Genomic DNA, 53,522 nt, shown 5'->3' on the forward strand with positions numbered 1-53,522 from the left:
CAGGTGGTCGCTGCGCCGGTAGATCACCTGGTCGAGCGCGTCGCTCAGGTATTCGTCGCCCAGCGCGGGCGGCAGGATGCGGTAGGCGATGCGGCGTTTGAATTCGGTGAAGAAGCCGTCGTTGGACAGCACGCCGATCTCGGTGTACAGGCTGGCGTGGCGGCGGCCCGACAGCAGCCGGCGCGCGTAGCGGCCCAGCGCCTGTGCGTGGGCGGGGTTGCCCTTCAACAGCTGGCACAGGGTGCGGACGTTGGCGGTGGCGCGCGCGCCGTCGGTGGCGCGCTGCGGGCGCAGGGTGTCGAACAGCTCGACCATCAGGCCGATGTCGTTGCTGTCTGCGTCTATGCGTTCAAGGATCTCTAGCATGCATGGGGCGGACGAACCGCGTAGGGACAAAGACGCAGTATAGTCGTATAAGTCTGCCAAGTATGTACGTTGGCGAACATTGGCTGTCCATGGGGAAACTCAACTGGTGGAGCGGCAATGTTCTGCGGCCGGGGAAAGAATCTGCGGCCTGCGTGGTCCTGCGCACAGAGGTGTCGCGTCCGGTGTCCTACCATGAAGCCAAGGGCTTACCTTATTCCGGGCGCATCATGAAACGGATCTGCTTCGCATTGGCATGCTTGGCGCCGCTGGCCGCGGCGGCGCAGGCGCAGGTGTATGGCCTGCTGGATGCCGGCGTGGTGGCCGAGCGCGGCTGCATCGGCCCCTGCGCGCGCACGCGGCTCGACAGCGGCGTGGCCGCCGGTTCGCGCCTGGGCCTGCGCGGACGCGAGGAGCTGGGCGGCGGCACGGCGGCGGTCTACACGCTGGAGGCGGGCATCCTCAACGACAGCGGCGGCTCCGACCAGAACGGCAGGCTGTTCGGCCGCCAGGCCTATGTCGGGCTGGACGGGCCGCTGGGCGCGGTCACGCTGGGCCGGCAGTACAACCTGGTGTACGAGACGCTGACCGACGTGGCCGATCCCTTCCACGGCGGCATGGCCGGCAGCGCGGCCAACCTGGTCGGCTACACCACGCGCCGCTACGACAACACGATCAAGTACCAGTCGCCGCGCAGCAGGGGCGGCTGGACCGGCGCGGCCATCTACAGCTTCGGCGAGTCGCCCTACAACAGCAAGGCCAACCGCGCCTACGGCGCCACCATCGGCTATGCCGGCGGCGCCGTCAAGCTGCGCATCACCCACCAGCGCAAGGACAACCCGCTCGACGCCAGCGGCGCCGCCTCGGCGGTCGACCAGTCGGCCAGCAACACGCTGGTGGCGGCCAATGTGGACTTCGGCCGCTTCGTCGGCTACGCCGCGTACGGCCACAGCCGGGGCGACGGCAGTTCGCCGTGGGACATGTCCAATCCCTACGGCGCGGTGGCGCAGAGCACGCCGTCCAACAACAGCCGCGACGTGCTGGTGGGCGTGGCGGTGCCGATGGGCGCCGCCACCTTGCTGGCGTCCTACATCCACAAGGACGACCGCAGCGGCGCCAACCGCGACGCCAACCAGTTCGCCGTCGGCGTCAGCTATGCGCTGTCGCGCCGCACCGAGTTTTACGCGGCCTTCGCCCGCATCCAGAACCGCAACGGCGCCGGCTACACGGTCGGCAACGCCACCGGTGCCGGCCATGGCGACCGGGCCATCAACATCGGCCTGCGCCACGCTTTCTGATCCGTGCTAAATTGCTCGTTTTAGCACTCATCGGGAACAAGCATGTATCTGACTTACTTCAACGGCGGCTGGTCCGAAGGCAACACCCCCCTGTTTGGCGCGATGGACCACAGCGTCTGGCTGGGATCGTCCGTGTTCGACGGCGCGCGCTCGATCCGCGGCCACATGCCGGACCTGCGCCTGCACCTGCAGCGGGTGATCACCTCGTCCGAGCGGCTCGGCCTGGTGTGCCCGCTGTCGGTCGACGAAATGGAACAGCTGGTGCGCGAAGGCGTGGCCAAGTTCCCGCCGGACGCCGAGCTGTACGTGCGTCCGCTGGTGTTCGGCACCGACGGCCTGCTGGTGCCGGTGCCGGAAAAAAGCGCCTTCGCGCTGACCCTGTTCGACGCGCCGATGCCGCCATTCACCGGCTTCTCGGCCTGCCTGACGGCGCTGCGCCGTCCCGACCCGTCGATGGCGCCGACCGACGCCAAGGCGTCCGCGCTGTACGCCAACACCAGCAAGGCGATCCGCGAGGCGCAGCAGCGCGGCTACGACAACGCGGTGGTGTGCGACAACGCCGGCAACGTGGCCGAGTTCGCGTCGGCCAACCTGTTCCTGGTCACGCCCGAGGGCAAGGTGGTGACGCCGGTGGCCAACGGCACCTTCCTGTCCGGCATCACCCGCGCGCGCGTGATCGCCTTGCTGGCCAAGGAGGGCATCGCGGTCGAGGAGCGCCCGGTGCGCCCGGAAGAGCTGGAGACGGCGGTCGAGATCTTCAACACCGGCAACTACGGCAAGGTCACGCCATGCATCCGCTACGAGGCGCGCAGCCTGCCGGTCGGCCCCATCGCCACGCTGGCCTACCAGCGCTACATGGCCTTCGCCGACACCGAGTGATCAGTTGGGCCTGGCCGGGCAGCTGGCGCTGAGCCAGCGTCCGGTCGATTCCACTTGCACGTTCTGCGGCTTGCCGCCGGCCTCGCTGGTGACGTTCATGTGCATCACGTAGGCGCTGTCGCCGTTGTAGCGCAGCGTGCCCTGGCCGCTGGAGGCCGGATCGCTGCAGGTGAACGAGATGTTCAGGCCGCCCGCCACCGGCTCGCTCCTGGACGAGCACTTGCCCTTCTGGTTCATCGGCAGCTCCTTCTTCGCCGCCATCTCGGGCGTGACGCAGGCGGTGACCACCATGCCGCCGTCGTTGCCGGCCTTGGGCATGGAGACGCCGTTCTGCTTCATCATTTCCTCCATCTGCGCGCGCTGCTCGGGCGGCATGTTGGCCAGCTGCTTGAGCGCCATGCTCATCGCCTGGTCGGCCTGGGGATTGCCGGTCTTGACCTGGTTGTGCAGCTCCCACAGGCCGGGCTTGATGGTCTGGGCCGGCGCCTGCGCGGCGGCCAGCACGGCCAGGGAAAGTATCAGTCGCTTCATGTCAGCTCCCGCAAAAAGGTAGGCACAGCATACGCCAAAACGCCGCCGCCCAAATAAAAACGGCGCGCCACCGTTCAGTGGAGCGCCGCATGCGGGGCGTGCGGGAGGGGCTAGACGCCTCGTCCGCTAATCAGGCGCAGCAGCACCATGATGATGGCCACCACCAGCAGGATGTGGATGAAGCCGCCGATGGTGTAGGAAGTGACCAGGCCCAGCAGCCACAGAATAAGCAGAACAACAGCGATGGTGTAGAGCATGTGATTCTCCTCGGGTTGTTAAAAGGTCGTTGCGATAACGTGAAGCCATTGTCTGCCAGGCGCTTCCTGCTTTCTGTACGCTGACGTACTTACAGGGAGTGCAACTGGCCGTTGACGATCTTCACCTGGTCGCCCGAGCGCCATTGCGGCTGTGCCGACTGGTGCAGCACGCGCTTCTTGCCGTTGTCCATGCGCACCACGATCTCCCAGCTGTGCGTGGTCTTCATATTGCCTTCGACCTGGTTGCCGGCCACGGCGCCGCCGACCGCGCCGGCCACGGTGGCCAGCTGGCGGCCATGGCCGCTGCCGATCTGGTTGCCCAGCAGGCCGCCCAGGATGGCGCCGCCGGCCGCGCCCACGCCGCTACCCTGGCCGCGGTGTTCGATCGAGCGCACCGATTCCACCACGCCGCAGCTGCTGCAGACGGCCGGCCCCTGTTGCGCGACGGGTTCTTGCTGCTGCTGCTGCTGCTGCTGCTGCTGCGTCGGATACTGCGCCTGGGCCGGCGCGGCGTTGCTGGCGTAGCCGGCCTGCTGCGGGGCCGCTGCCTGCTCCTGCGGCGGCACCGACGACAGCTGGCCCGGCATCGGCGCGGCGCCAGGCACGGTGGCGCTGGAGCTCGGCAGCCAGCCCATGATGGCGGCGCTGCCGACGCCGCAGAACAGCACCACCGCGACGGCGGCGATGACCATGAGAGGGTGGAGCTTGGGTTTGCTGGTTGGGGTGTCCATGATGTGTGTCCTGTTATTGATGTGTAGAGTTATGCATTGCACGCCGGATTTTCCCTGAAGACTTGTCCGGCTTCCGTGCGTCACCGTACATACAGCGCAAATCGCAGCCATTACGCTGGTTCCATGCATACCCATCCTTCCACGCTTTCCGACGACGACAGGGCGCAGGCCCGGCCCGCGCTGAACCGTTTGTTGTCCAGCCTGGCCGACGACGACCAAGGCAATCTGCTGGCGTTGTGCGACACGGTGCGGGTGGACGTGGGCCAGGTGTTGTACGAACCGGGCCAGGCCATCCGCCACATCTACTTTCCGATGGACAGCCTGATCTCGCTGCTGGCGGTGGCCGAGGGCCGCATGACGCTGGAGGTGGGCTCGGTGGGGCGGGAGGGCATGATAGGCGCGTCGGTGGCGCTGGGCCACGAGCTGGCCCTGGTGCGCGCGGTGGTGCAGCGCGCCGGGCGCGCCAGCCGCATCGACGTGGCCGGTTTCCGCGCCGAGTTCAAGCGCAGCGAAGCGCTGCAGCGCCTGCTGTACCGCTACACCGACACCTTGCTGGCGCAGGCGATCCAGATCGCCGTGTGCAGCCGTTTCCACGTGCTGGAAGCGCGGCTGGCGCGCACGTTGCTGATCACGCGCGACCGTCTGCAATCGGAGAAATTCCATCTGACCCACGAGTTCCTGGCGCATGCGCTGGGCGTGCGCCGGGTCGGCGTGACCAAGGCGGCCAGCGCGCTGCAACAGCAGAAATTGATCAGCTACAGCCGCGGCAATATCGAGATCCTCGATTCCGCCGGACTGGAGGCGGCGTCCTGCCGCTGCTACGAGCTGGTCAAGGACGATGGCGCCATCGGCATGGCGAACGTCTTTGTGTGATCAGCGGCGCGCCTTAGTGCGTGTGGCGATGGTGGATATCGGGATAGTGTCGATGCGCATGGCGCAGCGGCTGGTGTTGGTGGGCGTGGACGTGCGGCTCGGTGCCATCCCATTCGAAGTCATGCGCGTGCTGGTGGTGGGCGTCATGCCGGTGGCTGTGGCGATGGGCCAGCGCCTCGTGCGCGTGCTCGTGTTCATGGGTTTCGGTCAGATGCAGCCAGATGCCCGCGCCCATCAGCGCCGTGGCGATCCAGAACAAGGGGCCGGGCTGGTCGCCGGGCATCGCCAAAGCAATCGCGGCGCCGACAAAGGGCGCGGCCGAGAAATAGGCGCCCGTCCGCGCCGTGCCGAGATGGCGCAGCGCCAGGACAAACATCACCAGGCTCAGGCCATACCCGCCGAGGCCGGCCGCGCCCGCCATCAGCGCGGTCGACAGCGGCGGAAGGTGGTAGCCGAGCGCCAGCGCGAGGGCCACGTTGACGGCGCCGGCCACCAGGCCTTTGAGGCAGGCGATCTGCACCGCATCGCTGGCGGACACCTTGCGCGTCAAGTTGTTGTCGATGCCCCAGCACAGGCAGGCGCCGACGATCGCCAGCGCGCCCCAGGGCACGCCTAGCGCCGGGATCTGTTCCCATGACAGCAGCACCCCCGCCAGCACGATCAGCAGCATGCCGATGAAGATGCGGCGGTCAAAGTTTTCCTTGAACACGAACCAGGCCAGCAGGGAAGTCAGCACGCCTTCCATGTTGAGCAACAGCGACGCCGAGGATGCCGGCGTCATGCTCAAGCCCAACATCAGCAAAACCGGGCCGGCGACGCCGCCGGCGGCGATCGCCCCGCCCAGCCATGGCAAGTCGGTTCTGGTCAGGCCGGCGGCTTGTTCCTGCCGGCTACGTTGAAGCATGGTACGCAGCAGGTAAAAGACCGATAAACCCAAGCCGCTGCCGAGGTACAGGACGCCCGCCAGCATGACCGGTTCAACCTGATCGACCATAGCCTTGGCAAAAGGCGTGCTGGCGCCGAACAGGACCGCGGCCAGCAGCGCGTAGACCACGCCCTTATGCATGGCGCCACGCGGCGGAAACCGGGTTGGAGGGGAGGTTCATCATTGCCTTGGATGGGTTGGGGGAGTTGGCCATATTTTATCGTGGCTGGCCTGATTTCGCGGCCATTGAATAATTTAAGTAATCATCATAACAAATCTTGTATTGATCTCTACTTATGCTAAGCTTCCGCAATGAATGCCATTAACACAACTTGGTTGTTGCTGATCGTCAGCCTGCCCTCGGACAGCGCCACAGCGCGCATGCGGATCTGGCGTGCGCTGAAAAGCCTGGGCTGCGGCGCCTTACGCGACGGCGCGTATCTGTTGCCTGACCGCGAGGCGGAGCAGCATCAATTGTCCGAACTGGCGGCCGAGACCCTCCGCGAGGGCGGCAGCGCCTGGCTATTGACCGTGCAGGCCCAGTCCGCCAGCGAGGAGGAAGCGTTTCGCGCCCTCTTTGACCGTAGCGCCGCCTGGGGGGAGTTCGTGCTATCCCTGGCTGCCGCGCACCGCATGCTGGCCGACCAGACTTCCCAGGAAATCAACCGCTCGCTGCGCAAAATGCGTCGAGAATATGAAGCCGCTTGCGCGGTCGATTATTTCCCCGCCGCTGCCAGCGCCGCTGCCGAAGCGGCCTGGATGGATTTCCTCGGCACCGCCGAATTGCTGCTGTCGCCCGGCGAGCCGCACGCCGTCTCGGCCGAGATCGAAGCACGCGACCCCGCCCGCTATCAGGGGCGGACCTGGGCCACGCGTCAACGGCTGTGGGTGGACCGCGTCGCCAGCGCGTGGCTGATACGCCGCTTCATCGACCCGCAGGCGCACTTCCTGTGGCTGGACGCGCCGGCCGATTGCCCGCCGCAGGCGCTGGGCTTTGACTTCGACCACGCCACCTTCACCCACGTCGGCGACCGCGTCACGTTCGAGGTGTTGCTGGCCAGTTTCGCGCTGGAGCGGAACCGCGGCCTGAAGCGCTTGGGCGCGATGGTGCATGCGCTCGATGTCGGCGGCGGCTTCGTGCCGGAAGCGGCCGGCTTCGAGGCCATGCTGGCAGGCGCCCGCCAGCACGCGGCGGACGACGATGCGCTGCTGGCGGCCATGAGCGCGGTGCTCGACGCCCTATACGCCCACTTCGCCAACGCCCCGGCGACCCCTTAAGGAGAACATCGTGTCCAGCGAGGAATCGAACCCAAGCCAGCCCGGCTACACGCTGTGGCAAATGGTCTGCTACATGCTGCGGCTGGGCAGTCTCGGCTTTGGCGGCCCGGTCGCCCTGGTCGGCTATATGCACCGCGACCTTGTCGAAGCGCGCGGCTGGATCAGCGACAGCGATTACAAGGAGGGCCTGGCGCTGGCGCAGATGGCGCCCGGGCCATTGGCCGCGCAGCTGGGCATCTACATGGGGTATGTCCACTATCGCATCCTGGGCGCCACGCTGGCGGGCGTGGCGTTCGTGCTGCCCTCGTTCTTGATGGTGGTGGGGCTGGGGTGGGCCTATGTGCGTTTCGGCGGCCTGTCATGGATGCAGGCGGTGTTCTACGGCGTCGGCGCGGCGGTGATCGCCATCATCGCCATCAGTGCCAGAAAGCTGACCGTCAAGAGCGTGGGCAAGGACAGGCTGTTGTGGTGCATCTATCTGCTGCTGGCCGGCGTGACGGTGGCGACCGAGTCGGAAATGGCGTGGCTGTTCATCGCCTCCGGCGTGCTGGTCTGGCTGCTGCGCGCGCCGCCCCGGTGGCTGAAGGGGGGCATGCCGGCCGCCGTCCTGGCGCAAGCGCCGGCGATGCCGGCCGTGGCGGCCGGCATCGACCTGTCCTTGCTGGCGCAGCTGGGCCTGTTCTTCGCCAAGGCCGGAGCGTTCGTCTTCGGTTCCGGGCTGGCCATTGTGCCGTTCCTGTATGGCGGCGTCGTCACCGAACACCACTGGCTCAACGACAAGCAGTTCGTCGACGCGGTCGCGGTGGCGATGATCACGCCGGGTCCGGTGGTGATCACGGTGGGCTTCATCGGCTACCTGATCGCCGGCCTGCCCGGCGCCTGCGTGGCGGCGCTGGCGACGTTCGTACCGTGCTACCTGTTCACGGTGCTGCCGGCGCCCTATTTCAAAAAATACGGCAAGCTGCCCGGGGTGATGGCTTTTGTCGACGGCATCACGGCGGCAGCGGTGGGCGCCATCACCGGTTCGGTGATTGTGATTGCCCGCCGTTCCATCGTGGATGTCCCGACCTTGTCGATCGCCGTGGCGGCTGCCGTGCTGTTATGGAAGTTCAAGAAATTGCAGGAACCGGTGGTGGTCGCCGCGGCGGCGCTGGCGGGCCTGGTGTTGTATCCGCTGCTGCATCATTGATGTTGTACTCAACTTGAGGAGAACTACCATGTCACGTCTGTCTTATCGGAAGCTGGGATTGGTCGCGTTGCTCGCCATGAGCATGGGTGTGGTGCACGCCGAACCGCAGGGGGATCTGCTGGCCGCGCTGGCCAAGGGCAAGCAGTCGCTGCTGGATGGCATACGTCAGGTGAACCAGGATGCCGGCGTCGCGCTGTCGGCCAAGTTCGAGTTCGACGATGCCGGCAAGTTGTCGCTGTCGGTGTACTCGGCGGGCAAGGGACTGGCTGCCGCGCCGGAGCAAAACGTGCTGCAGGAATTTTCCGGCAGCCCCGAGCAAAGCCAGTGGAAGCCCGAAGTCGAGGTGTTCAAGGATGCGCCGCATATCGCGCGCTCGTCGGAGCAGTTGACCCTGCTGTCGCTCACCCGCGTCACCCTGCCGGACTTGATCGCCAAGGCGGAAAAGGCGCAGGCGGGGATAGTCTATTCGATTACGCCGGCCGTCAAGCAGCGCAAGCCGGTCGCGCTGGTGCTGGTGGCCCACGGCGGAAAAGTCACCGAGCTGACCTACAACCTGCTCGACGGGGCGTTGCTGGCAACGCGGCGGCAATGACCGAAGCAGCCAAGCCAGCCAGTCCCACATCTGACACCAAGGAGTCCGTCATGCCCCCATCACGCCGTCAATTCATACGGACATCGGCCGCCGCGGGCGCCGGAATCGTTGCCGCCCGCTTGCCCGAAGCGGCCGCCAAAGAAAAGAGCCGCGACCTGGACCAGTTGACCGACGCCAGTGGCAAGTATGCGGCTGGACCGCTGCCATTTTCCTACGATGGCTTGGAACCGGTGATAGACGCCAGGACCGTCGAGCTACACTACAATTTTCATCACAAGCCGGCGGCGGCCGCCGCCAACAAGGCGGAAGAGGCGCTGGCCAAGGCACGCGACAGCGGCGACTTCGCGCTGGTCAAGCACTACCAGAAAGAGCTGGCGTTTCAGCTCTCCAGTCATATCCTGCATACCATTTATTGGAGTAATTTGTCGGGGAAAGGCGGCATGCCCAAAGGCGAACTGGCCGTCGCTATCGCGGCCGAATTCGGTTCCTATGAAAAATTCAAGGCGCATCTGATCGCGGCCAGCACGGCGGTCGAGGCCTCGGGCTGGGGCTTGCTTGGCTACCACCCCGTGACCCGAAAGCTGATGGTGATGCAATGTGAGAACCATCAGAAGCTGACCGCCTGGGGCGTCCAACCATTGTTGCTGCTCGACGTTTTCGAGCATGCATACTATTTGAAGTACCAGAACCGGCGGGCCGAGTATCTGAACAGCCTGTTTAACATCATCAACTGGGATAACGTCGCCGCGCGCTACGACGCCGCGCGCGCTTGAGGAAGCTATGCGGACCCACGCGGGTTCGCATGCTTCCAGACGGGGGCGGCCGATTAGCGCGGCGGCTTGTTGACCTGGTTGCCGATCACGCCGCCGACCGCGGCGCCGCCCACGGTGCCGACCGCGCTGCCGCCGGTCAGCACCGAGCCGGCCACCGCGCCGACGCCGGCGCCGATGGCGGTGTTGCGGTCCTGGTTGGACATGCCGGCGCAAGCGCTCAGGCCCAGCGTGGCCGCCAGCACGGCGGCGGTCGAGATGTAGTGTTTAATATTGTTCATGATCTTCTCCTTGCGAATTGAGGCGCGGCAGGGGCGCCTACACCAATAACGCAAGCGTACGCAAGAATCCGGAATCATTCCGTTCGGCAGCGCACATAGAACGCGCCTAGCGCCTGGGCGCCGTCTTGCCCGGCGGCGGCGCGACCGGCTTGCCGCCTTGCTGCGCCAGCAGGGTGGCGCAGCCGGTGGTCTCGCCGGGGCCGGCGTTGATCAGCGGCAGGATGGCCGCCACCGGCGCCACCACCGCCAGCGCCAGCGCGCCGCCCGCGCGCAGCGCCAGCACGCCCTTGTCGACGCTGACGGCCGGCTCCTTGAAGGTGCCGCGCACGTAGATCGGCGCCCGCAGCGAGATCACTCGCACGCCCTTGGCGTCGGGGCGCAGCGTCAGGTCCATCTTCTCGTTGCCGAGGTTGACGGTGCCGGCGACGTCGATCCTGGCGTCCGAGGTGTCGACCACGAACAGGCGCGAACGCATCAAGCCGTTGCTGACGCCGAAGTCCGTCACCATGCAATTGAGCTTGACCTGCTTGTCGCCGATCAGCTTGGTCAACACCACGTTGCCGATGTTCAGGCCCATCTCCTCCAGCAGCAGCTTGCTGACGCTGCCCTCGTTGATCACGCCCTTGAGCTCGCCGTTCGAGGTGGCCAGCAGGCCGGCCACCGAGTTGCCGGTGGCCGACAGCGAGATGTCGGCGTTGACCTCGCCCACCGTGGCCTGCATCTCCTCGATGCGCGGGAACAGCTGGCGCAGCTTGAGATGGCGGGCGGCGGCGCTCAGCTCGGCGCGGATGGCGTCGCGATTGAGCTTGCCGCTGCCGTCCAGCTTGACCTTGGACGTGAAGCGGCCGCCGGCCACGTCGAAGTCCAGCGGCGTCAGCGCCAGCACGCCGTCCCGCATATTGATCCGCGTGTCGAGGTTGGCGATCGGCAGGTCCTTGTCGCGCGTGATGCGCAGCGCCTTGAAGCCGACGTCGGCGTCCAGCGCGGTCCAGCGCTCGGTCTTGAACGGTTCCACCGGCAGCACGCGGTCGCCCGGCTGCACCGGCGCCACGCCGCGCGCCTGCTTGCTGGCGTTGGAGTCGGCGCCGATCAGCGGCCCCAGGTCGGAGAACTGCAGCAGCTTCGATTGCACCGCGCCCGTCAGCAGCGGCCGCGGCAGCGACTGGCCGTAGCGGTATTCGAGCTGGCCGGCGATGTCGGAATGGCCGACGCGGCCGGTGAACTTGTCGTACACCCAGCGGCTCTCCCTGGCGCCCAGGTGGCCGCTCAGGTGGCCCTCGGTGGCGAAGGCCGGGGTTTCCGGCAGCAGCACGCCGGTCAGCCCGTACAGGCGCGCCATGCTGGGGCCGGACAGCTTCAGGCGCAGGTCCAGCGCGGCCAGCGCGGCCGGCTTGGTCAGCGTGCCCACCACGGCGATGCTGCTGCCGCCGACGTTGATGTTGGCCGCCAGCGGGTAGGGCGTGGACTGCTGCTGCAGCGACAGCACCGCGCCGGCCTTGCCGCCGCCGCTGACGTCCTGCCGGTTCCACTTGCCGCGCACGGTCCAGGCCACGCCGTAGGTCGGGTCGGCGTTGAGGGTGTCGACATCGGCCACCGCGTCCACCCGCGTCAGCGCGTCGACGTAGTGCACCGTGCCCTTGGTGAAGACCACGCGCTGCAGGTCCAGCTTCCAAGGCGACGGCTTGTCGGCCGGCTTGAAGGTCCAGTTGTTGGCGCCGTCCGCCTTGCGCTGCAACCACACCTGCGGCGTGTCGAAGCGCAGCACCGGGATGGCCAGCCGGTGCTCCAGCAGCGGCAGCAGGTCGATCGAGAACGAGAACTGGCCGACGCTGGCCATCTGCGCCGGCCAGCCGGCCGGATTGCCGACGTGGACGTCGCGCGCGACCAGGTGCGGCAGCGGCAGGTAGTCGCGCCAGGTGCGGTCGGCGTTGCCGCGGCCCTGGCGCTCCCAGGTCAGCGACAGCTCGCCGCGGATCGCGAACGGGCGGTCGATGGCCTCGCTGACCTTGTCGTTGAGCCAGGGGCGGGCGCGGTTCCAGTCGTAATTGAGCAAAACGATCGCGGCGATGGCGGGCACGGCGACCAGCACGCCGGCGACGGCGAGGGCGATGCGGGTGCGGCGGGACGAGGGCATGGCTGGCCTTTTTTCTTATTGGAGTAAGGCTATTTTACTAGCCTGTGCCGGGCGCGGAATGTGCGGCACCGTACTGAAGCTGCCGCGCCATGGGCCTATAACGTGAACCTGCGATATGACTTTTTAAGGAGAAGAATAATGACGACCATCCATCACCGTTACGCCAGCCTGTGCGCGCTTGCCGCCATGCTGGGCCTGGCCGCCTGCGCCAGCGACAAGACGCCGGCCACCGCCGACGTCGCCGTCTCGCGCGCCGCCGTCGCCAACGCCACCAGCGCCGGCGCCGCCGACCTGGCGCCGGCCGAAATGCAATCGGCGCGCGAGAAGCTGATGCGCGCCAACCAGGCGCTGGCGGCCAAGGACTACAAGAGCGCGCAGGACCTGGCCAACCAGGCCTCGGCCGACGCCCAGCTGGCGCAGAGCAAGGCCAGCTCGACCAAGGCCAGCATGGCGGCGGACGAGCTGCAGCAAAGCATACGCGCGCTGCGTGAGGAACTGAGCCGCACCAACGCAACGAGCCAACAATAAAGGAGTCCGACCATGAAATCCCCTAGCCTGAAAACCACGCGCCTCATCCCGGCCGCGTTCGCGCTGGCCGTCATGGTGGCGGCCTGCAGCACCACGCCGACCACCACCAGCCTGCTCGACCAAACCCGCGGCGACTTCATGGCCGCGCAAAGCACGCCGTCGGTGGCGGCCAACGCGCCGCTGGAGTTCAAGGCCGCGTCCGACGCGCTGGACCGCGCCAACGCCGCCGCCGCGCAGAAGGAAAGCCTGGCCGAGATCGACAAGCTGGCCTATATCGCCAAGCAGAAGATCGCCACAGCGCGTGAAGTGGCCAAGCAGAAGCAGGCCGAGAACGAGATGGCCAACGCCGGCCGCCAGCGCGACGAGATCCGCCTGGAGCAGCGCACCACCGAGGCCAACCAGGCCAAGTCGCAGGCCAACCTGGCCAAGGCCGACGCCGACGCGGCCCGCGCCCAGGCCGACGCCGCCGCCAACAGCGCGCGCGACGAGGCGGCCAGGAACGCCGCGCTGCAACAGCAGCTGGCCGACCTGCAGGCCAAGCAGACCGAGCGCGGCATCGTCATCACGCTGAGCGACGTGCTGTTCAACGTCGACCGCGCCGAGCTCAGCGCCGAAGGCATGCGCACCGCGCAGAAGATGGCCGACGTGCTGCTGCAGGAGCCGCAGAGTGCGGTGCTGATCGAAGGCTTCACCGACAGCACCGGCAGCGCCGCGCACAACCTGGAGCTGTCGCAGCGGCGCGCCGAATCGGTGCGCAACGCACTGATCGGCCTGGGCGTCAAGAGCGACAAGATCGCCACCCGCGGCTATGGCGAGGCCTACCCGGTCGCCAGCAACGCCGATGCCGGCAGCCGCCAGCTGAACCGCCGCGTCGAGATCGTGCTGTCGCAGAACGGCGCGCCGATCGCCACCCGTCATTAACTTGTGAAGGAATGCATATCATGGCTGAATCCACTTCCACCGGCATCGACAGAGAAGCCATCCGCGCGGCCGCGCGCCACATGCAGGACGGCCCGGTCACGGCCGGCTACCAGGGCGACCGCGCGGCCGTCCTGAAGATGCTCAACGACGCGCTGGCCACCGAGCTGGTGTGCGTGCTGCGCTACCAGCGGCACTACTACACGGTCACCGGCCGCGACAACGGGCCCATCAAGGCCGAGTTCCTGGAGCACGCCACCCAGGAACAGGAACACGCCGACTGGCTGGCCGAGCGCATCATCCAGCTGAACGGCCGGCCTGATTTCAATCCAGCAACATTGCTCGCACGTAGCCATGCCGAGTATGATGCATCTGACGATGTGCAATCGATGATACGGGCCAACCTGATCGCCGAGCGCGTCGCCATCGAGTCCTACCGCCAGATGATCGAGCAGATAGGCGGCAGCGACCCGACCACACGCCATTTATTGATCAAGATCATGGCGGTGGAAGAGGAACACGCCGACGATATGCGCGATTTGCTGGGATAATGCAAATTTTGCAGTTTGCTGTACAGTTTTCACTTCACACAACCATAACAGGAGCTCCATCATGCTGGAACAAAACATCAGTACCGTGAATAACGACGTGAAAACTCTGGTTAAGGATGCGCAAGCATTGTTCACCGCCGCCACCGCGCTGACCGGCGAAAAGGCCGAGGAACTGCGCGGCCGCGGCATGCGCGCGCTCGACACCGCCCTGGCCAAGGCCCACGAGGCCCAGCAAAGCGCGCTTGCCGCCAGCAAGGAAATGGCCAAGCAGGCCGACGTCTACGTCAAGGAAAACCCATGGCGCTCGATCGCCGCGGCGGCCGGCGTGGGCCTGCTGATCGGCGTGATCATCGGCCGCAAGTAAGCCATCGTGTCCGACGAGATGAACCGTCCGCCGGGCCTGATCGCGTCGCTGGGCAATATCGCCCGCAACGGCATCGGCCTGGTCCTGACCCGGCTGGAGCTGGCCGCGCTGGAGCTGTCGCAGGTGCGCAACCACCTGCTGCAGCTGGTGCTGGTGTTCGCGCTGGCGGTGGTGGCGGGCTGCTTCGCGCTGGCCTACGGCACGGTGACCATCGCCTATCTGGCCTGGGACAGCCTGGGCTGGAAGATCCTGCCCATCATCACCGGCGTGTTCCTGCTGATCGCGATCGGCCTGATCCTGTACGCGCGCGGCATGATACGCAGCGGAAAACTGTCGCTGCCGGCCACGATGGCCGAGCTCAAGTCCGACCGCGACATGCTGTTGTAACCGGGAGAGCAGATGAGCAAAGAAGCTGAACGCGCCGCCATCGAGGCGGACAAGCAGCGCCTGATCCGCGAGGGCGAGTTGTATCGGATCAAGGTGGTGCATGCCAAGGCGCTGGTGGGCAACGCGCTGCAGCCGGACGCCATGCTGCACGGCGCCGTCGAGCAGGCCATCGGCATGGCCCAGGCCCGCCTCGGCGGCTTGTTGCAGCCGGGCGGCCTGAAGAACGTCAACTTCAAGGCGCTGCTGCCGTACGCGCTGACGGTGGGTTCCTACATCGCCCGCAAGCGCCTGGTCAAGCCGGCCATGGGCGTGGCCCTGGCCGCCGGCGTGGGCATGGCGTGGCTGCTGCGACGCCAGCCGGCGCCGCAGGAAGAGCAGGAATGAACCCCCAAACGCCGCAGCCGCGGCGTTTTTTCATTGGAGTGAGCAGATGAGCAAAGCGAAACACGAACTCAATCCCGAGCGCCTGCGCGTGGTGCTGGTGCTGCAGGGCGGCGGCGCGCTGGGCGCCTACCAGGCCGGCGTGTTCCAGGCGATGCACGAGCACGGCCTGGCGCCGGACTGGATCGTCGGCACCTCGATCGGCGCGATCAACGCCGCCATCGTGGCCGGCAATCCGCACGAGACGCGGCTGCAGCGGCTGAGGGAGTTCTGGGACGGCGTGGCCCACCGCGACAGCTACGACATGAACCAGGTGCCGGACATGCAGCGGCGCTCCAACGTGCTGCTGCAGACCTGGGACACGGTCATGCGCGGCGTGCCGGGCTTCTTCAAGCCGCGCTTCATGAGCCTGTTTCCTACGGGGACGGCGGTCGCGCCCGAGCAGGCCAGCTTCTACGACACCAGCGAACTGGGCGCCACCCTGAACCGGCTGATCGACTTCGACTACCTGAACGCGCCGGGCGGCATGCGGCTGACGGTCAACGCGCTCAAGGTCACCTGCGGCACCCTGCGCAGCTTCGACAACCGCGAGCTGACGCTGAGCGCCGACCATGTGCGCGCCAGCGGCGCCTTGCCGCCGGGCTTTCCGCCGGTGCGCATCGACGGCGAGCTGTACTGGGACGGCGGCCTGTATTCCAACACGCCGCTGGAAACCGTGCTGGACGACAGCGAGCATGTCGACACGCTGTGCTTCATGGTCGACCTGTGGAACGCCGACGGCCCCGAGCCGACCACGCTGGACGAGGTGCAGACGCGGCAGAAGGACGTGACCTTCGCCTCGCGCTCCAAGCGCCATCTGCAGGATTACGTGGCCACGCACAAGCTCAAGCAAAAGCTGCGCGAGCTGTACGGGGCGCTGCCGGAGCGGGCGCAGTCGGAGCAGGGCGTGCGGGATCTTGCCGGCCTGGGCGGCGACAGCACGCTGCACGTGGTGCGACTGGCGTACGCCGGGCGCGACTGGAACATGGCGGCCAAGGACATCAACTTCTCCAGGGGCTCGATCGACTGGCGCTGGGACCAGGGCTACCAGGACGCGCTGCGCGCCATCACGGCGGCCGGCTGGCTGAGCTTTGTGACGGAAGACACGCCGCTGGTCGTGCACGAGCTGCCGCCGTTGCGCAAGCCGGCGCACGACCAGGAGCGGGCGGCCTAGCGGCCTGCGGGCTTAGTGCTGGTGGTTTTCCTCGCGGATCTGCTCGGCTTTCGCCATGTCCTGCCGGTAGGTCGCTTGCGCGTCCTTCAGGCAGCCGCGGCGTTCGGCGGGCGGTCCCTTCTTGCAGGCGATATTCGCCTCGGCCAGCGCGGCGCCGATTTCCTTGCGCAGCGTGCGCAGTTGCGCGGCCGGGCTGGTGTCGTCCTGGTACCAGCGCGCCGGGTCGCCCTTGGCGATTTCCGCCTTCTGCAGCTGGGCGTTCTGCGGCGGCGTGGTGTTGCTGCCCGCCTGCGCGGCCAGCGCGGCGCCGGCCAACGCGGCGCCGATGACGATGTGTTTGAAGTGAGCCATGATTTCCTCCTGTGGCGTTACAGCCTGCCGGTGAGCAGCATGAGCAGCAGGATCACCACCACCAGGCCGGTGATGCCGCTGGGTGCATAGCCCCAGCTGCGGCTGTGCGGCCAGGTCGGCAAGGCGCCGATCAACGCCAGCACCAGTATGATCAGAATGATGGTCCCCATGTCGGGCTCCTCGTTAAACGTCAGGTTTAATAGCGGTACACGCGGCCGTCGACCAGACGCACGCGGTTGCCCGCGCGCAGGTCGTAGACGCTGTCCTGGTTGATGATGCGGTAGTCGCCGTTATCCATGCGCACGCCGATCTGGTATTGCTCGTGCGCCTGGTTGCGGCTGTCCTCCACCTTGTTGCCGACCACGGCGCCGCCGACCGCGCCGGCCACGGTGGCGGCGGTGCGGCCGCTGCCCGAGCCGATCTGGTTGCCCAGCAGGGCGCCCACCAGGCCGCCCGTGACGGCGCCCGCGCCGCTGGTGCCGGACTTGGCCTGCACGACCTGGATCGATTCGATGGTGCCGTAGGACGCGCTGTCCGACGGATTGACATAGGTGGTCTGCTGCGGCTGGCTGGTGCCGGCGCAGCCGCTCAGGACGGCGGTGGCGGCGATCAGCGTGGCGGCGATGGCGGTCGAGTGTTTCATGTTGTGCTCCCGAAAAAGTGTGGTTCCAGCATAGTCAGCGCGGATGTGGAGGTCTGTGCGCTTCCGCACCCAGTCCGGCGATGTGCGCGCTGTGTACGTTAGCGAACAGAGGCGGGCGGGGAAGGGGCGTAAAACAGCTGCATCGGTAGCGGGCATCCAGTCCTGCTGGCTGACAAACCACTGTTCAACACCCTAGGAGAATGCCATGAAAATCGCCCATAAAATCGCCACCGCCCTGTTCACCGTATCGCTGCTGGCCACGGCCGGCTGCGCATCGACCTCGACCAAGGAGGGTACGGGCGAGTATGTCGACGATTCCGTCATCACCACCAAAGTCAAAGCCAGCATCTTCAACGAACCCAGCCTGAAATCCACCGAGATCAACGTGGAGACTTTCAAAGGCACGGTGCAGCTGAGCGGCTTCGTGGCCCAGCCTGAAGACATCGCCAAGGCCGGCGAGGTGGCGCGCGGCGTCAAGGGCGTGACCGCCGTGAAGAACGACATCCGCGTCAAGTAAGCCCTGGCAGCCGGCGCGCAGCCGCCGCGCCGGCGCTACTCTGTGAGCCATCATGAACCTGCCGCCCGCCGGACTTCCCCGCGTTGACCCAGTGGCCGCCGATGGCGATCTCCCCCGCATTCCGCTGCACGTCAACGCCCGCGGCCTGGCGCTGGGCGTGATCGCGACCGTGGCCTTCGTCTACGCGCTGCAATGGTCGCGCAATTTCCTGGTGCCGCTGCTGCTCGGCATCCTGCTCTCCTACATGCTCAGTCCCATCGTGTGCTGGCTGGAGCGCCTGCGCATTCCGCGCGCGCTCGGCGCCACGCTGGTCACCGCCGCGATACTGGGCGGCGCCTTCGTGGTCATCGACAAGGTGCAGGGCGAGTTCGAGGCCATCGTCGAGGAGCTGCCCACCGTCACCCATAAATTGTCGCGCCTGCTGGCCGAGCGCCTGCATGGCGGGCCCAGCACGCTGCAACGCATCCAGGCGGTGGCCACCGAGCTGCAGCAAGCTACCGCCGGCGCCCAGGAACGGCGCGCCGCGCGCAAGGCCGCGCCGCCGCCGGACAGCGGCGCCTTCCCGGTGATGGACTGGCTGTGGGCCGGCTCGATGGGCGTGATGGGTTTGCTCAGCCAGGCGACCATGGTGATCTTCCTGGTGTTCTTCCTGCTGCTGTCGGGCGACACCTTCAAGCGCAAGCTGGTCAAGCTGACCGGGCCGTCGCTGAGCAAGAAGAAGATCACCGTGCACATCCTGGAGGACATCAATTCCTCGATCCAGAAATACATGCTGATGCTGCTCGTCACCAACGGCCTGCTGGCCTTGCTGATGTGGATAGCGCTGCGCTGGATCGGCCTGGAGAACGCCGGCGCCTGGGCCATCGTGGCCGGGCTGCTGCACGTGATGCCGTATTTCGGCCCCTTGCTGGTCACGCTGGCCACCGGCGCGGTGGCCTTCCTGCAATTCGAATCGCTGCAGATGAGCGTGCTGGTGATGGGAGCCTCGCTGGCGATCGCCACGCTGGTGGGCACCGTGGTGGCGACCTGGATGACCGGCCGCTTCGCCCGCATGAACGCGGCGGCGGTGTTCGTCAGCCTGCTGTTCTGGGGCTGGTTGTGGGGCGTGTATGGATTGCTGCTGGGCGTGCCGCTGATCGTCATCGTCAAGGTGGTGGCCGAGCGCGTCGAGGGCATGGAAGTGGTGGCGGAGCTGCTGGGCGAATAGCTTGCGCGATCGGGCTTGTTTCTGGTCGGCAGTCGGCTAACATGACCATAACAGACACAGTGAGGAGGATGCCATGAGTCCAGAACACGACCGCCGCCGGCGGCCGGAAACGTCCGATACCGCGGGTTGGCATTCCCTGGAATTCATCGTGCGCCATGCGCTGGAAGTCCAGCGCGACGTCGGCACCGCCAGCGCGGTGCAGTTCCTGCAGGGCATAGGCATCAGCCCGCAGGTGATCGACCGCGTGCTGGCGCCCGACGCCCAGGTGCGCGAGGCCGACCAGCAGGCGCTGGCCGCGTCGCTGCCGGTGGCCGACCTGCCGGTGGCCACGCCGCGCGCCTACCTGCGGCGGCCTGTTTAGGGACGCTGGCGCAAGCTGCCCAGTTGCAGCGCGTACTGGCGCGCGAACTCGGCGCCGAGGAAAAAGATCTGCGCCGAGTAGTACACCCACAGCAGCAGCGCGATCAGCGAACCGGCCGCGCCGAAGCTGCTCGTCACGCCGCTGTTGCCGATGTAGGCGCCGATCAGGTACTTCCCCAGGGTGAACAGCGCGGCCGTGCCCAGCGCGCCTATCGTCACGTCGTGCCAGGACAGCCGTACGCGCGGCAGCAGCTTGAAGATCACGGCGAACAGGGCGGCGATGACCAGATAGCCGATGATGAAATTGACGCCCGACAGCAGCAGGCCGGCCTGGCGCCAGTGGGCGTCCCACAGCTTGTCGAGCACCGTCAGCGCGGCGCTGACCGCCAGCGACACCATCAGCAGGAAGGCCAGCACCAGGATCATGCCGAAGGACAGCAGGCGGGTGCGGACCACGTCCCAGGCGCTGCCGTGGACCAGCGGCGGCGCTTGCCAGATCTCGTCCAGGCTGGCCTTGAGCTCGGCAAACACGCTGGTCGCGCCGAACAGCAGCAGGGCGCCGGCGGCCAGGGTGGCGATGCGGCCCTCGTCCTGGTTGCGGGCGCCGGCCAGCACCAGCTGGACCGCTTGCGCGCCCTGGGCGCCGAGCAGGCCGCGCAGCTCGTTGAACAGCTGGCCGCGCGCCGCCTGCGGGCCGTAGAACCAGCCGGCGATGGCCAGCACCAGCACGGGCGCCAGCGAGAACAGCGTGTAGAACGCCAGCGCCGCGCCCTTGCTGCTGGCGCGGTGGGCCAGCCATTCGGTGACGGTGCAGCGCAGCACCGAGCCCAGGTTCCGTTTCATCATAAAAAAAAACCCCGCCGGGGGGCGGGGTGGGCTGTCGGTTTATTGCACGCGCCGTTCGACGGTGATCTGTTCGATCTCGACGCGGCGGTTGGGTTCCAGGCACTTGATCAGGTCCGCGCGTTTCTTGTTGTTGCAAGTGACGACGGGATTGGCCTTGCCCTTGCCCACGGCGTTCAGGCGGTTGGCGCCCACGCCCTTGCCGGCCAGGTAATCCTTGACCGCGCTGGCGCGGCGTTCGGACAGCTTGAGGTTGTACTTGTCGCTGCCCAGCCTGTCCGCGTAGCCGGTGATGACCACGTTGTCGATGCCGGGGTTGGCGTTGAGCACGTTGGCGATGTCGTCCAGCTTGGGCTGGTTCGGGCCCAGCTTGGCGCTGTCGAAGCCGAACAGCTCGGTGGCCGACATGGTCACCTTTTCAAAGCGCGCCGGCGGCGGAGGCGGCGGCACCACGGGCGGCGGCGGCGGTGGCGGCTCCACCGCTTGCGGCGGTGGCGGCGGCGGCGCCGGCGGCGCGGCTTTCGGCGGGGCGTTGAAGGCGATGTTCAGGCCGACCGTCGCGTAGTAGTTGTTGCTCTTGCTGTTCGGGAATTCGCTGCCACGGATGAAGCCGTGCACGTCGCGCAGGTCGGCCTGGAACGCGACCTGGTCGCTGATGTCGGCCTGGAAGCCCAGGCCGGCGCTCAGGTAGGGCGAGGTCTTGCTGCGTTCGCCGATGAGGTTCAGATTGGCCTTGTCGCGCTCGGCGCCCACGCCGATCAGCAGGAAGGGACGGAACGATTTGCGCGAGAACATGTACAAGCCGTCCACGCCCAGCGTGTTCTGCTGGTAGCGCTGGCCGTTTTCACGCGAGCGGGCATAGGTGGCGCCGGCCTGCACGTCCCAATCCTGGTTGAGCGCCTTGCCGAACTTGAGGCCGGCGCCGTAGCCGCGCTTGTCCACGCCGAAGTCCGAATCGGGCTTGATGGCGTTCAGGCTGGGCTGGATATACCACGATGGATTGACGACCGCATCCTGGGCCAGGGCGGAAAACGACGCGCATAAGGCTGCGGCGGCGAGGGCGATTTTCTTAGACTTATTCAAAATGAGCTCCCGATTGTTGATGAGTGTGTTGCTGCAACAGCAAATGAAGTGTCGCTGTTGGACCGCAGATTAAGGAATTTGGTGCAGCTCTTCCGTGCGTTAGCGTACCTATGCTTGTGCTGTATCAAATTCATCACACTTCTTGAAACTTAGTTAAATGCGTCTTGTCACAGCTTAAGTGCCAAGTATTTTCGCTAATGTTCGTTGCCGCACAGACCAATGCGCTGCGAAAAGGCATTCTTGAGTCAGATGCAGAGACCGTAGCGAGATGCCAGCCGCCCGCCACGCCATCCGCTGCCACTAATCTCGGCAATTGTTATAAGGAGTGATCCCATGCATGCAGTTAGACAACCTCAACATCTGGTCCAGAACGAGATGAAAGCCTCGCCGGAAATGCACGCCAGCACAGCCAAGCTGATGCTGGTGGAGCGTCCGGCCCCGGCGCCTCTGGACCGGAAGCCTGCGCTGTCGATGGCCTCTATCGAGCGCGTCCGCTCGACCTCGGCCACGCTGCGCCGCATCGAAAACATGCAAAAGCTGATCGGCGAATTGCAGCTGCACGAGATGCTGGCCGACGAAATCGCCTGGTTCCTGAAGTTCTCGCCGTCCGGCGCCCGCAAATACATCCGCGACCTGCGCGAAGCGGGCGTGATCGAACTGGCGCGCTACGTCGAGGGCACGGCCACCTACCTGGGCAAGGCGGTCTACCAGCTGACGCCGGACCCCGAGCGCGTCAGCGCCTTCCTGGCCGCCATCGTCCAGCCCAAGCGCGAAGGCGCGCCGCCGCGCAAGGAGCGTCCCGGCCTGCGCGAACAGGCGATGGCCGGCAGCGGCCGCCATTTCCACATCCTGGCCGACGACACGCACTACGCGATCCGCGTCAACCGCGGCCCGGTGATGCGCGATCCGCTGGTGGCCGCGCTGTTCGGCTCGGCGCCATCGCTGCAGAAGGAAGAAACCGTCTGACCGCCGCGCACGGCGTATGATGAGACAGCCGGGTCACTCCCGGCTGTTTGCATATTGAAATGTCGGCAAGGCGCCCCACCTAGCCCTGACTGGACATCTCAACGGACGCGCTGCACATGGAAGCTTTGACCTGGATCGGCCTGACGGCGCTGCTGATAGCGCTGCCTTTCTACTACCCGCGCTGGCGCCTGCGCCGGGTGCTGGCGCAGCCGTTGCCGGCCGAGGCGGTGGCCGTCCTGCAACGCAACATCCCGGTCTACCTGCGCATGGACGCCGGCCTGCGGCAGCAGTTGCAGCGCCTGGTGGTGCAGTTCCTGCACCAGAAAAAATTCATCGGCTGCGAAGGGCTGGAGGTCACCGACGAGATGGCCGTGACCATCGCCGGCCAGGCCTGCCTGCTGCTGCTGAACCGGCCCAGCAAGGTGTATCCGGCGCTGCACACCATCCTGGTCTACCCCGGCGCCTTCGTGGCGCGCCGCGCCGAGCTCGGGCCGGGCGGGGTGGTCACGCCCGGGCACCAGAGCATGCTGGGCGAATCCTGGGACGACGGCCGCGTGATCCTGTCGTGGGACGACGTGCGGCGTGGCGCGGGCGACTGGACGGATGGCCACAACATCGTGCTGCACGAATTCGCCCACCAGCTCGACAGCGAATCGGGCCGCGCCAACGGCGCTCCCTACCTCGGCAACCCGGCCAGCTATCGCGAATGGTCGGCAGTGCTGGAGCGCGATTTCCAGCAGCTGCGCCACAGCGCCATGTACCGCCAGCACAGCGTGATGGACCACTACGGCGCCACCAACCCGGCCGAATTCTTCGCCGTCGCCACCGAGACCTTTTTCGAAAAACCCTACCAGATGGCCGAGCACCACGCCGAGCTGTTCGCCGAATTCCTCAAATACTACCGGGTCGATCCGCGCGCGTGGATGTCGCCGCCGCCGCCGCCGCCCGAGCCGTCTTTCGACTGGGCGCCACACTGGTCGCACTGAACACCTTCCGCGCCGGAACTAGGGCATAATCAAGACTAGCCGCGCACGTTGATGCCTGTCGTCCGCCTGCGCGAACTGCGCAGGTCAGACGCTGTCGCGAGGCTATCAATATGCAATTCGAAGAGTTCGATTTTTCTTCCGACACCGCCGCGCCCCGTGCCGCGCCGGTGGCCGAGGCGGCGTCCCCGCTGGTGCGCCTGCAGTACCTGGTCGACAACACGCCGGCCATCATCTACTGCACCGTGCCCAGCGGCGATTTCAAGATGACCTTCGTCAGCAACAACGCCTACAACGTGCTGGGCTACCGGCCCGAGCAGATGGTGGCCGACCCCAACTTCTGGTTCGACCACATCCATCCCGACGACGCTCCCAACATCTTCTCCAGCCTGGCGCTGGTGTTCAGCGAGGGCCAGCGCGCCTACGAGTACCGCTTCCGCGTCAGCGACGGCAGCTACCTGTGGATGCACGACACGCTGCGCCTGATCCGCGACGAGCACGGCGTGCCGCTGGAGGTGATCGGCTCGCTGACCGACATCACCGAGCGCAAGCGCATGGAGGAGGCGCTGCAGGCCAAGGGCGTCGAGCAGCAGGCGCTGATCGGCGAGCTGCGCAACGCCCACGAGCAGCTGCTGCAGTCGGAAAAAATGGCCTCGATCGGCCAGCTGGCGGCCGGCATCGCGCACGAGATCAACAACCCGGTGGGCTTCGTCAACTCCAACATGGGTTCGCTGAAGAACTATGTCGGCACCCTGCTGGGCGTGATCGAGCGCTACGAGCAGGCGGCCGCGCCGCACCCGGCGCTGGCGGCCCAGCTGGCCACGCTGCGCCAGCAGGCCGACCTGGAGTTCCTCAAGGAGGACGTGACCGACCTGGTGCGCGAGTCGATGGACGGCCTCAAGCGGGTCAAGGACATCGTGCAGGCGCTCAAGGATTTCTCCCACGTGGGCGAGACCGAGTGGCAGGTGGCCGACCTGCACCACGGCCTGGACAGCACGCTCAACATCGTCGCCAACGAGATCAAGTACAAGGCCAAGGTCGAGAAGCACTATGGCGTGCTGCCGCCGGTCACCTGCCTGGCCTCGCAGCTGAACCAGGTGTTCATGAACCTGCTGGTCAACGCCGCCCACGCGCTGCGCGAGCAGGGCGTGATCACGATCCGCACCGGCGCGGCCGACGGCTGGGTGTGGATCGAGGTGGGCGACAACGGCTGCGGCATCGCGCCGGAAAACCTGCACCGCATCTTCGAGCCCTTCTTCACCACCAAGCCGGTCGGCAGCGGCACCGGGCTGGGCTTGTCGCTGTCGTACGGCATCGTCAACCGCCACGGCGGCCGCATCGAGGTGGCCTCGGTGGTGGGCAAGGGCACGCGCTTCACCGTGCATCTGCCGGTGCAGCCGGCGCAACCGGCGCAGGCTGCGCCGGCTACAGGATGACGGCGCCGTCGTCGTCGCGCTTGACGTCCAGCAGGCCCGGTTCCTCGGCCTCCAGCCGCCGCGCCTCCAGCTCCTGCGGCGTGGGCGGCGCGGCCCGCTGCGCCAGCGCCAGCCGCACGTTCTGCTCCAGTTCGGCCGCGTCCCAGGGCTTGCTCATGAAGCGGAACGCCTGCGCCTGGTTGATCGCGCTGAGCACGGTGTTGTACTCGGTCGAGGCGCTGAGCATGATGCGCACCGTGTCCGGCGCCACGTCCTTGAGCGCCTGCAGCAGCTCGCCGCCGGTCATCTGCGGCATGTGGTAGTCGCAGATCACCAGGTCGAAGTCGCAGTAGCAGATGCGCTTGAGCGCCTCGTAGGGATCGGTGCAGGTCTCGATCTGCGGCGGCGCGTCGCGCAGCATCTGCAGCAGCGCGCGCTGCAGCGCGTTGAGCACATTGACCTCGTCGTCCACCAGCAGGATCTTGCTCATGCTTCCCCCTTGGGATTGCGCACCCAGATCGCCAGCCGCGCGCCGCTCTTGGTCTCGAAGTCCTGCACCTGCTGGATCATGCGCGCGTCCAGCACGTGGTCGACCGACAGCAGCATCAGGCCGTCGCGGCTGATCAGGTCGCGCGCCAGCACCATGCCCGGCAACAGCTCGCCCGACAGCACCTCGACCCCGGCGCCGGCGTCGGCGGTGCCGTCGACGATCTGGCGGAAGGCCGCCACCACGTTGGGGTCGTAGCGCTTGCCGCTGGCGTCGAGGATCAGCGACTTGGCCTCCTCCGGCCGCAGATGGCGCTGCACCATCGCGCCCTGCTGCAGGTTGTAGTAGTCGGCCGCCAGCGCCAGGATGCGCGCGCCCAGCGGGATGGCCAGGCCGGCCAGGCCTTCCGGGAAGCCGTTGCCGTCGAAGCGTTCGAGCTGGCCGCGCAGGATGGCGGCGCTGCCGCGCAGGTCCTCCAGCGGCATCAAGAGCTCGGCGGCGCGCTGCGGATGCTTGCGGAACAGGCCCAGCGACTCGCCTTTGAGCTGGGTCAGCGGGGTTTGCAGCAGCTCGTCGGAAAAGCCGATCTTGCCGATGTCGTGCAGCAGCGCGGCGATGAAGATTTCCTGGGTCTCGCGCGCGTCCAGCTCCAGCCGCACGGCCAGCTGGCGCGCCAGCTCGGCCACCAGGCGCGCGTGGCCGGGCTGGTTGTGCGCGCGCAGCTCGATCATGCTGGAGAAGATCTTGATGGTGGTGACGAAGTTCCGCTTGAGCTTGTTGTTGGCGGCCGCGGTGGCCTCGTGCTCGGCCCGCAGCTGGCGCGTGCGCGCCTCGACCTTGGCCTCCAGGCTCTGGTTGAGCGTCTTGAGCTCCTCGTTCTGGCGCAGCGTCAGCGCCTCCAGCCGCTGCTTCTCCTGCTCCAGCTGGCGCCGCTCCAGCGCGTGGCGCACCACCAGCAGCATGTCGCCGTCTTCCCACGGCTTGGTGATGTAGCGGTAGATCTCGCCGCAGTTGATGGCGTCCTGGATGGACTGGATGTCGGAGTAGCCGGTCAGCAGCAGGCGCACGGTGTCGGGCCAGCGCGCGCGCACCTGGGCCAGGAACTGGGCGCCGTTCATTTCCGGCATGCGCATGTCGGAGATCACCAGGTCGACCTGTTCCTTCTCCAGCACCTCCAGGCCCAGCGCGCCGCTCTCGGCCAGCAGCACCCGGTAGCCGGCCGGCCGGAACAGGCGGCGCAGCGAGGACAGGATGTTGGGCTCGTCGTCCACGCACAGCAGCGTGGCGACCGCGGCCGGCGCCGGCGCCAGCGCGGTGTTCATGGCGCCTCCCCGGCGATGGCCTCGGGCTGGTGGATAGGCAGGTAGACGCGGAAGCGGGTGCCCTTGCCCAGCTCGGTTTCGACATCGATGTGGCCGCCGTGCTTTTGCACGATGCCGTAGGCCAGCGACAGCCCCAGCCCGGTGCCCTTGCCGACCGCCTTGGTGGTGAAGAAGGGGTCGAAGATGCGCGACAGCGTGTCCGGCGCGATGCCGCTGCCGTTGTCGGCCACGTCGATCCACACCTGCTGGCCGTCGGTGCCGGTGCGCACCGTGATGCGCCCGCGCTGCTCGCCGATGGCGTGGGCGGCGTTGACCACCAGGTTCATCACCACCTGGTTGATCTGCAGCGGCAGGCACTGGATGTCGGGGATGTCGCCGTATTCCTTGACCACGTCGGCCTTGTACTTGACCTCGTTGCCGACGATGTTCAGGGTGGAGTCGATGCCGCGGTGCAGATTGGCCCACACCCAGTCCTGGTTGGCGTCGACCCGCGAGAAGTCCTTCAGGTCCTGGACGATGTGGCGCACCCGCACGATGCCCTCGCGCGACTCGGCCATCAGCGAGGGAATGTCCTGGCGCAGGAAGTCGATGTCGATCTGCTCGCGGCGCGCGCGCAGGGCGGCGGCGGCGGCGGGGTCGCCGATGGCGGGCTCGGCCTGCTGATAGGCCTCGAGCATCTCGAACAGCTGGTCCAGATAGGTTTGCAGGGTGGTGAAGTTGGAGAAGATGTAGCCGATCGGGTTGTTGATCTCGTGCGCCACGCCGGCCGCCAGCTGGCCGATCGAGGCCAGCTTGTCGGCCTGCACCAGCTGCTGCTGGGCGCGCGACAGCTGGTCGTTCAGCTCGGTCAACTCCAGGTTGCTGCGCCGCAGTTCGGCCTCGGCCAGGTGGCGCTGGCGGATGTCCTCCTGCAGCTGCTCGTTCATGTCGGCCAGCTGGGCGGTGCGCTTCTCGACCACGTGCTCCAGGTTGTCGTGCGCGCGCCGCAGCGCGTTCTCGGCCACGCGCCGCTCGGTGACGTCGCGCAGCGTCTCGATGGCGCCGACGATGCGGCCCTGGTGGTCGCGCAGCGGCGCCGCCGTGAAGTGCAGCCAGTGGCCGCTGGCGCCGATGTTGGGGAAGAAGTCCTCGGCCTCGTAGGCGCCCGGGATCAGCGACGAGGCCTGGTATTTGCCGGGGTAGTGCAGCTCCAGCAGGCGGTCGTCGCCGGCCACGATCAGGTCGGCCAGCACCGGGCGCGGCTTGGGATAGAAGGCTTGCCAGTGGTTGCTGGTGCCGACCATGGCCTGCTTGCTCCAGCCCAGCAGGTGTTCGCAGGCGCGGTTCCAGTGCGTGATCACGTGCCGGGTGTCGATGGCGAAGGTGGCCACCGGATGGCCGTCGAAGAACTCGGAGAGCGCGATGCTGTCGTGTACGGCGAGGTCGGCGGACGCGGCGTTGGCGGCGGCGGGGGCGGAAGGGGCGGCGGCGGTCATGGGGTCAGCATCTGGCACATGGTTTCGAACAGCTGTTCGGTCTCGGCGAACACGCCGGCCCAGGCGGCCTCGTTCAGGCCCAGCGACTGCCAGGCGGCCAGCGACAGCGGCGGCACCTGGTCGTCCTCCTGGCCCGACAGGTCGAGCGCGTGGGCCAGGATGTTGGCCACGTAGATCACGGTCGACAGCGTGGCCGGCCCGGCGTCGGCGGCGCGGTGGTGGTCGGCCACGGCGGCCTGGATGGGCGCCGGGAATTTCCAGTGCCGGGCCAGCGCGCTGCCGACGCTGGCGTGGTCGATGCCGAACACCGCCATCTGGGCCGGCGCGGCCGGACAGTCGTGCTGGCGGCGGTGGGCGTGCACGCGGCGGTAGTCGTCCGGGAAGCGGGTGGCCAGCACCAGCGTGCCCAGGTCGTGCAGCAGGCCGGCGGTGAAGGCGGTGTCCGGGTTGAGCCGCACATGCGGCGCCAGCACGCGCGCGCACACGGCGCTGGCGATCGAGTGGCGCCAGAAGGCCGGAAAGTCGAACTGGTTGCCGGGCGCGGGCTTGAAGCTGTCGGTCACCGAGCAGGCCGTCACCAGCGTGCGGATGGCGTGGAAGCCCAGCACCGACACCGCCTGCTGGATCGAGGTGACCTTGGCCGGCATGCCGTAGAACGAGGAGTTGGCCAGCCGCAGCGTCTTGGCGGTGAGCGCCTGGTCGAGCGTGATCTTGGCCGCCAGCGCGTGGGTGTCGATGTCGTCCTGGTTCATCGTGGCCAGCAGTTCGTTGACCACCGCCGGCAGCGACGGCAGGTCGCGCACGGCCTTGATGACGTCGTCGGCGTTCATGGTTGCGGTCCTTCGCGGTAGGCGCGCAGCTGCGCCAGCAGCACGGCGCCGCCGTCGCTGCCGGCGCTGTGGCGGAACAGGCGCTCGAGCCGCGCCAGCTGCTGCGCGCGGGCCCGCGCCAGCGCGGCCGGATCGGCCGGCTCGGCCGCGGACCAGACCACGCAGCGCTCGATGCCGCGCCGGCGCAGCGAGGTCAGCGTGGCGGCGGTCAGCGTGGCGTCCTGCGGCAGCAGCACGCCGCCGTGGGCGTCGAGCAGGGCGGCGGCCAGGACCATGCCCTCGGCCGCCTGCTGCAGGTCGATTTCATTGGGGGTGGGGGTGTTGCTCATCTGTCGGCCTCCACGGTGCTCAGTGTGATCAGGCTGCCGCGCGAGGCCGAGTGCTCGCCCATCGGGTAGCACATCACGGCGTAGCGCTGGCCGTCGATGTCGGCCAGGTGGCGGGGCGGCAGGCCGCCGGCGGACTCGGCCGGAAAAAGTTCGGGCAGCACGGCGCTGGCCTCGTTGCCCAGCAGGCCGCCGCTGTGGCGGAACAGGCCGGAGGCGGCGCCGTTGATGAAGGCGATCATGCCGCTGTCGTCCATGCCGATCACCGGCAGCGGCAGGTGCTGCAGCAGTTCGCGCGCCACGCTCAGGCTGATCTCGTCGCGGCTGATCTGGCGCTGCTTTTCCAGCAGCAGCTGTTCCATGCGGCGGTTGGCGGCGGCCAGCTCCTGGTTGGCGCTGCGCACCTCCAGGTTCAGGCGCTGGTTGTCGTCGGCGATTTCCTTGACGCGGAAGGCTTCGGCGATGTGGCCGCGCAGCTGCTCGTCCTCCCACGGCTTGGTGAGGAATTTGTAGATCGCCCCTTCGTTGACGGCGTCGGTCACCGATTGCAGCTCGGTGTAGCCGGACAACATGATGCGGATGGTGTCGGGCGTGAGCTCGCGCGCCTTGCGCAGGAAGTCCGCGCCCAGCATGCCGGGCATGCGCTGGTCGGAGACGATCACGTCGACCGGCTGCTGGGCCAGCAGCGCCAGGCCCTGCGGGCCGTCGCCGGCGGTGAAGATCTGGTACTGGTCGGCGCGCAGCAGACGCTTGAGCGCGGCCAGGATGTTGGGCTCGTCGTCCACCAGCAGCAGCCGGCGCGGCGGCCGGTGCATGCGCAGCAGGTGGGCCGGCAGCGCGCGCCCGCTGGCCAGCAGCTGGTGCAGCTCGGCCGAGTCCAGCGGCGGCGCGAAGAAATAGCCCTGGATCTGGTCGCACATATTGCGGCGCAGGAAGTCGCACTGGCTCTCCGTCTCCACCCCCTCGGCCACCACCTTCATGCCCAGGTTGTGGCCCATGGCGATGATGCTCTTGGCCATGGCGGCGTCGTGGCTGTCGTTGACCACGTTGCGGATGAAGTCGGCGTCGATCTTGATGGCGTCGAAGGGGTAGCGCTTCAGGCTGCTGAGCGAGCCGTGGCCGGTGCCGAAGTCGTCCAGCGTCAGCGTCAGGCCGCGCGACTTGAAGCCGGCCAGCACGTCGTCGCAGCCGGCGCCGGCCTCGGTCAGCGCGGCCTCGGTGATTTCCAGCGTCAGCGCCTCGGGCGTGATGGCGTATTCGTCCAGCATGGCCGCCACCGCGGCGCCGAAGCCGGGATCGCGGAACTGGCTGGGCGAGACGTTGATCGCCACCCGCAGGTCGATCTGGCCGCCGCGCCGCCAGGCCTGCAGGTCGCCGCAGGCGCGCCGCAACACCCACAGGCCGACGGCGGCCGTCATGCCGGCGGCGTCGGCCTGCGGCAGGAAGGCGTGGGCCGCCAGCAAGCCTTGATCCGGATGCTGCCAGCGCACCAGCGCCTCCAGGCTGACCACGGCGCCGCGCTGCAGATCCACCAGCGGCTGGTACAGCAGGCGCAGCTGGTCCTGCGCCAGCGCCTGTTCCAGCGCGTGCTGGAACGGCAGGTCCGGCTTGGACGGGACATCGTGCGTGTGCGGGGCTGCGTGCATGGGCGCCTTGCGAAATGATAGCTGGTGCATATCGGAATACCCGAATCGATTATACGGCCTCGCTAGTCGTGTAGCTTGCACGCTCCGGTTTTTTTTCGGCGGCAGGCGCCGGCGGGCTTGCGCTGTGTTGTTGCTTATCGGAGACTATGGTTGCGGCGACGGCCATTTGGGTCTGATAGTCGCTACAATAAAAAAACCTGGCAGCCGTCGGACTAACGCGTTGTGATAGGGGGATGCGGCAATGGCACACGCATGGGTAATGCTTACTCGTCCGGACGGCCGCGATGTACCGGCGCCGTCCGAGGCCCAGATGGCGGCGGCCCTGGCCGACGTCTACAGCGGCAAGGGCGGCGCGCCCGACGGCGGTCCCGGCAGCGCGGTGCTGCGTTTCGGTTATGACGACGGCTTGATGTATGAAGTCGAAGTGACCACCGGCGGCGGCGTGCGCTTTGCCGAATGGTCGGATCGCGATTGCGAGATCGCGCTGGCCGGCCCGCGCGTGATGACCGCGCTGGCGCAGGCCGACGCGCTGCAGCTGTGGCGCCTGCTGGCGCAGCGGCAGGTGGCCAAGATCCGCAACCAACCCTGGCAAGAGGCGGGCTGAGCGCGGCGGCCGAACGCGGCGGCTGTGCTCGGCGGCTGTACTCAGCGGCGGGGTTGTTCCAGCCGCGTCTGGCATGCGATGCACAGCCGCGCTTCCGGCCGCGCGTTCAGCCGCGAGTAGCCGATCCGTTCGCCGCACCGTTCGCACAGGCCATAACTGTGGTCGTCGAACTTGGCCAGCGCGCGGCGCACGATGTGCAGCTGGCGCGCCGTGTGCTCGGCCGCCTCGTGCACCAGCGCGTTGAGGGTGCGCTGGCTGGCGTTGTCGGCCGGCGACGCCTCGGCCTCGTGCGGCGGCGGCGCGCGCACGTCGGCGCTGCGGTCGAGGTCGTCCGCCAGCTGGCTGAGCAGGGCGGCGCGCGCCCGTTCCAGCCGCTCGCGCAGGGCCGCCCATTCAATGTCGTCGAGTCCGTTCATGCCGCACACTCCTTACGGCGTTGGACCGGCGTGGCGCGATTTTGTTCGGCGGCGTCAGCCCGGCGCGGCCAAGGCCTGCAGATGGTGCTTGAGTTTTTCCAGCGGCGCGGCCAGGCGCTCGGGCTTGCCGGCGGCGATGGCCGCGCCCAGCGTCAGCAGCTCGGCGCTCAGGTCGACCATGTCCTTGACGCGGTCGATGCGGGCGATGGCGTCGCGGGCGCGCGCGGCCAGCTCCAGCAATTGCTGCTGCGCGCCGCCCAGGCCGGCGGCGGCCAGCCGCGCGCTGTCCAGGTAGAGGCTGTTGGCGCGCTGGCGCAGCAGCACCTCGTTCTCGAACAGCGCCTGCGCCGTGCCCTGCGACATGGCCGGCGCGCCGCCGCCCGGCGCCGGCTTGCGCAGCGCCCGCATCAGCTGGGCGTGCAGGGCGTCGGCGCTGTCGGACAGGCTGTCGGCCAGCGCTTCGATATCGTGCTGATCTGCCATGGCGAACTCCTTATTGCTGCGGGATCTGGGTGAACAGCGCGCGGTGGCTCTGTTCGATGGCGGCCAGGGTCTGCTGGGCCTGGGTATTGCGCTGGCCGACCAGCCGGTATTCCACCTGCTTGTCGTGCTGCTGCGACCTGGCCAGCGCCAGCAGCAGGCGGTCGCGCCGCGTGTCGACGAAGGGCAGTTCCGTCTCCAGCATGCCGAGCACGATCTTCTGCTCGTTGTCGCTGCTCTTGTCGTACAGGCGCAGCAGCGTGCGCATGGCGCCCAGCAGTTCCTGCATCGCCTGGTGGCCGTCGCGCAGCAGTTCCTGCACCGCGCTGTCCTGCGCCGGCCGCGTCAGCGCGCGCGCGACCAGCCGCGCCAGGCCGGCGTAGGCGTTGACGTGGCGCTCGTCGATGCCGTGCTCGGGCCAGGCCTTGATGCCGCCGCTCATGGACTTGACCTGGTCTTCCAGGTCGTACTGGCTGTCGCCGGCCAGCCGGCCCAGCGCCTGCATATACGCCTGCACGCCGGTTTGCAGCCGGGCGAAGTCCTCGCTGGACGCCTGGCGCTGCTGGTCGAGCTGGCGCTCGCGCTGGTCGGCGGCGGCGCTCAGGAAGGGTTGTTCGCGCTGGTAGGTGGTGCGGTAGCGCTCGGTCAGCTCGTGGTAGGCGCCCAGCTTGGGCGACTGGGCGGCGAAGGCGCGCACTTCCGCCATGCGCGGGCTGCTGCTGGCGCAGCCGCCCAGCACGGCCAGCCAGGTGAGGATCAGGATTGCACGGGTCAGTTTCATGGTCGCTCCGCAAAGTGTGAGGCTATTGTTGCCTTGCGTGAACATTGCCGTATTGCGAATGCGCAGATCAGCTGGTCAGCGCCTGGCGCCAGCCCAGGCCGGCGGCGGTGTCGCCGGCCGGCAGGTATTCGCAGCCCAGCCAGCCGTCGTAGCCGATCTCGTCGATGAAGCGGAACAGGTGGCGGTAGTTGATCTCGCCCGTGCCCGGTTCGTGGCGGCCGGGGGTGTCGGCGATCTGCATGTGCTTGATCATCGGCAGATTGGCGCGGATCGTGTTGCACAGTTCGCCCTCCATGCGCTGCATGTGGTAGATGTCGTATTGCAGAAACAGGTTGGGGCTGCCGGCCTCGGCGATGATGTCCAGCGCCTGGCGGCTGCGGTTGAGGAAGTAGCCCGGCATGTCGTAGTGGTTGATCGGTTCGATCAGCAGGTTGATGCCGTGCGGCGCCAGCTCGGCTGCGGCCCAGCGCAGGCTGTCGACGTAGGTGGCGTGGGCGCGCTCCGGCGCCAGGCCGGGCGGGGTCTTGCCGGCCATGCAGTGCAGCTGGGTCGCGCCCAGTTCGGCCGCGTACTCCAGCGCGCTGCGCACGCCGGCGCGGAACTCGTCCTGGCGGCGCGGATCGCAGGCCATGCCGCGGTCGCCCGCGTTCCAGTCGCCGCAGGGCAGGTTGAACAGCGCCAAGGTCAACTGGTGGCGGCGCAGGCGCTCGGCCAGCTGGCGCGCCTCGTAGGCGTAGGGGAACAGGAATTCGACGCCGTCGAAGCCGGCCGCGCGGGCCAGCGCGAAGCGCTCCAGGAAGGGCGCTTCGTTGAACAGCATGGACAGGTTGGCGGCGAATTTGGGCATGGCGGACTCCGGGAGAGAAGCCGTTATCGTAACCGCAAATGCTGTTGGTGCGGCGCGCCGCCACCCCGCACGGCGATCTGCCTGGGGTCAGACCCCGTACGGGGTCTGACCCCGCCTTACCGGGGTAAAAAAAACCACCCGAAGGTGGTTTGGGGCACTGCTTATCGGCCGCGGCCGCCGGAGCGGTGCTGGGCCGCCGAGCGCGGCGCGCTGGTGCCGGTGCGTGGACCACCGCCGTTGCCGCCGCCGCTGCCCGGTGCGCGTGGCTTGTTGCCGCCACCGCCACCGCCACCGGTCTTGGCGCGCGCCTGGCCGCCACCGTTGCGGCCGCCGCCGCCGTTGCGATGGCCAGGGCCGCCGCTACGCAGCTGCACCGGCTGCGGACGCGCGTTCAGGTCCGGCTCGAAGCCAGGGATCACCGCGCGCGGCAGGGTTTGCTTGATGAGCTTTTCGATATCCTTCAGCATCTCGTGCTCGTCCACGCAGACCAGCGACACGGCCTCGCCGGTGGCGCCGGCGCGGCCGGTGCGGCCGATGCGGTGCACATAGTCTTCAGGGATGTTCGGCAGGTCGTAGTTGACCACGTGCGGCAGCTGGTCGATGTCGATGCCGCGCGCGGCGATGTCGGTGGCCACCAGCACTTGCAGCTTGTTGTCCTTGAACTCGGACAGCGCCTTGGTGCGCGCCGACTGGCTCTTGTTGCCGTGGATGGCCATGGCGCCGATGCCGTCGCCGCCCAGCTGTTCGACCAGCTTGTTGGCGCCGTGCTTGGTGCGGGTGAACACCAGCACCTGGTGCCAGTCGTTGGTCTTGATCAGGTGCGACAGCATCGGATGCTTCTTGTCGCGGTCGACCGGGTGGATCATCTGGGCGATCACTTCCACCGCCGAATTGCGGCGCGCCACTTCGATCATGGCCGGCTTGTTCAGCAGGCCGTCGGCCAGCGCCTTGATCTCGTCCGAGAAGGTGGCCGAGAACAGCAGGTTCTGGCGCTTGGGCGGCAAGGCCGCCAGCACCTTCTTGATGTCGCGGATGAAGCCCATGTCCAGCATGCGGTCGGCTTCGTCGAGGATCAGGATTTCCACCTGCGACAGGTTGACGGTGCGCTGTTCCATGTGGTCCAGCAGGCGGCCCGGGGTGGCGACCAGGATGTCGACGCCGTGCTTGAGCTGCTTGATCTGCGGGTTGATGCCGACGCCGCCGAAGATCACGGTGGAGTTGAGCTTGGTGTACTTGCCGTAGATGCGCACGCTTTCCTCGACCTGGGCCGCCAGTTCGCGGGTCGGGGTCAGGATCAGGGCGCGGATCGGGCGGGCCGTGGTGTTGCTGGTGATCGCCGCGCCCTTGGCGTCGGTCGACAGGCGGTGCAGGATGGGCAGGGTGAAACCGGCGGTCTTGCCGGTGCCGGTTTGTGCGCCTGCCAGCAGGTCGCCGCCGTTCAGCACGGCAGGGATGGCCTGCTGCTGGATCGGGGTGGGCGTGGTGTAGCCGGCTTCGGTAACAGCGCGGACGATAGCGTCGGACAAACCGAGGGTAGAGAATGACATGATGACTTTTTGTTAAGATCGGCCTGTCGCTTTCTAGGCGCCAGTCGCAGGCAATCGGAGTGGATGACACTGCGGCTAAAGGACTGGTCAGAGTGCCGCAGGCCTGAGTATAACAGCTACCGCCGTAAATTATTTCCTAATTGAAATAGAAAAGGGAGCATACGCTCCCTTTTTTTGTAACAAACATTCTATTTTTTTATTGCTCAGGCTTTCGGCTGCTCGCCGAACTGGGCCAGCAGGCCGACCATCTGGCCGAAGATCTTCGGGCTGGCGGCGATGATGTCGCCCTTGTACAGGTAATCGGATTCGCCGCTGAATTCGCCGACGATGCCGCCCGACTCGGTCACCATCAGCGCGCCGGCCGCGATGTCCCAGGGCTTCAGGCCTTTTTCATAGAAGCCGTCCAGGCGGCCGGCGGCCACGTAGGCCAGGTCCAGCGCGGCGCTGCCCGGGCGGCGCACGCCGTGGCAGCGTTCGGCCATGATGCCGTACATCTTCAGGTATTCGTCCAGCGCCTTGGCGTTGCCGGCCACGTAGCCGGTCGACAGCAGGGCGTTGGCGATGCGGTCGAGCTTGGTCACGCGGATGCGCTTGTCGTTCAGGTAGGCGCCGGCGCCCTTGGTGGCGGTGAACAGGTCGTTGCGCACCGGGTCGTAGATCACGGCCTGGGTGATCACGCCGCGCTGCGACAGCGCGATCGAGATCGAGTACTGCGGGAAGCCGTGCATGAAGTTGGTGGTGCCATCGAGCGGGTCGATGATCCAGGTGAATTCAGTCTCGTCGTTGGCGTTCTTGGACGGGCCCGACTCTTCGCACAGGAAGGCGTGGTCGGGATAAGCTTTGGACAGCACCTCGATGATGGCCTGTTCGGCCGCCTGGTCGACGTCGGTGACGAAGTCCTTGTGGTTTTTCTCGGTGACGATGACGCGGTCGAGGTCGAACGACGCGCGGTTGATGACGGCGGCGGCGCGGCGGGCGGCTTTGATCGCCGTGTTGAGCATTGGGTGCATGTAAGCTTTTCCGTTAAAAGAACGCTAACGCCCACCGGGGGCCTCAGCCTGCCCGGCAGCACGAAAGTGTACAAGAGTGAATTAAAGAGCGGAGCGGCGGCGACAGGGTAAAATCCCGGGGAATTTGTGTATCGATACCGCGCAATAGCGCTATTTTAAATGAACCTGCCCGAAATCAATACGAATCTTTTCAAACAGCTGCGATTTATTCTGGTCGAGACCAGCCGCGCGGGCAATATCGGGGCCGTGGCGCGGGCCATGAAAACCATGGGTTTCAGCGACCTGGTGCTGGTCACGCCCCGCTTCGACAACGCGTTGGCCGACCCCGAGGCGGTGGCCTTCGCCAGCGGCGCCGGCGACATCCTGGCCGGCGCGCGGGTGGTCGGCAGCATGGCCGAGGCGCTGGACGGCATCAACTTCGCCGCCGCCGTCTCGGCCCGGCTGCGCGAGTACTCGCCGCCGGTGCTCACGCCGCGCGAGGTGGCCGGGCAGCTGGCGGCCCAGCCCGAGCTGCACGCCGCGCTGATCTTCGGCAACGAGCGCTTCGGCCTGCCGAACGACATCGTCGAAAAGTGTAATGTCCTGATCAACATTCCGGCCAACCCGGAGTACTCGTCGCTGAACTTGTCGCAGGCGGCGCAGGTGCTGGCCTATGAATGCCGGATGGCGGCGCTGGACGGCGCGCCGCCGTCGATGAACACGCGCCAGCCCGCCGGCGACGCCAACGAGATCGGCTTCCAGGGCGAGGCGGCCAGCCTGGCGCAGATCGAGGGCATGTACCAGCACCTGGAGCAGTCGCTGGTGGAGATCGGCTTCCTCGACGCCGGCAATCCGCGCAAGCTGATGCCGCGCCTCAAGCGCATGTTCGCCCGCGCCCAGCTGGAAAAAGAGGAGGTCAACATCTTGCGCGGCATCGCCCGCCACATGGTGGGCAGGCGCAATAAATAGAACCGCCTTCGACGGTGTTATAGTTCCATGCTTGTTAATTCAACACCGGAACTTTCCCACCTGTCAGGAGATGTACATGCATACTCGCGGCCTGTTGTGCTTGGCGTTGGCTTTGGCTTTTCCCGTACCGTCGGCCTGGGCGCAGCCAGCGTCGCCGGTGTTCGATTTCGCCACCGCACCGGGGCGCTTGCCGAAAAACGTGGTGCCGCTGGAATACACCATCGCGCTCACGCCCGATACCGCCACCCACACCGTGGCCGGCACCGAGAGCATCGTGCTGGACTTCAAGGCCGCCAGCGCCGTCATCCAGTTCAACTCGCTGAACCAGACCCTGAGCAAAGTGCTGTTGGACGGCAAGCCGGTGCGTTCCGTGGTGTCGGACAACAAGGCCCAGCTGACCACGATCAAGCTGGCCCGCCCGGCAGCGCGCGGCCGCCACACGCTCAGCTTTGCCTACAGCGGCAGGATCGAAAAGGAACCGCGCGGCCTGTTCCTGCAGGAGTACGTGACGCCGACCGGCGCCAGGGACGCGATGCTGACCACCCAGTTCGAGGCCACCGACGCCCGCCGCATGTTCCCCTGCTGGGACGAGCCGGCCTTCCGCGCCGTGTTCAAGCTCAGCGTGACGGCGCCGGCCAGGTGGGCGGTGTATTCCAACATGCCCGAGAGCGAGCGCAGCGTCCAGGGCGAGCTGGCCACCACCCGCTTCGCGCCCACGCCGAAGATGCCGTCCTACCTGGTCGAATTCTCCGGCGGTGACCTGGCGCACATCGCGGCCGAGAGCGGCGGCACGCAGTTGCGCGTGGTCGCCGTCAAGGGCCAGGAGCAGGGCGGTCAGCAGGCGCTGGCCAACGCCCAGCAGATCCTGGCCGACTACAACGATTACTTCGGCGTGCGCTACCCGCTGCCCAAGCTCGATTCGATCGCCGTGCCCGGCGGCTTCAACGGCGCCATGGAGAACTGGGGCGCGATCACCTACAACGACCAGGCCCTGCTGATCACCCCGTCCAGCACCATGGGCAACCGCCAGAGCGTCTACAGCATCCAGGCGCACGAGATGGCGCACCAGTGGTTCGGCGACCTGGTCACGATGGGCTGGTGGGACGAGCTGTGGCTCAACGAAAGCTTCGCCTCGTGGATGGCGGCCCGCCAGACCGACCTGCGCAATCCGGGCTGGCGCTGGTGGGAGCACCAGGACGAGAGCAAGGAAGGCGCGATGAGCGCCGACGCGCGCGCCGCCTCGCACGCCATCCTGCAGCACGTGACCAACGAGGAACAGGCCACCAGCGCGTTCGACCCGGCCATCACCTACAGCAAGGGCCAGGCCGTGCTGCGCATGCTGGAGGCGCACATGGGCGCCGACATCTTCCGCAACGGCATCCGCAACTACATGAAGACGCATGCGTATTCCAACACCGCCAGCGGCGACCTGTGGCAGGCGCTGGATGGCGCCGGCGCCGGCCCGGTCAGCGGGATCGCGCGCGCCTGGACCTCGCAGCCGGGCTTCCCGCTGGTGTCGGTCACGACCAGCTGCGACATCTTCGGCAACCGCATGATCGGCCTGACGCAGCAGCGCTTCCTGTTGCAGGGGCTGGGCAGCGGCAAGGGCCGCTGGCCGGTGCCGTTGCAGGTGCGCAGCGGCAGCGGCGCGCCCAAGCCGGTGCTGTTCGACGGCGACCAGCAGAGCGAGTCCGCCGGCCGCTGCGATGAGGCGCTGAGCATCAACGCCGGCGCGGTCGGCTACTTCCGCGTGGCCTACGACGACTTCACGCTGACCCAGATCATCCAGTCCTTCGCCAGCGTGCCGGAAGCCGACCGCATCGCGCTGCTGGACGACCAGTGGGCGCTGGTGGGCGCCGGCGCGCAGCCGCTGGCCAACTACCTGGCGCTGGCCTCGGCCATGGGCGGCACGCCCAACCAGCGCGCCTGGGAGCAGATCACCGGCGCGCTCGACACCATTGAAACCGCCGAGCGCGGCAGCGCCGGCCACGCCGCCTTCGCAGCGTATGCGCGCTCCGTCGTCAAGCCGCTGTCGGTCAAGCTGGGCTGGGACGCGCGCGCGGACGAAACGCCGGGCATGCAAAAGCTGCGCCGCTCGCTGCTTGCCGACCTGGGCGGCTGGGGCGATCCGGAGGTGCTGGCCGAGGCGCGCAAGCGCTTCGCCGCCTTCGTGGCCGACCGCAAGGCTGTCTCCGCCGACGACCAGATGATGGTGCTGGCCATCGTGGCCCAGCACGCCACCCCGGCCGAATTCGAACAGCTGCACGCGGTCGCCCGCTCGGCCAAGAACGAGACGGAGTTGCGCCGCTACTACACGGCGCTGATGCGCGTGCGCGATCCGGTGCTGGCCGCGCAGGCCGCCGCGATCGCGCTGTCGGACGAGATCCCCAAGCAGGCCGACATGGCGCGCATCACCTTGGTGGGCGTGCTGGGCGACGAGCATCCGCAGCTGGCCTGGTCCTTGTTCACGCAGAACGTCGAGCGCCTGATCGCGCCGCACCAGCCGTTCGGCCCGATGATACTGGCCCAGTACAGCCCGGAGATGTTCTGGCGCGCGCTGCCGCCGGAGCAGCTGGAGGCGTGGATCAAGGGCAAGGTGCCGGCCGAGCTGCAGCCCAACCTGGCGCGCGGCATGGAAGTGGCGCGCTTCAAGCTGGCCGAGAAGGCCATGCTGGTCAAGGCCACCGACGCCTACCTGGCGGGCAAGTAGACGGCGGACTCTATTTTTTGCGGACAAGCTTGCGCGCCCGTTCACGTACACTAGCTGGATTAAAAAAACCAGACGGACGGAGACATGACCACCCGCAGATCTTTCCTCAAGATCGGCGCGGCCGGCGCGCTATTGCTCGCAGCCGGCGGCGCCGCCTATCGCCTGACCCATGCGCCCGCGCCGCCGCAGCCGTTCGCCCTCGACGGCGAGGCCGGCGCGGTGCTGGCCGCCATCCTGCCGGCGATGCTGGGGCCGGTGCTGCCGGCCGACGCGGCCGCGCGCCGGGCCGCGCTGGACGGCGCCGCCGCGCGCACGCTGGCCGCCATCCACGGCCTGCCGCTGGCCACCCAAAAGGAAGTGCAGGACCTGTTCGGCCTGCTGGCGCTGGCGCCCGCGCGGCGCTGGCTGGCCGGCGTGTCCGGCAGCTGGCGCGAGGCCGCGCCGCAGGAGGTAGCCGCCTTCCTGGAGAACTGGCGCCATCACCGCCTCGGCATGCTGCAGACGGCCTATTTGGCGCTGCATGATCTGATCCTCGGCTCGTGGTACGCGGAGCCGTCGACCTGGGCCGGCATCGGCTATCCCGGCCCGCTGAAGGAGCTGCAGAAATGAGCAACACGAATATCCCCATCGCCGCCGCCAAGGGGCCGATTCCCGATCCGATCCAGGCCGGCCTGGCCGCCGGCTGGCGCGTGACCGACTGTGCGCGGCTGGACGCCGACCTGACGCTGGAGGCCGACGTGGTCATCGTCGGCAGCGGCGCCGGCGGCGGCGTCAGCGCCGAGATCCTGGCGCTGTCGGGCCTGCGCGTGCTGATCGTCGAGGAGGGCGCGCTGCGCTCCTCGTCCGACTTCAACATGAAGGAGGCCGAGGCCTATCCGCAGCTGTACCAGGAATCGGCCGCGCGCAAGACGCACGACAAGGGCATCAACATCCTGCAGGGGCGCACCGTGGGCGGCACCACCACCGTCAACTGGACCAGCAGCTTCCGCACGCCCGACATCACGCTGGCGTATTGGAATAAACAGTATGGTTTAAAGGACTACACGCCGGAGCAGCTGGCGCCGTGGTTCGGCATGATGGAGCAGCGCCTCAACATCACCGACTGGCCGGCCGCGCCCAACGAGAACAACGACCTGCTGCGGCGCGGCGCGGCCAAGCTGGGCATCCCGACCGGGCTGATACGGCGCAACGTCAACGGCTGCTGGAACCTGGGCTACTGCGGCATGGGCTGTCCGACCAACGCCAAGCAGTCGATGCTGGTCACCACCATCCCGTCGGCGCTGACGCAGGGCGCCACGCTGCTCACGCGCGCGCGCGCCGAGCGCCTCGTCATCCAGGGCGACAAGGTGGTGCAGCTCGACTGCGTGGCGCTGGACGCCGGCGGCCACGCGCCGACCGGGCGCCGCCTCACGCTGCGGGCGCGCCACTACATCGTGGCCGGCGGCGCCATCAATTCGCCGGCGCTGCTGCTGCGCTCGGGCGCGCCCGATCCGCACGGCCTGCTGGGCAAGCGCACCTTCTTGCATCCGGTGGTGATCTCGGCCGGCAGCTTCGCGCAGCGCGTGGACGGCTACGCCGGCGCGCCGCAGACCGTGTACTCCGACCACTTCCTGCACAACGCGCCGATCGACGGCGCTATGGGTTACAAGCTGGAAGTGCCGCCGCTGCATCCGCTGCTGCTGGCCACCACGATGGCCGGCTTCGGCACGCAGCACGCGGCCGAGATGGCGCAGTTCCCGCACAAGCAGGTGATCCTGGCGCTGCTGCGCGACGGCTTCCACGCCGGCGCGCCCGGCGGCAGCGTGGCGCTGGACGGCGCCGGCGCGCCGGTGCTGGACTATCCGATCAGCGACTTCATCTGGGACGGCGCGCGCCGCGCGCTGCTGACCATGGCCGAGATCCAGTTCGCGGCCGGCGCCAGGGACGTGTCGCCGGTGCACGAGTCGGCGCCGCGCTACACCAGCTGGGCGCAGGCCCGGGCCGGCATCGCCGCGCTGCCGCTCAAGCTGCTGGCCACGCGGGTGGTGTCGGCCCACGTGATGGGCGGCTGCACCATGTCCGACGACGCGCGCCAGGGCGTGGCCGGCGCAGACGGCCGCTACCACGGCCTGGCCAACCTGTCGGTGCACGACGGCTCGCTGTTCCCGACCTCGATCGGCGCCAATCCGCAGCTGTCGATCTACGGCATCGTGGCGCGCCTGGCCAGCGGCCTGGCGCAGCAGCTGACCGGCAAGCCGGCGGCGCGGCCGGTGCGCACCTGACCGGCCAGTCCGGGGTATGATGGCGGCATGATCAAACGCTGGATTATCCTGCTGCTGGTGGTGCAGGCCGGCGCCGCGCTGGCGCTGGCGGCCGGCTTGCATCTGGTGTGGCGGCCGGCCTGGGAGGCGCCGCTGAACGCGCCGCTGACGGCGCTGGCCTACGGCGCGCTCGGCCTGGCCTGCGTGCTGCTGGTGCGGATGGCGCTGTCGGTCAACAACTTCCTGCTCAGTTCGCGCGCGGGCAAGGGCGCGGCCACGCCGGCCGCGCACGCGCTCAACCCGGCGCGCGCCGCCGGCCTGTTCCTGCACGAATTCCGCGCCTCGATGCTGGCCTCCAGCTACGACATGCTGCGTCCGCTCGGCCTGCAGTTGCAGCCGCGGGCGCGCGGCCTGCCGGTGCTGCTGATCCACGGCTACGCCTGCAACAGCGGCTACTGGCGGCCGCTGAGCGCGCGGCTGGCGCGGGCCGGCATCAGCCACTACGGCATCGACCTGGAGCCGCCGGGCGCCTCGATCGACGCCTACGCGCCGCAGGTGCAGGCCGCCATCGAACGGCTGCGCGCGGAGACTGGCAGCACGCAAGTGATCATCGTCGGCCACAGCATGGGCGGGCTGGTGGCGCGCGCCTGGCTGCGCCGCTACGGCGCGGACGCGGTGGCGCGCATCGTCACGCTGGGCACGCCGCACCACGGCACCGCGCTGGCCCACCTGGGGCCGGGCGGCAACGCGGTGCAGATGCGCTACCGCAGCGAGTGGCTGGCGGCGCTGGCCGCGTCTGAGGCGAATTTGCAACGCGGCCTGTTCAGCTCCATCTACTCTGTCCATGACAACATCGTGGCGCCGCAGGATTCCGGCGCCTTGCCGGGCGCGCGCAACCTGGAGTTCGGGGCGGTCGGCCATGTGGCGCTGGGCCGCCATCCCGCCATCCTGCGTTGTGCGATGGACGAAATCGTTGCCGCCGCCCGTTTGTGATTTTGTGTGAATTTTGGCGTTGCTGCTTACTGTATGTTTATTGTCATGTAACGGCAGACTACAAGGCGACAAATGGCTATCGACTTCGGCACGCTGATCCTCAATGAAACGCCGGACGCCGTCGTGCTGACTTCGCTGGACGGCGACGTCATCTGTTGGACCAACGGCGCGCAGGCGATGTTCGGCTACAGCAGCGACGAGGCGGTGGGATGCCGCCTGGCCGACCTGATCGTGCCCACCGGCCTGGCCGAGGACGAAGGCGACGTGGTGCGCGAGACGCTGCGCAGCGGCGCCTCCAACTACGAATCGATGCGCCACGCCAAGGACGGCACGCTGGTGTACATCGACAGCTCGTCCAAGCTGCTGCGCGACGCCGAAGGCCGGCCCGAATACATTTTGTGGACCAAAAAAGACGTTACCGCGCTCAAGGTGCTGCGCGACGCCAAGCTGGTGCAGGCGCGCTTCGGCGGCCTGCTGGAGTCGCTGCCGGACGCCATCATCCTGGCCAACGCCGGCGGCCGGGTGGTGCTGGTCAACGAGCAGGCCGAAGCGCTGTTCGGCTACCCGCGCGGCGCCATGCGCGGCATGGCGCTGGAGCAGCTGATGCCGGCGCGCTTCCGCCATGGCCACGTGCAGCACCGGCAGGGCTTTCATCGGCAGCCGGTGGTGCGCCCCATGGGCGGCGGCCGCGAGCTGTACGGCCTGCGCAGCGACGGCATGGAATTCCCGGTCGAGATCAGCCTGAGCCCGATCGCCACGGAGGAGGGCACGCTGGTGATGAGCGCGATCCGCGACACCAGCGAGCGCAAGCGGATCGAGCGCTCGCTGCAGGAAAAGAACGCCGAGCTGGCGCGCGCCAACGCGGCCAAGGACCGCTTCCTGAACGGCATGTCGCATGAATTGCGCACGCCGTTGAACGCGATCATCGGTTTTACGGGTACTATGTTGATGAAGTTGCCGGGTCCCATTAATGACGATCAGGAAAAACAACTGCGCACGGTGCAACACAGCGCCCGTCATCTGTTATCCTTGATCAACGACTTGCTGGAACTGACACAGATCGAGACCGGCAGCCTCAAGCTTGAGCTGGTGCCGCTGCCGTGCCGCCAGCTGGTCGACGAAGTGTTGTTGCTGTTTAAGCCGCAGGCCCAGCACAAGGGGCTGGCGCTGGAGGTGGTCGGCGTGCCGGACGAGCTGGTGGTGATGGCCGACCGCCGCGCGCTGCAACAAATACTGATGAATTTGCTCCACAACGCGCTCAAGTTCACCGACCAGGGCGCGGTCACGGTGCGGCTGGACCGGGGCACGCTGCATGAGCGCCCCTGCGCCCTGATCAGCATCAGCGACACCGGCATCGGCATCGCCGAGGAGGACCGGGCCACGCTGTTCCAGGCCTTCTCGCAGCTGGAGGCCGGCAGGGTGCGGGAGCTGGAGGGAACCGGACTGGGCTTGCACCTGAGCCAGCGCCTGGCGGCCATGCTGCACGGCGAGATTTTATTTGACAGCACATCGGGCGCCGGGAGTTGTTTCACCCTGGCGCTGCCGCTGGAACGATGACGAAGGGGAGCTCAACGTGTCGGCACGCATCCTGATCATAGAAGACAATGCCACCAACATGGAGTTGATGGTGTACCTGTTGCGCGCCTTCGGCTACGAGCCGCTGTCGGCCAGCGACGGCGAGGCCGGCGTGGCGGCGGCGCGGCAGCAGGTGCCGGACCTGATCATCTGCGACGTCCACCTGCCCAAGCTGGACGGCTACGGCGTGGTGGCCGCGCTCAAGGCCGACCCGGCGCTGCGCCACATCCCGACGCTGGCCGTGACCGCGCTGGCGATGACGGGCGACCGCGAAAAATTGCTGGAGGCCGGCTTCGACGGCTACATCGGCAAGCCCGTCGAGCCCGATACTTTCGTGACCCAGATCGAGTCTTTCTTGCGCGGGGAGGTGTCGCCCCCGGCTAAAAGCGACACCGCCACCATCCTGATCGTGGACGACCACGTGCTGAACCGCGAGTTCCTGATGACCCTGCTGGGCTACGGCGGCCACCGGCTGCTGGAGGCCGCCAACGGCGCCGAGGGCCTGACCATGGTGCAGGCCGAGAAGCCGGACCTGGTGATCTCCGACATCCTGATGCCTAATATGGACGGCTACGAATTCGTCACCCGCCTGCACAGCGATCCGAACACGGCCGACGTGCCGGTGATCTTCTACACCGCCACCTACCGCGAGCGCGAGGCGATGGCGGTGGCGCAGTCGTGCGGCGTGCGCTGGGTGCTGCCCAAGCCTTCCGATCCGGAAGTCATCCTGCGCACCGTGCACGAGGCGCTGGGCCTGGCCGAGGTGGCCGAGGACGAGACGCTGCCGTCGTTCGCGCCGGAGCCGCCGCAGGAAGGGCGCTTCCACAACATCGACGACAAGGTGGCCGAATACCTGGGCGAGCTCGAATCGAGCAGCCAGCTGCTGTCCAAGTTCGCCCAGGAAAACGAGGAGCCGGCGCCGGAAAACCTGACGCGCATGACGCAGCGCCTCACCAGCTCGCTCTCCAGCCTGCAGGCGGTGAGCCTGCGGCTGACCGCGCTGATCGAGCTGGGCATCGAGCTGGGCGCCGAGCGCGATCCGGGCGCGCTGGTGGAGATCGGCTGCCGTGTGGCGCAGAACATCTGCGTGTCCAAGTACGCCTGCATCGGCGTGCTGGAGCCGGGCGCGGACGAGCTGTCGTACTTCGCCAGCTGCGGCGCCGGCGTGCCGGCCCGGCAGATCGCGCTGGCGCCGCGCGCCGGCGTGCTGCGCGGCCTGCTGGACCAGCGCCAGGCCTGCCGCATCAACGACCTCAACGGCGACCCGGCCAGCATCGGCCTGCCGGCCAGCCATCCGCCGGTGCACTCCTTCCTGGGCGTGCCGATCGCCTCGCGCGAGCGCATCCACGGCTGGCTCTACCTGGTCGACAAGCTGGGCGCGGACGGCTTTTCCGAGGTCGACGAGCGGGTGGCCGCCACGGTGGCGGCGCAGATTTCGGTGGCCTATGAAAACCTGCTGCTGTACGAGGAGATCAAGCGCCACCACGCGCAGCTGACGCTGGACATGAACGCCCGCATCCGCCTGGACGAGGACCTGCGCCGCTTCCGCCTGGCGATGGACGCCACCGCCGACGCCATCTTCCTGGTCGACCGCGCCGGCATGTGCTTTGTCGACGTCAACGTCACCGCCTGCCGCATGCTGGGCTACGAGCGCGAGGACTTCCTCAAGGTCGGCCCCGGCAAGCCGCCCGAGGAAGAGCTGAACCGGCTGGAGGAGCTGTACGAAAAACTGCTGGCCGGCGACCAGAGCGGCGCCATGACCGAGCTGCTGCTGTACCGCAAGGACGGCTCGCCGCTGTCGGTGGAGGTGCAACGGCGCACGCTGCGCTCCGGGCCCAGCTGGATACTGGTGGCGGTGGCGCGCGACATCACCGAGCGCAAGGAGGCCGAGCAGCGCCTGCTCAAGCTGGCCCACTTCGACACGCTGACCGGCCTGCCCAACCGCAGCCAGTTCTACGACTCGCTGAGCCACTCGCTGCGCCAGGCCAACGATCACAAGTGGTCGCTGGCGGTGCTGTTCCTCGACGTCGACCGCTTCAAGAACGTCAACGACACGCTGGGCCACACCATCGGCGACGAGCTGCTGCGGCAGTTCTCCAGCCGGCTGGTGGACTGCCTGCGGGTGCGCGACACCATCGGCCGCTTCGGCGGCGACGAGTTCGCCGCCATCCTGATGCTGCCCGAGGGCGCGCAGAACGCCATCGCCGTGGTCGACAAGATCCGCGAATCGATGCGCCGGCCGTTCGACCTGAAGGGCCACGAGGTGACCGTCACGGCCAGCATCGGCATCGCGGTCTACCCGGACGACGGCGCCGACCCGGACACGCTGATCCAGTACGCCGACACCGCCATGTACCGCGCCAAGGAGGCCGGGCGCGACGCCTTCCGCTTCTTCACCGCCGAGATGAACGCGCAGTCGCTGGCGCGGCTGGACCTGGAGAACGCGCTGCGGCGCGCCATCGACAACGAGGAGTTCGTGCTGCACTTCCAGCCCAAGGTCCACATCGGCACCGGCCGCATCAGCGGCGCCGAGGCGCTGATCCGCTGGAAGCGGCCCGGCCATGGCATGGTGTCGCCGGCGCTGTTCATCCCCATCCTCGAGGAGACCGGGCTGATCGTGCGGGTCGGCACCTGGGTGCTGCACGAGGCCTGCCGCAAGATCGCGCTGTGGGGCAAGTCGGGCGTGGGCGCGGTGCATTTGTCGGTCAACGTCTCGGGCATCCAGTTCTTCGTCGGCGGGCTGGAGGAGGAGGTGCTCAAGGCGATCAAGAAGCACGACATCGCGCCCGAGCTGCTGGAGCTGGAGCTGACCGAGAGCTCGCTGATGTCCAACGCCGAAGAGACCATCACGGTGCTGCAGAACCTCAAGGCGCTGGGCATCCAGATCTCGATCGACGACTTCGGCACCGGCTATTCCTCGCTGGCCTACCTGAAGCGCTTCCCGATCGACAAGCTCAAGATCGACATCGCCTTCGTGCGCGAGGTGACCAGCAATCCGGACGACGCCGCCATCGTGCTGGCCATCATCAACATGGCGCACAGCATGAAGCTGGAGGTGATCGCCGAGGGCGTGGAGAAGGATGCGCAACTGGCCTATCTGCGCCGCCACGGCTGCGACGAGATGCAGGGCTATTACTTCAGCCGCCCGCTGCCGGAGGACGACTTCGAGCAGATGCTGCGCGAGGGCCGCTTCCTGCAGACGCCGGCAGAGGAAAGCGTGGTCGAGCAGCAGACCCTGCTGATCGTCGACGACGACGCCTTCATGCTCGACGTGCTGACCGACTTCCTGTCGCAGGACGGCTACCGCATCCTGACCGCGCAGACCGCGGCCGAGGGCTTCGACGTGCTGGCGCAGAACCGGGTGCAGGTGATCCTGTGCGACCAGTGCATGCCCTTGATGAGCGGCACCGAGTTCATGGAGCGGGTCAAGAACCTGGCGCCGGACACCTTCCGCATCATGCTGTCGGCCTACGCCGACCTGACGCCCATCATGGCCGCCATCAACCACGGCGCCATCGACCGCTTCTACACCAAGCCGTGGAAGGGCGCGGTGCTGCGCGAGAACATCCGCGAAGGCTTCCGCCTGCACGCCCAGGTGCACGGCGGCCCGCCGCTGCGGGTGGCGCAGCCGGTGGCCGAGGAGGTCAAGCAGTAAGCCCGCCGGCTTGCGGGCACTGGCGCGCCGGGATGAAACTGGCTTAATATCGACCTTGTCGATGGTTGAGTTCGAGGTTGGTGATGCGCATGATGTCCAGTTTGTCCATATTGCTGCTGTACGCCGGTCTGGCGTCGGCCGCGCCGGACCTGCCTGCGCTGAAGATCTACGGCATGGACAGCAAACCGATCAGCTACGCCGACGGCGGCCAGGCGGCCGGCCTGGCGGTCGAGCTGGCGCACCGCATCCAGGACAAGCTGGGCCGCCACGACGCCATCGACATCGTGCCGTGGGCGCGCGCCCAGACGCTGGCCGAAGCCGGCCCTAACGTGCTGCTGCTGACCGTGGTGCGCACCCCGGAACGCGAGCGGCAGATGCAGTTCGTCGGGCCGATCTTCACGTCGCGCCTGGTGGCCTACGCCGTCAAGGGCCGGCTGGCCGAGCTGCAGCGCCACGATCCCGGCCTGTACAAGCTGCACGCCGGCGCGCGGCGCGGCAGCATCTTCGCCAACACGGCGCGCGGCCTGGGCTTCAACCTGACCGACGAAACCAACACCTCCGAGATCGCCGCCAGGATGCTGATGAGCCACCGCTTCGACCTGTGGTTCGACGGCGAGGAACTGATGCCCGGCGCCATGGAACGCGCCGGCCACCGGCCGGACGAAATCGAGGTGGCGCTGCGGCTGGGAACGGCCGAGGTGTATTTCGCCTTCTCCAGCGGCACGCCGAAGGAGCTGGTCGAGGCCTGGGCCGGCGCGCTGCGCGAGCTGCGGCGCGACGGCAGCCTGCAGAGGATACAGCGCAAGTGGCTGGCTTTTCTGCCCGAGCATTAGAAAACGTTCTCTAGTTTTGCCGACTACAATAAAATATTGGCAAGCACATTCAGGAAGTTCACATGGCAAAGAAGTTGAAGCGGCATGACGACCAGCAGACGGCTGAAGTGGTTCGCATGTCCTCGCAGGAAATCTGGCAGGCGGGCTTGAGCGCCTTCGCCAAGGCGCAGGAAGAAGAGGGCAAGTTCTTTTCCATGCAGCTGTTCGAGGAGCGCGTGCTGCGCGCGTTGAGCTCGATCGGCGTGCCGACCGCCGGCGAGGTCGAGGCGCTGACCCGGCGCGTCGACGAGCTGACCCGGCAGGTCGCCGCGCTGGGCGGCGCGCCGGCTCCCGCCAAAAAGCCCGCCGCGGCCAGGCCGGCCGCCAAAAAACCGGCCGCCGCGCCGGCCAAGGCCAAGCCCGCCGCGCGCGCGCGGGTCAAAACAGCCGCGAAATAGCCGTGCAATAGCCGGGAAATGGCCGCCGTTGGGCGGGGATTGGCCGCATCTTTCGGCATTGAGCCGGCATATGCGCGTAAAAGCACGCGCGGATGTTTCTAAGATAGTGACATCGGTGTTATGCTTGCAGGAGAATAAACAGAGGTTTCCTTGCTATGCTACAAAAAGCACCCCGCCGTACCCGCGAACGCATACTCGAACTGTCGCTGCGCTTGTTTAATGAATTCGGCGAGCCGAACATCACCACCACGGTGATCGCCGAAGAGATGAATATCTCGCCGGGGAATCTGTACTACCATTTCCGCAACAAGGACGACATCGTCAACTCGATCTTCGTGCAGTTCGAGGCCGAGATCGAGCGCATCCTGACCGTGCCCAACGGCCGCCGCTCCAACATCGAGGACGTGTGGCTGTACCTGCACCTGATGTTCGAACTGATCTGGCGCTACCGCTTCTTCTACCGCGACCTGAACGACCTGCTGTCGCGCAACCGCAAGCTGGAGCTGCACTTCAAGCAAATCCTGGCGCACAAGATCAAGGTGGCCAAGCAGCTGTGCGAAGACTTGCGCAGCGAAAAATCGCTGGAAGCGTCCGACACCGCCATCGACGCCATGGCCACCAATATGGTGGTGGTGGCGACCTACTGGCTGTCCTACGAATACGTGCGCAATCCGCGCAAGTACAGCGAACAGCAATCGATGGCCGACGCGCTGGCGCGCGGCTGCTACCAGGTGCTGTCGCAAATCGGCCCGTATCTGCGCAACGAGACCAGTTTGCTGTTCCAGAAACTGTCCGAAGAATACCTGAAGAAGCTCAAGTAGGCCGACGGAGACTGCCATGGCGTGGAACCCCTTCCCGTATCCCGATCCCGCATACCAGTACACGCCGGCCAGCCTGGAGGCGGCCTGGCCCTTGCTGCACGGCGGCGACCAGGAACCGTTCCCGTCCAATCCCTTGCTGGTGCAGGCGTGGATCGCCTTCCATGCCGGCGAGTTCGAACGGGCCGCGCGGCTGGGCCTGGACGTCGGCGTGAACGGCTATTCGGTGGCGCACAAGGCCATCTGCATCTATGCCCACTACCTGGAGCGCAGCCCGCAGAAAAAGCTCGCCACCTTCGAATGCGTGGCCGAGCGCTGCGAACGGCAGCAGCTGGAGCAGCCGGGCAATTCGTCCGGCTACTACTGGCATGCTTACGCGCTGGGCCAGTATTCGCAGGGCATCTCGGTGGTCAAGGCGCTGGCGCAGGGACTGGGCGCCAAGGTGCGCAACAGCCTGGACACGGCGATCCGCCTGGCGCCGCAGCGCGCCGACGCGCATATCGCGCTGGGCGTGTACCACGCCGAGATCCTCGACAAGGTGGGCGCCATGATCGGCGGCCTGACCTATGGCGTGAAAAAGGAAGAATGTTATAAACAGTTTCAGATCGCGCTGGCGCTGACGCCGGAGTCGGCGATCGCCCGCGTCCGCTATGCGCGCGCGATGATGATGTTGGAAGGTAGAAGGAAGCAGGCGGAAGCGATCGGCCTGTGCGAGGAGGCCGCCCGTAGCCCCATCCGCGACGCGATGGAACGGCTCGATTCGGACGCGGCAAAACGAGAACTGGAAGAGGAAAAACAGTAGTGAAAGCAATCTGCGTGTATTGCGGCGCCAACGCCGGTGTGAATCCTGTGTATGCCGAGGCTGCCCGGGCGCTGGGCCGGGCTTTGGTGGAGAACAATCTGTCGCTGGTCTACGGCGGCGGCAAGGTGGGCCTGATGGGCGTCATCGCCGACGAGGTGCTGCGCCTGGGCGGCGAGGTGACGGGCGTGATCCCGACCGCGCTGGTCGAGCGCGAAGTGGGTCACACCGGCCTGACGCGCCAGTTCATCGTCAAGGACATGCACGAGCGCAAAGCCATGATGGCCAAGCTGGCCGACGGCTTCATCGCCATGCCGGGCGGCATGGGCACGCTGGAGGAACTGTTCGAGATGCTGACCTGGTCGCAGCTGGGCATCCACGCCAAGCCGATCGGCCTGCTGAACGTGGAAGGCTTTTACGACGGCCTGACCGGCTTCATCGAACATGCCAGCGCGCAGGGCTTCATTCGTCCGCAGCATGCGGCGCTGATGATGTCCGCGCCGGACGGGCAGGCCCTGCTGCAGATGCTGAGGGCTTGAGCCGCACCCGTAAATAAATATTTTTGCGGGACCGATCCGTTTTGTCGCGGCTCGTCGTCTTACAGGGAACAGGCCCGATCGGCGGGCCTGGCCAACCCGAGACGAACCATGACTACCTTGATGATCCCCCTGACCGTTGATCCCGCGAACCAGAGCCGTGTGCTGGACATGTTGCGGGACAATATCCATACCGTGATCCACACGCTGGACGGATGGATCTCCACCGACCTGATCGCGTCCGCTGACGGCACGCGCATCATCATCCATTCCCAATGGCGCGACCCGGAGGCGGTGGCGGCGATGCGGGCCGACCCGCGCATGGTCGCCTACTATCCAAAGCTTGCCGCTTTTGCTACGATCGACCCGATCATGGGCGATGTCGTCCATGCGGCCAAGGCTTAGGCAGGCGTAGCGGACATGGACGATGTGGTGCTTGAAAAACTGCTCGGCGAGATGCGGCCCCGGCTGCATCGATATTGCGCCCGCATGTGCGGCTCGGCGATCGACGGCGAAGACATCGTCCAGGATGCGCTGGCGAAGGCGTACGCGGCCCGCGCATCGTTCGGCGGGCTGGACAATCCGCAGGCTTGGCTGTACCGCATCGCCCACAACGCCGCGCTGGATTTCCTGCGCCGCCGCGCGCGCATGCCGCCGATGGAGGACGAGGATGAGCTCGCCGTCCTGGCATCGCCCGAAGACCCCGATCCCGAGATCGCCGCGACCTGTTTGCGCAGCTTCATGCGCCTGCCGGCCTTGCAGCGCGGCGCGGTGATATTGAAGGACGTGCTGGGCCATACACTGGAAGAAGCGGCGGCGATCACCGGCTCCAGCGAGCCCGCCGTCAAGTCGGCCTTGCAGCGCGGGCGGGAGCGGTTGCGCGACGTGGCCGGCGAGCCCGCCTTGCCCGGCATCGACGGCGACACCGGCGCCCGTTTGCTTGCCTATGTGGACGGCTTCAAGGCCGGCGATTTCGACGCGGTGCGCGCCATGCTGGCCGAGGATGTGCAACTGGAGCTGGTGGCCAAGCTGCGCCGCAACGGCAAGCGCGAGGTCGGCGATTACTTCGGCGCCTATGCCGCCGCCGTGCGCTGGGTGTTTGCCGCGGTGCTGGCCGAGGGGCGTCCCGCGATGCTGGTGTTCGACCGCGAAGTGTCGCTCGACACGCCGGCCTATTTCGTGGCGCTGGAATTCGCGGACGGCCAGGTGGCCGGCATCCGCGACTTCCTGTACGCGCGCTATGCGATGGACGGGCTGGAACTTACGCCGCTTGACTCCACAGGCGCGTGCCCGACTGGTCCAGTTCGGTGAGGTAGAGCCGCAGGTCGAATTCGTACTGGTGGTAGTTCGGTTCCATGTAGGTGCACAGCTTGTAGAAGGCCTTGTCGTGCTGCTT

60 protein-coding genes (2 of these 60 only partly in view) are annotated in these 53,522 nt (G+C 67.3%); 35 read left to right on the forward strand and 25 right to left on the reverse strand.

Annotation, left to right across the window (positions count from 1 at the left end):
• Positions 1-366, reverse strand: partial view of a site-specific recombinase gene (locus tag AC07WS_RS14220; protein WP_494729713.1) — the start only. The gene continues 1,725 nt to the left of window position 1, outside the view; the window shows 366 of its 2,091 coding nt (coding positions 1-366); the start codon lies at positions 364-366; its stop codon lies beyond the left edge, outside the window.
• Between the two features lie 227 nt (positions 367-593).
• On the opposite strand from AC07WS_RS14220, the gene AC07WS_RS14225 reads away from it, so the two are divergent.
• Both AC07WS_RS14225 and AC07WS_RS14230 read left to right on the forward strand, forming a co-directional pair.
• Positions 594-1,661, forward strand: a complete 1,068-nt coding sequence (locus tag AC07WS_RS14225) for a porin (protein WP_494729714.1) — start codon at positions 594-596, stop codon at positions 1,659-1,661.
• 42 nt (positions 1,662-1,703) lie between these two features.
• Positions 1,704-2,540, forward strand: coding sequence for a branched-chain amino acid aminotransferase (locus AC07WS_RS14230; protein ID WP_494729715.1), 837 nt, complete (start codon positions 1,704-1,706; stop codon positions 2,538-2,540).
• Here AC07WS_RS14230 and AC07WS_RS14235 read toward each other — a convergent pair whose 3' ends face one another.
• The 3 genes from AC07WS_RS14235 to AC07WS_RS14245 form a co-directional block, all read right to left on the reverse strand.
• Positions 2,541-3,071: a DUF3617 domain-containing protein gene (locus tag AC07WS_RS14235; RefSeq protein WP_494729716.1), complete on the reverse strand. Its 531-nt coding sequence runs from the start codon at positions 3,069-3,071 to the stop codon at positions 2,541-2,543.
• Positions 3,072-3,181: 110 nt separating this feature from the next.
• Positions 3,182-3,328 carry a lmo0937 family membrane protein gene (locus tag AC07WS_RS14240; RefSeq protein WP_008446864.1) on the reverse strand — a complete coding sequence of 49 codons (147 nt, stop codon included), beginning with the start codon at positions 3,326-3,328 and terminating at the stop codon, positions 3,182-3,184.
• 89 nt (positions 3,329-3,417) lie between these two features.
• A complete protein-coding gene (locus AC07WS_RS14245) occupies positions 3,418-4,059 on the reverse strand; it encodes a glycine zipper 2TM domain-containing protein (RefSeq protein ID WP_494729717.1) in 642 nt (213 codons plus the stop codon).
• Between the two features lie 123 nt (positions 4,060-4,182).
• Between AC07WS_RS14245 and AC07WS_RS14250 the strand changes: the two genes are divergently transcribed.
• Complete coding sequence (locus tag AC07WS_RS14250) at positions 4,183-4,932, forward strand: Crp/Fnr family transcriptional regulator (protein WP_494729718.1); 750 nt, start codon at positions 4,183-4,185, stop codon at positions 4,930-4,932.
• A 13-nt stretch (positions 4,933-4,945) separates the two neighbouring features.
• Here AC07WS_RS14250 and AC07WS_RS14255 read toward each other — a convergent pair whose 3' ends face one another.
• Positions 4,946-5,998 carry a DMT family transporter gene (locus tag AC07WS_RS14255; RefSeq protein ID WP_494729719.1) on the reverse strand — a complete coding sequence of 351 codons (1,053 nt, stop codon included), beginning with the start codon at positions 5,996-5,998 and terminating at the stop codon, positions 4,946-4,948.
• Between the two features lie 171 nt (positions 5,999-6,169).
• Between AC07WS_RS14255 and AC07WS_RS14260 the strand changes: the two genes are divergently transcribed.
• The 4 genes from AC07WS_RS14260 (at position 6,170) to AC07WS_RS14275 (ending at position 9,689) form a co-directional block, all read left to right on the forward strand.
• Complete coding sequence (locus tag AC07WS_RS14260; RefSeq protein WP_494729720.1) at positions 6,170-7,135, forward strand: chromate resistance protein ChrB domain-containing protein; 966 nt, start codon at positions 6,170-6,172, stop codon at positions 7,133-7,135.
• A gap of 61 nt (positions 7,136-7,196) precedes the next feature.
• Positions 7,197-8,324, forward strand: coding sequence for a chromate transporter (locus tag AC07WS_RS14265; protein WP_494730010.1), 1,128 nt, complete (start codon positions 7,197-7,199; stop codon positions 8,322-8,324).
• A gap of 28 nt (positions 8,325-8,352) precedes the next feature.
• Entirely contained in the window at positions 8,353-8,916 is a 564-nt protein-coding gene (locus AC07WS_RS14270) for a hypothetical protein (protein ID WP_494729721.1), read from the forward strand.
• Positions 8,913-9,689, forward strand: coding sequence for a superoxide dismutase (locus AC07WS_RS14275; protein WP_494729722.1), 777 nt, complete (start codon positions 8,913-8,915; stop codon positions 9,687-9,689). The genes AC07WS_RS14270 and AC07WS_RS14275 overlap by 4 nt, the downstream gene beginning before the upstream one ends.
• A gap of 53 nt (positions 9,690-9,742) precedes the next feature.
• Here AC07WS_RS14275 and AC07WS_RS14280 read toward each other — a convergent pair whose 3' ends face one another.
• Both AC07WS_RS14280 and AC07WS_RS14285 read right to left on the reverse strand, forming a co-directional pair.
• Complete coding sequence (locus tag AC07WS_RS14280) at positions 9,743-9,967, reverse strand: YMGG-like glycine zipper-containing protein (RefSeq protein WP_494729723.1); 225 nt, start codon at positions 9,965-9,967, stop codon at positions 9,743-9,745.
• 106 nt (positions 9,968-10,073) lie between these two features.
• Positions 10,074-12,101, reverse strand: a complete 2,028-nt coding sequence (locus tag AC07WS_RS14285; protein WP_494729724.1) for an AsmA family protein — start codon at positions 12,099-12,101, stop codon at positions 10,074-10,076.
• Positions 12,102-12,239: 138 nt separating this feature from the next.
• On the opposite strand from AC07WS_RS14285, the gene AC07WS_RS14290 reads away from it, so the two are divergent.
• The 7 genes from AC07WS_RS14290 to AC07WS_RS14320 all read left to right on the forward strand — a co-directional run bounded on the left by AC07WS_RS14290 (position 12,240) and on the right by AC07WS_RS14320 (position 16,443).
• Positions 12,240-12,629 carry a DUF4398 domain-containing protein gene (locus AC07WS_RS14290; protein WP_494729725.1) on the forward strand — a complete coding sequence of 130 codons (390 nt, stop codon included), beginning with the start codon at positions 12,240-12,242 and terminating at the stop codon, positions 12,627-12,629.
• 12 nt (positions 12,630-12,641) lie between these two features.
• The gene (locus AC07WS_RS14295) at positions 12,642-13,550 is read left to right on the forward strand and encodes an OmpA family protein (RefSeq protein WP_494729726.1); all 909 of its coding nucleotides are present in this window, start codon (positions 12,642-12,644) and stop codon (positions 13,548-13,550) included.
• A gap of 20 nt (positions 13,551-13,570) precedes the next feature.
• On the forward strand, positions 13,571-14,098 hold the full coding sequence (locus tag AC07WS_RS14300; protein WP_494729727.1) for a ferritin-like domain-containing protein: 528 nt from the start codon (positions 13,571-13,573) through the stop codon (positions 14,096-14,098).
• Between the two features lie 61 nt (positions 14,099-14,159).
• A complete protein-coding gene (locus AC07WS_RS14305; RefSeq protein ID WP_161098957.1) occupies positions 14,160-14,462 on the forward strand; it encodes an ElaB/YgaM/YqjD family protein in 303 nt (100 codons plus the stop codon).
• An 18-nt stretch (positions 14,463-14,480) separates the two neighbouring features.
• The gene (locus AC07WS_RS14310) at positions 14,481-14,849 is read left to right on the forward strand and encodes a phage holin family protein (protein WP_494730011.1); all 369 of its coding nucleotides are present in this window, start codon (positions 14,481-14,483) and stop codon (positions 14,847-14,849) included.
• Between the two features lie 12 nt (positions 14,850-14,861).
• Complete coding sequence (locus tag AC07WS_RS14315) at positions 14,862-15,233, forward strand: hypothetical protein (protein WP_494729728.1); 372 nt, start codon at positions 14,862-14,864, stop codon at positions 15,231-15,233.
• Between the two features lie 46 nt (positions 15,234-15,279).
• Entirely contained in the window at positions 15,280-16,443 is a 1,164-nt protein-coding gene (locus AC07WS_RS14320) for a patatin-like phospholipase family protein (RefSeq protein ID WP_494729729.1), read from the forward strand.
• Positions 16,444-16,455: 12 nt separating this feature from the next.
• Here AC07WS_RS14320 and AC07WS_RS14325 read toward each other — a convergent pair whose 3' ends face one another.
• From AC07WS_RS14325 to AC07WS_RS14335, 3 genes are read right to left on the reverse strand one after another with little or no spacing between them, the layout of a single operon-like run.
• Positions 16,456-16,794, reverse strand: coding sequence for a hypothetical protein (locus tag AC07WS_RS14325; protein WP_494729730.1), 339 nt, complete (start codon positions 16,792-16,794; stop codon positions 16,456-16,458).
• A gap of 17 nt (positions 16,795-16,811) precedes the next feature.
• Positions 16,812-16,964 carry a DUF3309 family protein gene (locus AC07WS_RS14330; RefSeq protein WP_116989538.1) on the reverse strand — a complete coding sequence of 51 codons (153 nt, stop codon included), beginning with the start codon at positions 16,962-16,964 and terminating at the stop codon, positions 16,812-16,814.
• A 26-nt stretch (positions 16,965-16,990) separates the two neighbouring features.
• Positions 16,991-17,437, reverse strand: coding sequence for an outer membrane lipoprotein (locus AC07WS_RS14335; RefSeq protein ID WP_494729731.1), 447 nt, complete (start codon positions 17,435-17,437; stop codon positions 16,991-16,993).
• A 205-nt stretch (positions 17,438-17,642) separates the two neighbouring features.
• Between AC07WS_RS14335 and AC07WS_RS14340 the strand changes: the two genes are divergently transcribed.
• The 3 genes from AC07WS_RS14340 to AC07WS_RS14350 all read left to right on the forward strand — a co-directional run bounded on the left by AC07WS_RS14340 (position 17,643) and on the right by AC07WS_RS14350 (position 19,522).
• The gene (locus AC07WS_RS14340; protein ID WP_117009652.1) at positions 17,643-17,954 is read left to right on the forward strand and encodes a BON domain-containing protein; all 312 of its coding nucleotides are present in this window, start codon (positions 17,643-17,645) and stop codon (positions 17,952-17,954) included.
• Between the two features lie 52 nt (positions 17,955-18,006).
• Positions 18,007-19,161 carry an AI-2E family transporter gene (locus tag AC07WS_RS14345; protein WP_494729732.1) on the forward strand — a complete coding sequence of 385 codons (1,155 nt, stop codon included), beginning with the start codon at positions 18,007-18,009 and terminating at the stop codon, positions 19,159-19,161.
• Positions 19,162-19,234: 73 nt separating this feature from the next.
• Positions 19,235-19,522 (forward strand): hypothetical protein, encoded by a 288-nt coding sequence (locus AC07WS_RS14350; protein WP_494729733.1) that lies wholly within the window; start codon positions 19,235-19,237, stop codon positions 19,520-19,522.
• On the opposite strand, the gene AC07WS_RS14355 is transcribed toward AC07WS_RS14350, so the two are convergent.
• Complete coding sequence (locus tag AC07WS_RS14355; protein ID WP_494730012.1) at positions 19,519-20,364, reverse strand: YihY/virulence factor BrkB family protein; 846 nt, start codon at positions 20,362-20,364, stop codon at positions 19,519-19,521. The two genes, AC07WS_RS14350 and AC07WS_RS14355, sit on opposite strands and share 4 nt — an antisense overlap.
• 42 nt (positions 20,365-20,406) lie before the next feature.
• Positions 20,407-21,447: an OmpA family protein gene (locus AC07WS_RS14360; protein ID WP_494729734.1), complete on the reverse strand. Its 1,041-nt coding sequence runs from the start codon at positions 21,445-21,447 to the stop codon at positions 20,407-20,409.
• Between the two features lie 333 nt (positions 21,448-21,780).
• Here AC07WS_RS14360 and AC07WS_RS14365 point away from each other — a divergent pair, with 333 nt between their 5' ends.
• The 3 genes from AC07WS_RS14365 to AC07WS_RS14375 all read left to right on the forward strand — a co-directional run bounded on the left by AC07WS_RS14365 (position 21,781) and on the right by AC07WS_RS14375 (position 24,832).
• Positions 21,781-22,413 (forward strand): winged helix-turn-helix domain-containing protein, encoded by a 633-nt coding sequence (locus AC07WS_RS14365; RefSeq protein WP_494729735.1) that lies wholly within the window; start codon positions 21,781-21,783, stop codon positions 22,411-22,413.
• Positions 22,414-22,529: 116 nt separating this feature from the next.
• The gene (locus AC07WS_RS14370; RefSeq protein WP_494729736.1) at positions 22,530-23,399 is read left to right on the forward strand and encodes a M90 family metallopeptidase; all 870 of its coding nucleotides are present in this window, start codon (positions 22,530-22,532) and stop codon (positions 23,397-23,399) included.
• 110 nt (positions 23,400-23,509) lie between these two features.
• On the forward strand, positions 23,510-24,832 hold the full coding sequence (locus AC07WS_RS14375) for an ATP-binding protein (protein WP_494729737.1): 1,323 nt from the start codon (positions 23,510-23,512) through the stop codon (positions 24,830-24,832).
• Here the strand turns inward: AC07WS_RS14375 and AC07WS_RS14380 are convergent.
• From AC07WS_RS14380 to AC07WS_RS14405, 6 genes are read right to left on the reverse strand one after another with little or no spacing between them, the layout of a single operon-like run.
• Complete coding sequence (locus tag AC07WS_RS14380; RefSeq protein WP_494729738.1) at positions 24,822-25,301, reverse strand: response regulator; 480 nt, start codon at positions 25,299-25,301, stop codon at positions 24,822-24,824. The two genes, AC07WS_RS14375 and AC07WS_RS14380, sit on opposite strands and share 11 nt — an antisense overlap.
• The gene (nosR, locus tag AC07WS_RS14385) at positions 25,298-26,620 is read right to left on the reverse strand and encodes a response regulator c-di-GMP phosphodiesterase, NosR family (protein ID WP_494729739.1); all 1,323 of its coding nucleotides are present in this window, start codon (positions 26,618-26,620) and stop codon (positions 25,298-25,300) included. Before nosR ends, AC07WS_RS14380 begins: the two co-directional genes overlap by 4 nt.
• Entirely contained in the window at positions 26,617-28,095 is a 1,479-nt protein-coding gene (locus AC07WS_RS14390) for an ATP-binding protein (RefSeq protein WP_494729740.1), read from the reverse strand. The genes nosR and AC07WS_RS14390 overlap by 4 nt, the downstream gene beginning before the upstream one ends.
• The gene (locus tag AC07WS_RS14395; RefSeq protein ID WP_494729741.1) at positions 28,092-28,925 is read right to left on the reverse strand and encodes an HDOD domain-containing protein; all 834 of its coding nucleotides are present in this window, start codon (positions 28,923-28,925) and stop codon (positions 28,092-28,094) included. Before AC07WS_RS14395 ends, AC07WS_RS14390 begins: the two co-directional genes overlap by 4 nt.
• Positions 28,922-29,254 carry a hypothetical protein gene (locus AC07WS_RS14400; RefSeq protein ID WP_494729742.1) on the reverse strand — a complete coding sequence of 111 codons (333 nt, stop codon included), beginning with the start codon at positions 29,252-29,254 and terminating at the stop codon, positions 28,922-28,924. Before AC07WS_RS14400 ends, AC07WS_RS14395 begins: the two co-directional genes overlap by 4 nt.
• Positions 29,251-30,897 (reverse strand): EAL domain-containing protein, encoded by a 1,647-nt coding sequence (locus AC07WS_RS14405; protein WP_494729743.1) that lies wholly within the window; start codon positions 30,895-30,897, stop codon positions 29,251-29,253. Before AC07WS_RS14405 ends, AC07WS_RS14400 begins: the two co-directional genes overlap by 4 nt.
• Before the next feature lie 241 nt (positions 30,898-31,138).
• Between AC07WS_RS14405 and AC07WS_RS14410 the strand changes: the two genes are divergently transcribed.
• Entirely contained in the window at positions 31,139-31,501 is a 363-nt protein-coding gene (locus AC07WS_RS14410; RefSeq protein ID WP_494729744.1) for a hypothetical protein, read from the forward strand.
• 41 nt (positions 31,502-31,542) lie between these two features.
• Here AC07WS_RS14410 and AC07WS_RS14415 read toward each other — a convergent pair whose 3' ends face one another.
• The 6 genes from AC07WS_RS14415 to AC07WS_RS14440 form a co-directional block, all read right to left on the reverse strand.
• Positions 31,543-31,917, reverse strand: coding sequence for a TraR/DksA family transcriptional regulator (locus AC07WS_RS14415; protein ID WP_494729745.1), 375 nt, complete (start codon positions 31,915-31,917; stop codon positions 31,543-31,545).
• A gap of 54 nt (positions 31,918-31,971) precedes the next feature.
• A complete protein-coding gene (locus AC07WS_RS14420; protein ID WP_494729746.1) occupies positions 31,972-32,400 on the reverse strand; it encodes a hypothetical protein in 429 nt (142 codons plus the stop codon).
• Positions 32,401-32,410: 10 nt separating this feature from the next.
• The gene (locus AC07WS_RS14425) at positions 32,411-33,178 is read right to left on the reverse strand and encodes a hypothetical protein (protein ID WP_494729747.1); all 768 of its coding nucleotides are present in this window, start codon (positions 33,176-33,178) and stop codon (positions 32,411-32,413) included.
• Between the two features lie 67 nt (positions 33,179-33,245).
• Complete coding sequence (otnI, locus tag AC07WS_RS14430; protein ID WP_494729748.1) at positions 33,246-34,025, reverse strand: 2-oxo-tetronate isomerase; 780 nt, start codon at positions 34,023-34,025, stop codon at positions 33,246-33,248.
• 161 nt (positions 34,026-34,186) lie between these two features.
• Positions 34,187-35,572, reverse strand: coding sequence for a DEAD/DEAH box helicase (locus tag AC07WS_RS14435; RefSeq protein ID WP_494729749.1), 1,386 nt, complete (start codon positions 35,570-35,572; stop codon positions 34,187-34,189).
• A 203-nt stretch (positions 35,573-35,775) separates the two neighbouring features.
• Positions 35,776-36,573 (reverse strand): inositol monophosphatase family protein, encoded by a 798-nt coding sequence (locus tag AC07WS_RS14440; protein WP_117009671.1) that lies wholly within the window; start codon positions 36,571-36,573, stop codon positions 35,776-35,778.
• Positions 36,574-36,741: 168 nt separating this feature from the next.
• On the opposite strand from AC07WS_RS14440, the gene AC07WS_RS14445 reads away from it, so the two are divergent.
• The 14 genes from AC07WS_RS14445 (at position 36,742) to AC07WS_RS14510 (ending at position 53,437) form a co-directional block, all read left to right on the forward strand.
• Complete coding sequence (locus AC07WS_RS14445; RefSeq protein ID WP_494729750.1) at positions 36,742-37,530, forward strand: RNA methyltransferase; 789 nt, start codon at positions 36,742-36,744, stop codon at positions 37,528-37,530.
• Positions 37,531-37,606: 76 nt separating this feature from the next.
• Positions 37,607-40,240 (forward strand): M1 family metallopeptidase, encoded by a 2,634-nt coding sequence (locus AC07WS_RS14450; protein WP_494729751.1) that lies wholly within the window; start codon positions 37,607-37,609, stop codon positions 40,238-40,240.
• 84 nt (positions 40,241-40,324) lie between these two features.
• Positions 40,325-40,849, forward strand: a complete 525-nt coding sequence (locus AC07WS_RS14455; protein ID WP_494729752.1) for a twin-arginine translocation signal domain-containing protein — start codon at positions 40,325-40,327, stop codon at positions 40,847-40,849.
• Complete coding sequence (locus tag AC07WS_RS14460; RefSeq protein WP_494729753.1) at positions 40,846-42,501, forward strand: GMC family oxidoreductase; 1,656 nt, start codon at positions 40,846-40,848, stop codon at positions 42,499-42,501. The genes AC07WS_RS14455 and AC07WS_RS14460 overlap by 4 nt, the downstream gene beginning before the upstream one ends.
• A gap of 27 nt (positions 42,502-42,528) precedes the next feature.
• Positions 42,529-43,473 (forward strand): esterase/lipase family protein, encoded by a 945-nt coding sequence (locus AC07WS_RS14465; RefSeq protein WP_494729754.1) that lies wholly within the window; start codon positions 42,529-42,531, stop codon positions 43,471-43,473.
• Positions 43,474-43,545: 72 nt separating this feature from the next.
• Complete coding sequence (locus AC07WS_RS14470) at positions 43,546-45,030, forward strand: PAS domain-containing sensor histidine kinase (RefSeq protein ID WP_494729755.1); 1,485 nt, start codon at positions 43,546-43,548, stop codon at positions 45,028-45,030.
• 16 nt (positions 45,031-45,046) lie between these two features.
• Positions 45,047-48,703 carry an EAL domain-containing protein gene (locus AC07WS_RS14475; protein ID WP_494729756.1) on the forward strand — a complete coding sequence of 1,219 codons (3,657 nt, stop codon included), beginning with the start codon at positions 45,047-45,049 and terminating at the stop codon, positions 48,701-48,703.
• An 89-nt stretch (positions 48,704-48,792) separates the two neighbouring features.
• Positions 48,793-49,536: a substrate-binding periplasmic protein gene (locus AC07WS_RS14480; protein ID WP_494729757.1), complete on the forward strand. Its 744-nt coding sequence runs from the start codon at positions 48,793-48,795 to the stop codon at positions 49,534-49,536.
• Positions 49,537-49,598: 62 nt separating this feature from the next.
• Entirely contained in the window at positions 49,599-49,973 is a 375-nt protein-coding gene (locus tag AC07WS_RS14485; protein ID WP_494729758.1) for a phasin family protein, read from the forward strand.
• Positions 49,974-50,128: 155 nt separating this feature from the next.
• Positions 50,129-50,794: a TetR/AcrR family transcriptional regulator gene (locus AC07WS_RS14490; RefSeq protein WP_008446927.1), complete on the forward strand. Its 666-nt coding sequence runs from the start codon at positions 50,129-50,131 to the stop codon at positions 50,792-50,794.
• A 16-nt stretch (positions 50,795-50,810) separates the two neighbouring features.
• Positions 50,811-51,593 (forward strand): hypothetical protein, encoded by a 783-nt coding sequence (locus tag AC07WS_RS14495; RefSeq protein ID WP_494729759.1) that lies wholly within the window; start codon positions 50,811-50,813, stop codon positions 51,591-51,593.
• A complete protein-coding gene (locus AC07WS_RS14500) occupies positions 51,593-52,129 on the forward strand; it encodes an LOG family protein (RefSeq protein WP_494729760.1) in 537 nt (178 codons plus the stop codon). Before AC07WS_RS14495 ends, AC07WS_RS14500 begins: the two co-directional genes overlap by 1 nt.
• 108 nt (positions 52,130-52,237) lie before the next feature.
• Positions 52,238-52,531, forward strand: a complete 294-nt coding sequence (locus tag AC07WS_RS14505) for an antibiotic biosynthesis monooxygenase (protein ID WP_494729761.1) — start codon at positions 52,238-52,240, stop codon at positions 52,529-52,531.
• A gap of 15 nt (positions 52,532-52,546) precedes the next feature.
• Entirely contained in the window at positions 52,547-53,437 is an 891-nt protein-coding gene (locus AC07WS_RS14510; protein WP_494729762.1) for a sigma-70 family RNA polymerase sigma factor, read from the forward strand.
• On the opposite strand, the gene AC07WS_RS14515 is transcribed toward AC07WS_RS14510, so the two are convergent.
• On the reverse strand, positions 53,388-53,522 hold the end of the coding sequence (locus tag AC07WS_RS14515) for a YgjP-like metallopeptidase domain-containing protein (RefSeq protein ID WP_494729763.1). The gene runs 384 nt beyond the window's last position; only the last 135 of its 519 coding nucleotides appear in the window; the start codon falls outside the window, past its right edge; its stop codon occupies positions 53,388-53,390. The genes AC07WS_RS14510 and AC07WS_RS14515 overlap by 50 nt on opposite strands.

The sequence above is a fragment of the Duganella sp. GW821-FHT01E12 genome (assembly GCF_059422325.1).

Coding starts and splice junctions, on each gene's coding strand:
- AC07WS_RS14350 (WP_494729733.1), top strand. CDS start 19,235: ATGAGTCCAGAACACGACCGCCGCCGGCGGCCGGAAACGTCCGATACC.
- AC07WS_RS14340 (WP_117009652.1), top strand. CDS start 17,643: ATGAAAATCGCCCATAAAATCGCCACCGCCCTGTTCACCGTATCGCTG.
- AC07WS_RS14470 (WP_494729755.1), top strand. CDS start 43,546: ATGGCTATCGACTTCGGCACGCTGATCCTCAATGAAACGCCGGACGCC.
- AC07WS_RS14465 (WP_494729754.1), top strand. CDS start 42,529: ATGATCAAACGCTGGATTATCCTGCTGCTGGTGGTGCAGGCCGGCGCC.
- AC07WS_RS14265 (WP_494730010.1), top strand. CDS start 7,197: ATGGTCTGCTACATGCTGCGGCTGGGCAGTCTCGGCTTTGGCGGCCCG.
- AC07WS_RS14400 (WP_494729742.1), bottom strand. CDS start 29,254: ATGAGCAACACCCCCACCCCCAATGAAATCGACCTGCAGCAGGCGGCC.
- AC07WS_RS14450 (WP_494729751.1), top strand. CDS start 37,607: ATGCATACTCGCGGCCTGTTGTGCTTGGCGTTGGCTTTGGCTTTTCCC.
- AC07WS_RS14510 (WP_494729762.1), top strand. CDS start 52,547: ATGGACGATGTGGTGCTTGAAAAACTGCTCGGCGAGATGCGGCCCCGG.
- AC07WS_RS14305 (WP_161098957.1), top strand. CDS start 14,160: ATGCTGGAACAAAACATCAGTACCGTGAATAACGACGTGAAAACTCTG.
- AC07WS_RS14250 (WP_494729718.1), top strand. CDS start 4,183: ATGCATACCCATCCTTCCACGCTTTCCGACGACGACAGGGCGCAGGCC.
- AC07WS_RS14300 (WP_494729727.1), top strand. CDS start 13,571: ATGGCTGAATCCACTTCCACCGGCATCGACAGAGAAGCCATCCGCGCG.
- AC07WS_RS14390 (WP_494729740.1), bottom strand. CDS start 28,095: ATGACCGCCGCCGCCCCTTCCGCCCCCGCCGCCGCCAACGCCGCGTCC.
- AC07WS_RS14320 (WP_494729729.1), top strand. CDS start 15,280: ATGAGCAAAGCGAAACACGAACTCAATCCCGAGCGCCTGCGCGTGGTG.
- nosR (WP_494729739.1), bottom strand. CDS start 26,620: ATGAACACCGCGCTGGCGCCGGCGCCGGCCGCGGTCGCCACGCTGCTG.
- AC07WS_RS14380 (WP_494729738.1), bottom strand. CDS start 25,301: ATGAGCAAGATCCTGCTGGTGGACGACGAGGTCAATGTGCTCAACGCG.
- AC07WS_RS14295 (WP_494729726.1), top strand. CDS start 12,642: ATGAAATCCCCTAGCCTGAAAACCACGCGCCTCATCCCGGCCGCGTTC.
- AC07WS_RS14260 (WP_494729720.1), top strand. CDS start 6,170: ATGAATGCCATTAACACAACTTGGTTGTTGCTGATCGTCAGCCTGCCC.
- AC07WS_RS14310 (WP_494730011.1), top strand. CDS start 14,481: ATGAACCGTCCGCCGGGCCTGATCGCGTCGCTGGGCAATATCGCCCGC.
- AC07WS_RS14395 (WP_494729741.1), bottom strand. CDS start 28,925: ATGAACGCCGACGACGTCATCAAGGCCGTGCGCGACCTGCCGTCGCTG.
- AC07WS_RS14415 (WP_494729745.1), bottom strand. CDS start 31,917: ATGAACGGACTCGACGACATTGAATGGGCGGCCCTGCGCGAGCGGCTG.
- AC07WS_RS14355 (WP_494730012.1), bottom strand. CDS start 20,364: ATGAAACGGAACCTGGGCTCGGTGCTGCGCTGCACCGTCACCGAATGG.
- AC07WS_RS14225 (WP_494729714.1), top strand. CDS start 594: ATGAAACGGATCTGCTTCGCATTGGCATGCTTGGCGCCGCTGGCCGCG.
- AC07WS_RS14235 (WP_494729716.1), bottom strand. CDS start 3,071: ATGAAGCGACTGATACTTTCCCTGGCCGTGCTGGCCGCCGCGCAGGCG.
- AC07WS_RS14480 (WP_494729757.1), top strand. CDS start 48,793: ATGATGTCCAGTTTGTCCATATTGCTGCTGTACGCCGGTCTGGCGTCG.
- AC07WS_RS14245 (WP_494729717.1), bottom strand. CDS start 4,059: ATGGACACCCCAACCAGCAAACCCAAGCTCCACCCTCTCATGGTCATC.
- AC07WS_RS14280 (WP_494729723.1), bottom strand. CDS start 9,967: ATGAACAATATTAAACACTACATCTCGACCGCCGCCGTGCTGGCGGCC.
- AC07WS_RS14495 (WP_494729759.1), top strand. CDS start 50,811: ATGGCGTGGAACCCCTTCCCGTATCCCGATCCCGCATACCAGTACACG.
- AC07WS_RS14435 (WP_494729749.1), bottom strand. CDS start 35,572: ATGTCATTCTCTACCCTCGGTTTGTCCGACGCTATCGTCCGCGCTGTT.
- AC07WS_RS14315 (WP_494729728.1), top strand. CDS start 14,862: ATGAGCAAAGAAGCTGAACGCGCCGCCATCGAGGCGGACAAGCAGCGC.
- AC07WS_RS14325 (WP_494729730.1), bottom strand. CDS start 16,794: ATGGCTCACTTCAAACACATCGTCATCGGCGCCGCGTTGGCCGGCGCC.
- AC07WS_RS14410 (WP_494729744.1), top strand. CDS start 31,139: ATGGCACACGCATGGGTAATGCTTACTCGTCCGGACGGCCGCGATGTA.
- AC07WS_RS14445 (WP_494729750.1), top strand. CDS start 36,742: ATGAACCTGCCCGAAATCAATACGAATCTTTTCAAACAGCTGCGATTT.
- AC07WS_RS14365 (WP_494729735.1), top strand. CDS start 21,781: ATGCATGCAGTTAGACAACCTCAACATCTGGTCCAGAACGAGATGAAA.
- AC07WS_RS14425 (WP_494729747.1), bottom strand. CDS start 33,178: ATGAAACTGACCCGTGCAATCCTGATCCTCACCTGGCTGGCCGTGCTG.
- AC07WS_RS14285 (WP_494729724.1), bottom strand. CDS start 12,101: ATGCCCTCGTCCCGCCGCACCCGCATCGCCCTCGCCGTCGCCGGCGTG.
- AC07WS_RS14405 (WP_494729743.1), bottom strand. CDS start 30,897: ATGCACGCAGCCCCGCACACGCACGATGTCCCGTCCAAGCCGGACCTG.
- AC07WS_RS14345 (WP_494729732.1), top strand. CDS start 18,007: ATGAACCTGCCGCCCGCCGGACTTCCCCGCGTTGACCCAGTGGCCGCC.
- AC07WS_RS14455 (WP_494729752.1), top strand. CDS start 40,325: ATGACCACCCGCAGATCTTTCCTCAAGATCGGCGCGGCCGGCGCGCTA.
- AC07WS_RS14370 (WP_494729736.1), top strand. CDS start 22,530: ATGGAAGCTTTGACCTGGATCGGCCTGACGGCGCTGCTGATAGCGCTG.
- AC07WS_RS14240 (WP_008446864.1), bottom strand. CDS start 3,328: ATGCTCTACACCATCGCTGTTGTTCTGCTTATTCTGTGGCTGCTGGGC.
- AC07WS_RS14460 (WP_494729753.1), top strand. CDS start 40,846: ATGAGCAACACGAATATCCCCATCGCCGCCGCCAAGGGGCCGATTCCC.
- AC07WS_RS14290 (WP_494729725.1), top strand. CDS start 12,240: ATGACGACCATCCATCACCGTTACGCCAGCCTGTGCGCGCTTGCCGCC.
- AC07WS_RS14505 (WP_494729761.1), top strand. CDS start 52,238: ATGACTACCTTGATGATCCCCCTGACCGTTGATCCCGCGAACCAGAGC.
- AC07WS_RS14255 (WP_494729719.1), bottom strand. CDS start 5,998: ATGCATAAGGGCGTGGTCTACGCGCTGCTGGCCGCGGTCCTGTTCGGC.
- AC07WS_RS14230 (WP_494729715.1), top strand. CDS start 1,704: ATGTATCTGACTTACTTCAACGGCGGCTGGTCCGAAGGCAACACCCCC.
- AC07WS_RS14335 (WP_494729731.1), bottom strand. CDS start 17,437: ATGAAACACTCGACCGCCATCGCCGCCACGCTGATCGCCGCCACCGCC.
- AC07WS_RS14440 (WP_117009671.1), bottom strand. CDS start 36,573: ATGCTCAACACGGCGATCAAAGCCGCCCGCCGCGCCGCCGCCGTCATC.
- AC07WS_RS14375 (WP_494729737.1), top strand. CDS start 23,510: ATGCAATTCGAAGAGTTCGATTTTTCTTCCGACACCGCCGCGCCCCGT.
- otnI (WP_494729748.1), bottom strand. CDS start 34,025: ATGCCCAAATTCGCCGCCAACCTGTCCATGCTGTTCAACGAAGCGCCC.
- AC07WS_RS14270 (WP_494729721.1), top strand. CDS start 8,353: ATGTCACGTCTGTCTTATCGGAAGCTGGGATTGGTCGCGTTGCTCGCC.
- AC07WS_RS14485 (WP_494729758.1), top strand. CDS start 49,599: ATGGCAAAGAAGTTGAAGCGGCATGACGACCAGCAGACGGCTGAAGTG.
- AC07WS_RS14275 (WP_494729722.1), top strand. CDS start 8,913: ATGACCGAAGCAGCCAAGCCAGCCAGTCCCACATCTGACACCAAGGAG.
- AC07WS_RS14420 (WP_494729746.1), bottom strand. CDS start 32,400: ATGGCAGATCAGCACGATATCGAAGCGCTGGCCGACAGCCTGTCCGAC.
- AC07WS_RS14330 (WP_116989538.1), bottom strand. CDS start 16,964: ATGGGGACCATCATTCTGATCATACTGGTGCTGGCGTTGATCGGCGCC.
- AC07WS_RS14490 (WP_008446927.1), top strand. CDS start 50,129: ATGCTACAAAAAGCACCCCGCCGTACCCGCGAACGCATACTCGAACTG.